Below are 57,015 nucleotides of genomic sequence, written 5' to 3'. Positions count from 1 at the left end.
GGCCATGCGCGGCCGCAACCGTCTGCTTTCGGAAGGCCGCTTCGATCCGGTCTGGCTGGACGGTATCGAGAAGCAGATGGCGGAACTCGGCATTTCCATGGCGCTCGCGCGCTATGAAATGTTGGGTCTTTTGAAGAGCCTCATCGAAGGCCGTTCCGGCAATGCTGCCTTCCCCTCTGCAGCGCTGGCGCTCTCGGGTTTCATGGACGACACGCTCAACCGGCCGGCTGTCGATCTGGAAGACGAGTATAGGCTTATGCTGCGCGAAGGCCGGTATCGAGACGCGGCGGCAGGCCGCACGCTTGATGGACCGCACCGTGTCGATCTGTTCGTGCGCCATGCGGAAAAGAACATGGAGGCAGAGCGTTGCTCGACTGGAGAACAGAAGGCGCTGCTGGTGGGATTGGTGCTTGCGCATGCCCAGCTCACCGCCAACATGACCGGCCATGCGCCGGTTCTGCTGCTCGACGAAATTGCCGCGCATCTGGATGAGGGCAGGCGGGCGGCTCTGTTCGATCTCATTCACGCGCTCGGTGGTCAGAGTTTCATGACCGGAACGGATGCGGCAATGTTCTCCGCCCTTGGCAACAGGGCGCAATTCTTCAATGTTTCCCACGGGGGCATCACGGCATGACAGCGAAAAAATGGAGTGCGACATGGACCCGCTGAGCCCTGACGAAATCGAACGCTACAAGCGCCATATTCTCTTGCCGGAAATCGGCGGTTCCGGGCAGCAGCGTCTGAAGGCCGCGCGGGTGCTGGTAATCGGGGCTGGTGGCCTCGGCGCGCCTGTCCTTCATTATCTTGCTGCAGCCGGTGTTGGCACGCTTGGCCTCATCGATGACGACGTGGTCTCCCTGTCCAATCTCCAGCGGCAGGTGATCCACGATACCGGCACGATCGGTGAGCTGAAAACGGCAAGCGCCCGCGCAGCCATCGCCCGGCTCAACCCGCATGTGCGTACCCTTGTTTTTGAGGAGCGTTTTTCGCAGGTCTGGGCGCACACCCATCTGCCATCCTTCGATCTCCTTATCGACGGTTCTGATAATTTCGACACACGTTATGCCGCTGCCGATGCCGCAGAGGCTGCTAAAAGGCCGCTGGTAACGGGCGCTGTCGGCCGTTTCGATGGTTCGGTAACGGTGCTGAAACCCTATGAGGCGGGTGCCGATGGTAATCTGCTGCCGGGATATCGCGATCTGTTTCCCGAGCCACCGCCGCAGGGGCTTATTCCGAATTGCGCGGAAACGGGCATCGTCGGCGCTTTGACCGGCGTGATCGGCACGATCATGGCCATGGAGGCCATCAAGGTGATCACCGCTGCCGGCGAGCCATTGGTCGGCCGCCTGCTTCTCTATGACGCCCTGTCGGCCCGCTTCGAAACCGTGCGTTACAAGCGCCGCCCTGCTGGAAAAAAAACATGACCGAGATCACAAGGATTGGCGAAGAATTCGAGCGCTGGCAGGAGCTGCTTGCCCTTATCATGTCGTCCTTCGCCTATATGGACGGTGTCATCGACCCACCATCGTCCGCTCACCGTTTGACGCTCGAAAATCTCGCGGAGAAGGCGAGAGCGGAGACCGCTTTCGTGGCGCTGGATGGTGATGAGATTGTTGGCTGCCTGTTTTGCCGGCAGGAACCACCGGCCTGCCTTTACGTCGGCAAGCTGTGCGTCTCCCTGAAAGCGCAGGGCAAAGGCATCGGCAAAATGCTTCTGGAACGGGCCGAAGCATTGGCCCGCGAATCGGCGTTACCGGCGCTGCGGCTGGAAACGCGCATCGAGCTTGTCGGCAATCACGCGAAATTCGCCGCCTGGGGTTTCATCAAAACCGCTGAAAACGCCCATCCGGGTTACGACCGCACGACTTCGATTGAAATGACGAAATTCCTCGGCTGAGACGGCTCAATTTTTGATCCGCTTAAAAGCCTGCTTCTCCCTCCCACGTCACGAGCAGACACGGCTTGTCTGAACCGGTTCAGTTCCGCCCCGGCAGCACCCGGTTCGGCGGTCGGTGTCCGTCGAAAAGCGTGCGGATGTTGATGATAACCTTGTCACCCATCTCGATGCGTCCCTCGATCGTTGCCGAGCCCATATGGGGAAGCAGCACGACCTTCCCTTCTCTCGCGAGCTTGATGAGCTTGGGATTGATTGCCGGCTCGTTCTCGTAGACATCAAGACCGGCTCCGGCGATCTTTCCGTCGCGCAGGCACTGGATCATTGCCGCCTCATCGATGATATCGCCGCGCGCCGTGTTGACGATGTAGCTTGTCGGCTGCATCAGCGCGAGCCGTCGTGCCGAGATCAGGTGATAGGTCGCAGGTGTGGAGGGGCAATTGACGGAAACAATATCCACCCGCGCCAGCATCTGGTCGAGGCTATCCCAATAGGTTGCCTCAAGCTCCGCTTCCGTCGCCGGGTTGACGCGCTTGCGGTTGTGATAGTGTATGGAGAGGCCGAAAGCCTTGGCGCGCCGCGCAACTGCCGTACCGATGCGGCCCATGCCGACAATGCCGATGCGTTTGCCGGAAATGCGCCGTCCCAGCATCCAGGTCGGCGACCAGCCCAGCCATTCGTCGGCGCCATTGGCAAGCACACGCGTGCCTTCGATCAGACGGCGCGGCACGGCCAGCACCAGCGCCATGGTGATATCGGCGCTGTCTTCGGTCAGCACATTGGGCGTGTTGGTCACGGTGATGCCCTTTCGGGCGGCCGCGTCCACATCCACATGGTCTATGCCGTTGGAGAAGCTGGCGATCAGCTTCAGTTGCGGCCCTGCTTTCTCGATCATGGCAGCGGTGATGCGGTCCGTGACCGTCGGCACCAGAACGTCGACCCGCTGCATGGCGGCCACAAGCTCTTCCTCGCGGCGCTGCGTATCGTCGATATTCAGTTCGGCATCGAAGAGTTCCCGCATTCTGGTTTCGACGACGTCAGGCAATTTGCGGGTGATATAGACTGTCGGTCTCTTCTTGTGGGTCATCGTTTGCCGCTGCCTTGTTCAGAAGTCATTAACCAGAAAGAGCGATAATTTCTTTCAATCAGGGCGTTTCTACCAGACCCACCGGCGAAGACAAATAAAACTCGCCGAAGCTTGAGGCGTGTGGAAACGAGCCTCCTCGAATTTAATCCGGTTTGCAGAAGGCAGGAAACGGAAATGGGCATGCGCAGTGTGGTTTCTATGGTTTGCATTGCATTGTCTCTGGGCCTCTTTGGTGTGGCGAACGAGGCCATGGCGCAAGGCGCTGCCAAAGGCGCAAGCGGCCTGCCTTTGCCGCGTTTTGTCAGCCTGAAATCCAAGCGCGTCAACATGCGCATCGGACCCAGCACGGATTATGCCGTTTCCTGGATGTATATGAAATCGGGAATGCCGGTTGAAATCATTCAGGAATATGAGAACTGGCGGCGCATCCGCGATGCCGATGGCACGGAAGGCTGGGTTAACCAGGCGCTGCTTTCCGGTGAGCGCACGGCAGTCGCCGCGCCGTGGATGCGCGGCAAGGGCAAGGATGTCTACGTGAACATGCGCCGCGACGCACAATCGGGCGCCTCCGTCATCGCCCGGCTGGAGCCGGGTGTCGTCTTCAGGATCGGTGAATGCAACGGCGACTGGTGCCGCGCCGAGGCCGGTCAGGCCTCAGGCTGGGTGTCGCAGGGTGAAATCTGGGGTGCTTATCCCGGCGAGGCCTTTAAATAAGGCCGTTTTTCTCGCCCAGCGCCTTGAGCGATGACATCGGACGCGGCCCGACCTGCTGAATGACGGCGGCAGCAGCAAGGCAGCCGAGTTTGCCGCAATCTTCCAGAGACCGATCCTGCGTGTAACCGAACAGGAAGCCGGCGGCGAAAAGATCGCCGGCACCCGTTGTGTCGACCACGTCATACACCGGATAGGCTTCTACCTTCACGCGTTCCGTGCCGCGCAGGATAACGGCGCCTTCTTCGCTCATCGTTACCGCTGCGATCTTGCAATCGGCAGCGATTTTCGTCAGCGCCAGCTCGAAATCGTCGGTTTCATAGAGCGAGAGAGCTTCCTGCTTGTTGGCGAAAACGATGTCCACGGTGCCGGAACGCATCAGGTCGAGAAATTCTTCGCGGTATCGGCCTACGCAGAAACTGTCTGAAAGCGTCATGGAGACTTCACGGCCGTTCTCATGCGCAATGCGGGCGCAATCGCGAATGGCATCCTTGGCGCGCGGCGGATCCCACAGGTAACCTTCGAAATAGGTGACCTTCGTGTTCGCCACGACGTCTTCTTCTACATCTTCCGGACCGAGATCGACGCAGGCGCCGAGATAGGTGTTCATAGAGCGCTCACCGTCTTCCGTGACGAAGATCATCGAGCGGGCAGTCGGCGGAAACGTGCCTTCCGGCTTCGTTTCGAAATAGACGCCCTGCGCGCGGATATCGTGCTGGAAGATTTCGCCGAGCTGATCTTCGGCCACCTTGCCGAAATAAGCCGCCCTGCCACCGAAATTCGCCACGCCCGCCGCCGTGTTGCCCGCACTTCCGCCGGAGGCCTCGAGCGCGGGTCCCATCAGCGAATAGAGCAGTTCGGCCCGCTCCGCGTCGATGAGGTTCATCGCGCCCTTGGTGATGGCGTTATCATTGAGGAAGCGATCATCACAACGGGAAATGATGTCGACGATGGCATTGCCGACAGTCAGTACGTCGAATTTCGTCATAGGCCCTATCCGGTTTGCAGGGTGCACATTTTCGAACGGTCTTAAACAATTCTGGCGGCAAGAAAAGCCCAAAGGGAAAATATGCGGTTCTCCACCAGAGACAGAAACGCGTCATGTGCCTGTAATGTGGTTAAGCTATCACTCCGATCAGAGCAAACGGTGCGTGAATACGGACCAGAATAGAAGACATGAGGTCTTCTGGCTCACCCGTTATCTCCGTCACGGATGTACTGACGGCGTATAACGGATATGACAAAAGGCGGGGGAAACCCCGCTTTTTCTTTTGGTCCACCTTTGCTGCGCCCCTTTCTAGAGCGCCGCAAGCGGGTTTTCATTATAGACGGTACTCGAAAAACCGACCGCAGCGCCACTTGATCCAGTGACCGGTTTTGAGGGGCTTTCTGCAAAAATACCTGACGGAGCTACGTCGCGTATTGAATGAAACATCTGGGTGCAGCGTTTTCGCGATTCCATTCCCTTGGAAAAGGCTCTAAAGCGGAGTATCTCCCGCAAAAGCCGCGAAAGCTCTCCCTCCATGTCTGCCGTTGCCGCGAACGTCGCTCCGATTTTCATTCTTATCCTGATCGGCTGGCTCACCGTCAAGGCCGGCTTGTTCAGAGCTGATGCCGGTGAGATTCTCAGCGATTTCGTGTTCAAGATCGCCGTGCCGACTTTGATCTTCCGCACTCTTGCGGAGGCGAATTTTCATGGCGCATCGCCCTTCCGGCTGTGGCTGACCTATTTCGCCGGCGTGGCCGTAACCTGGACGGTTGGGCATATCGTCACGCGGTACATCTTCAAGCAGGATAGTCGCATCGCCGTCATAGCCGGCATATCCTCGGCCTTTGCCAACAATATCTTCATCGGCCTGCCGCTCGTCGGGCGGTCCATCGGGGATGAGGGGCTGGTCGCCCTCTCCATTCTGCTGGCCATCCATCTACCGGTCATGATGATTGCCGGTACCATCCTGATGGAGAACGCCACTCATAAGGCGGTGGGCGGCGAAAAGCGCAGCATGGCTTCTGTCTTCAGGCAGGTCGGCCGCAACCTCATCACAAATCCGCTGGTGATCGGACTTTTCATCGGGCTTTCGACCAATGTTTCAGGCGTGACGCTCACGCCCATCCTCAAGACCGTGGTTGATCAGATCGCGTCCATGGCGGGACCGGCAGCGCTCATCTCGCTCGGTATGGCGCTGACGAAATACACCATTCGCGGTAATCTGGGGATTGCCGTCACCATGACGGTTTTCAAACTGCTGCTTCTGCCCGCCTGCGTGTGGGCCATGGGCCATGCTCTCGGCCTCAGCCGGGAATGGACAGCTGCCCTCGTGCTCACCTCGTCGGTGCCGACAGGGGTGAATGCATGGCTGATCGCCAACCGCTTCGGCATCGGCCACAGCGTTGCGGCTTCCACCATCAGCATTTCCACGGCGACCGGTGTTCTTTCCGTGTCGCTGTGGGCATGGCTGTTGAGCTGATGATGCTCGAATTGCTTACTTCTGGGCGCTCAGGATCTTGAAGCGCGCGTTGCGGCATACCTCGGCGCTGGTGCGGAATTCCGCCGCCAGAACCGGCTCATAGGGCATGCCGCGATTGGCGACCATCAGCAGCTTTCCACCGTTGCGAAGCGCGCCGGCAGCCGTCTTGATAAAGGCCTGACCGAGAGCGGGTTCTGCCGCCTGTCCTGCCGCGTGGAAAGGCGGGTTCATGATGATGAGGTCGTATTTTTCTTTCGGCGGCTCGTTTGCAAGGTCCTGCCAGAAGAAGCGCGCCGTCAGTCGCGGATTGTTTTCAAGAAGATTGGTCTTGGCGAATTCGAGCGCGTTCCAGTCCGCTTCGAAAAGATCGATACGCGCCGTGCGCGGCGATTTTTCCGCCAGCATGACCGAGAGATAACCCCAGCCTGCGCCGAAATCGGCGGCGTTGCCGTCGAAGTCGGTCGGCAGGCGCGACGCGAGCAGCTCCGAACCATCGTCCACGCGGTCATGAGAGAACATGCCGGGCATGGCGGTGAAACGGCCAGCAACCGTAACGGAATGTTGCGCGAGTTTCGACACGGCAGATGCAACGTCTTCCGGCCGTTTGAACCAGAGGGCGACGCCGTGGTACTTCGGCGTCGATTCCGCCTCGATGCCAAGCTTTGCCAGCGTCTTGCGCAGCGTCAGAATGCCGTCTTCCTTCGATCCCGCCGCCACGATCAACCCACCCGCCTTGACGCGCGAGAGCGCTTCAGCGACGCGGTTTTCGTTTTCGCCGCGATGTTTGCCGCAAAGCAGCAACGCCGCATCGTAGTCCTCGCCGGAAATATCCGGCGTGACCTCTGCGTTCTGCGCCTGAAGAGCCCGGTAAAGCGGTCGAAAATTCTGAACCGAGACGATGTCAGCGTTAAAACCGTCTAGCCGCGGGCCGGCTTCCGCTCCCAGAAACAGAACGCGCTCGCCCTCTTTCGGCAAGTCGAGCATCTCTGCGGCAAAGGGATGGAAAAGGGTTTTAACAGCATCACGGCTCATTGGAGCGTCCTCAAGATGGAATAGAAAAAAGGCGCGGGCAAAACCCGCGCCTCGATAGGTTCTGGCGAGGCTGCCTTACTCGGCAGCGGCTTCGCCATCTTCCTTCTTCTTGTCTGCGGCAACTTCCTTGCCGGTTGCCTGGTCGACAACCTTCATGGACAGGCGAACCTTGCCACGCTCGTCGAAGCCCATCAGCTTGACCCAGACCTTGTCGCCTTCCTTGACGACGTCGGAGGTCTTGGCGACACGCTCGGAAGCGAGCTGCGAGATGTGAACGAGGCCGTCGCGGGCGCCGAAGAAGTTGACGAAAGCGCCGAAGTCAGCGGTCTTGACGACCGTACCTTCGTAGATCTGGCCGACTTCCGGTTCTGCAACGATCGAATGGATCCACTTGCGGGCCGCTTCGATTTCCTTGCCGGAAGCAGAAGCGATCTTGACGGTGCCGTCGTCTTCGATGTTGATCTTGGCGCCGGTCTTTTCGACGATTTCGCGGATGACCTTGCCGCCCGAACCGATGACTTCACGGATCTTGTCGACCGGAATGTTCATCACTTCGATGCGCGGTGCGAATTCGCCAAGCTGGCCGCGGCTCTCGGTGATGGCATTCGCCATTTCGCCGAGGATGTGCTTGCGGCCACCCTGTGCCTGCTCCAGAGCGATCTTCATGATCTCTTCGGTGATACCGGCGATCTTGATGTCCATCTGCAGCGAGGTGATGCCGTCGGCAGTACCTGCAACCTTGAAGTCCATATCGCCGAGGTGATCTTCGTCACCCAGGATGTCGGAGAGAACCGCAAAGCGCTCGCCTTCGAGGATAAGGCCCATGGCGATACCGGCAACTGGCTTGGCCAGCGGTACGCCAGCGTCCATCAGTGCAAGCGAGGTGCCGCAAACCGTTGCCATCGACGAAGAGCCGTTGGACTCGGTGATTTCGGAAACGACGCGCAGCGTGTAGGGGAACTGTTCCGCAGTCGGCAGCATCGGACGGATAGCGCGCCATGCGAGCTTGCCGTGACCGATTTCGCGACGGCCCGGGGAACCCATACGGCCCGTTTCACCGACCGAGTAGGGCGGGAAGTTGTAATGCAGAAGGAAACGTTCCTTGTACATGCCGGTCAGGCTGTCGACATACTGTTCGTCTTCGCCGGTGCCGAGCGTCGCAACAACGATCGCCTGGGTTTCACCACGGGTGAACAGCGCCGAGCCGTGCGTACGCGGCAGGATGCCAACTTCCGAAACAATCGGACGAACGGTCGACAGGTCGCGGCCATCGATGCGGCTCTTGGTGTCGAGAACGTTCCAGCGAACGATCTTCGCCTGAAGGTGCTTGAAGACAGCGCCGATTTCTTCAGGGCTATACTTTGCTTCGCCTTCTTCCGGCAGGAAGTGAGCCTTGACCTTCGCCTTTACGGCGTCGACGGCGGCGTAACGGGCAGCCTTTTCGGTGATCTTGTAGGCGGTGCGCAGTTCGGTTTCGGCAAGGCCGAGCATTTCGTTTTCGAGTGCGGAGAAATCTTCCGGTTCGAATTCGCGCGGTTCCTTGGCGGCAACTTCAGCGAGCTTGATGATCGCGTCGATAACCGGCTGGAAGCCGCGATGGCCGAACATGACGGCGCCGAGCATGACGTCTTCGTTGAGTTCCTTGGCTTCCGACTCCACCATCAGGACGGCGTCCTGCGTGCCGGCAACAACCAGATCCAGAACCGATTCATCCATCTCATCAAGATGCGGGTTCAGAACATATTCGCCGTTGATGTAACCAACGCGCGCGCCGCCGACCGGGCCCATGAAAGGAATGCCAGACAGTGTGAGCGCAGCGGATGCGGCAACCATCGACAGAACGTCCGGGTCATTTTCGAGGTCGTGCTGAATGACCGTTACGACAACCTGCGTGTCGTTCTTGTAGCCTTCAGGAAACAGCGGGCGGATCGGACGGTCGATCAGGCGGGAAACCAGCGTTTCCTTTTCCGACGGACGGCCTTCGCGCTTGAAATAGCCGCCGGGGATCTTGCCGGCTGCGTAGGTCTTTTCCTGGTAGTTCACGGTGAGCGGGAAGAAGTCCTGTCCAGGCTTCGGAGACTTTGCGGAAACCACCGTCGCAAGAACCATCGTCTCGCCGTAGGTTGCGATGACGGCGCCGTCAGCCTGACGGGCAACCTTGCCTGTCTCGAGCTTCAGCGGGCGGCCAGCCCATTCGATTTCCACGGAGTGTTTATTGAACATATCTTGTCCTTGTTTGTGTATGCCCGCCTTGCGAGGGGGCAACGAACGACGCAATCACGGGCAAGACAGCCGGAGGCTTTCAAGGTGCAAGCATCCGGCAATCCTGCCCCATGACAGGTCTGCGGTTGAAAAGGCTGCACCGGCCCATCCGGGGCTGCCTTATCGTCCGGGGGCCACATCTATGGCGAACGCCCGGAAATTGAAGATGACCTTCAAAAGGCCAGATATAAAAACCGGCGGGTATCGTTGCGAAACCCGCCGGATAAGGTTTTAGCGGCGAATGCCGAGAGCACCGATCAGCTTGCTGTAACGGGCTTCGTCCTTCTTCTTCAGATAGTCGAGAAGCGAACGGCGGCTCGAAACCAGCGTCAGAAGGCCACGACGGGAGTGGTTGTCCTTCTTGTGGTCCTTGAAGTGACCGGTCAGGTTGTTGATCCGCTCGGTCAGAATAGCGACCTGAACTTCCGGAGAACCGGTGTCGCCTTCGTTCGTTGCATATTCCTTGATGAGGGCGGCTTTGCGCTCTGCAGTAATCGACATCGGACGATCCTTTCTATTTTAAGGAAAAATGGGACGCCTAGAGCCGGGATGTCGTCCAGCTCTGGCCATTCGGCAGCATAGGCAAAGCCCAAGCTGGCGCTGCCTATAAACTATTCCGGGTACAATTGAAAGAGGCGATTGACGGCGCCCCTCAAGGCTCGTCTCAACCGAAAACGCGCTTCGGCCGGAATTCGCCCTCGCCGATCTCTCCGATGGCAATGAGCTTGCCATGCGCAGTGGCATAGGCCTCCGGGTGATTGGCCGGCGCATCACGCCCGCGCAGCAGGATCGGATTGCCCATCTTCAGCCGGTGTGCCTGATCATCATTGATGATGAGGTGGGGAAGGGATGAAAGCGCTTCCGCCGTGTCGATCAGAAAAGCATCGAGCGCTTCAAGCCGCTCGTCGCGGTCTTCGATGGCTTCGAGCGCCGTCAAGGTTTCGAGCGGTACCATCATGTCCTCGCCGAATGGCGCGACCATGGTACGGCGCAATTGCGAAATATGACCGAAACAGCCGAGATCCCGGCCCATGTCGCGCGCAAGCGCCCGCACATAGGTACCCTTGCCGCATTCCACTTCGAAATGAGCGGTGTCAGCGTCGGGGCAGGCGAGCAGCGTCAGACGGTGAATTTCCACCTCGCGCGCGGGAATCTCCACCGTTTCGCCTTCACGCGCCAGATCATAGGCCCGCTCACCGGCAATCTTGATGGCGGAAAACTGCGGCGGCGTCTGCATGATCACGCCGGTATAATTGGGCAGAATATCGCGGATCGCCTGTTCGTCCGGGCGCTGGTCGGAGGAGTTGACAACCTCGCCTTCCAGATCGTCGGTTGCGCGTTCTTCACCCCAGGTGACGGTAAACTCGTAGATTTTCCGGCCGTCCATGACGTAAGGAACGGTCTTGGTGGCGTCACCGAGTGCAATCGGCAACATGCCGGACGCCAAGGGGTCGAGCGTTCCGGCGTGACCTGCCTTCTGGGCGTTGAACAGCCATTTGATCTTGGAAACGGCTTCGGTTGAGCCGAAATCGAGCGGCTTGTCGAGAATGAGCCAGCCCGAAATCGGGCGGCCCTTGGGTTTGCGGTTCTGCTGTTTGCGTGGTTTGGACATGCTTCAGTTCTGTTCGTCGTCTTTTTCGTTCGAAGGTCCCAGATCGCGCTGCACCTCCGGTGACCGCAGGAGTGCGTCGATCTTCTGGTAGTTGTCGAAACTCGTATCGTCGCGGAAACGCAGTTCCGGCATATACTTCATCTGCCGCAGCTGCGGGCCGAGGCGGCCGCGCATGAACTTGGCATGGCGGTTGAGCGCCGTGATGATGTCGGTATGATCCGCAACGCCAAGCGGCGTCACATAGGCGGTCGCGATCTTCAGATCGGGAGACATGCGCACTTCCGAGATGGAAATGACGGTGCCTTCGATCAGATCGTCGCGGACTTCGCCGCGCTGGAGAATTTGGGTCAGTGCGGCGCGCACCTGTTCGCCAACACGCAGCATGCGTTGCGAAGGGGCCGATGATGTTGCTTTTGCCATGGGTAATGCCTCAAACGGAGCGAGCGCCGGTGAAGCCGGCGCCCGACAGAAAAGTCCTGTTTTGCGGCGAGACGCTTAGAGCGTTCTCGTGATGTGTTCGACGCGGAAGCACTCGATGGTGTCGCCGGCGCGAATGTCTTCGTAATTCTCGAAGGCCATACCGCACTCCTGACCAACAGGCACTTCGTTGACTTCGTCCTTGAAGCGCTTGAGGGTCTTGAGCTTGCCTTCGTGGATAACGACGTTGTCGCGCACCAGACGCACACCCGCACCACGTTCCACCTTGCCCTCAACGACGCGGCAACCCGCGACCTTACCGACCTTGGTGATGTTGAACACCTCGAGAATTTCGGCATTGCCGAGGAAGGTCTCACGACGTTCCGGCGAAAGCAGACCCGACATCGCCGCCTTCACGTCATCCACCAGATCGTAGATGATGTTGTAGTAGCGGATTTCGATACCGGCGCGTTCGGACGCCGTACGTGCCTGTGCGTTGGCGCGAACGTTGAAGCCGATGATCGCGGCGTTCGATGCCTCGGCAAGCGAGATATCCGATTCCGTGATGGCACCAGCACCAGAGTGAACGACACGAGCGCGGACTTCGTCTGTGCCGAGCTTGTCGAGCGAAGCGATAATGGCTTCGACCGAACCTTGCACGTCCGCCTTGATGACCAGCGGGAATTCCTTCAATCCCGAAGTCTGCAACTGGCTCATCATCTGTTCCAGCGAGCCGCGCTGACCGGTTTGACGGGCGACAGCCTTGTCGCGAGCCAGACGCTGGCGGTATTCGGAGATCTCGCGAGCACGACCTTCGTTTTCGACAACCGCAAAACGGTCACCGGCCGACGGCGTACCGGAAAGGCCGAGGATTTCGACCGGCATGGCCGGACCGGCTTCCTTGACATGGTCGCCCTTGTCGTTGACGAGCGCGCGCACACGGCCCCACTGATCGCCGGCAACGATGATCTGGCCGGGCTTCAGTGTACCCTTCTGCACGAGAACGGTCGCGACGGCACCACGTCCACGGTCCAGCTCGGCTTCGATGACCGTACCTTCCGCAGTGCGGCTTGGATCCGCCTTGAGATCGAGGATTTCTGCCTGAAGCAGGATCGCTTCGAGCAGCTTGTCGAGGTTGAGCTTGTTCTTGGCCGACACTTCGACATCAAGAACTTCACCACCCATCGATTCCACGAACACTTCGTGCTGCAGCAGCTGCTGGCGAACCTTTTCAGGGTTTGCCTCGTGCTTGTCGATCTTGTTGATCGCAACGACGATCGGAACACCGGCCGCCTTCGCATGGTTGATTGACTCGATCGTCTGCGGCATCACGCTGTCGTCGGCTGCAACAACCAGCACGGCGATGTCGGTTGCCTGCGCACCACGGGCACGCATTGCCGTAAAGGCGGCGTGGCCGGGGGTGTCGATGAAGGTGATCTTCTGACCGTTCTTTTCGACCTGATAGGCGCCGATATGCTGGGTGATGCCACCGGCCTCGCCAGCAACAACATTCGCCTGACGGATAGCGTCGAGCAGCGAGGTCTTGCCGTGGTCGACGTGGCCCATGATGGTCACGACCGGCGGACGGGAAACCATCTCGCCTTCATCGTCAGCCTTGTTGAAGAGACCCTCTTCAACGTCGGATTCGGAAACGCGCTTGACCGTATGGCCGAATTCGACCGCGATCAGTTCCGCCAGATCGGCGTCGATCACGTCGCCCGGCTTCAGCATCTGGCCTTCCTTCATCAGGAACTTGATGACGTCAACGGCGCGCTCGGACATGCGCTGCGACAGTTCCTGAATGGTGATGGTTTCCGGCAGGATGACTTCGCGCAGAACCTTTTCGCGGGTTTCCTGCATCTGGCTGCGACGGAATTTCTCCTGGCGGCGGCGCATGGATGCCATCGAGCGGCCACGCGGCGTACCATCTTCTTCCAGATTGGCGGCGGTCACGGTCAGCTTGCCACGACGGCGCTCTTCTTCGGTCTTCAGGCGGGCTGCAGGCTTGGCCGGAACCGGAGCCACGACCTTGCCACGAGCCGGAAGGCTGCTGCCACGACGGACTGCGCCGCGATCGTCCTCGTCGTCGCCACCGGTGCGGCGTCCGCGGGGAGCGGCGGCGTCGGGCGTGGCGGGAGCGGAACGGGGAGCAACAGGCTGGGGACGGGCGTCAGCGCGTGGCGCCGGCGCAGCGGCCGCGGCCGGCTTTTCGCCGGACAGATCGGATTTCGCTTCCGTAACAGGCTGGCTCGCAGCGATCTTTGCCGCCGCAGCCTCTTCGGCAGCGCGGTTTTCGGCTTCGATTTTTTCAGCGGCGATGCGTTGTTCTTCTTCCACCTTGCGGCGAGCTTCGTCTTCGGCGCGCTGCTTGGCTTCGATAACATCGCGAGCCTGCGCTTCTATCAGCGCACGGCGGCGGGCTTCCATCTCGCCTGCGGACAGGTCGTGCAGAACGTTGCCGCGCGGACGGTCAGGCTGACGCTGCTGCGGTGCGGACGAGCCGGGGCGCTGCTGCGAATGGGAAGAACCCGGACGCTGCTGTTGGTTGCTCGGCTGTTGAATGCGTTGCTGTGGGGCCTGCGGACGCGGTGCCGAAGGGGCAGGCGCTGCCGGCTTCGGCGCCGGTGCTGCCGCCACGACAGGCTGAACCGGCTTCTCGTCTTCGGGACGCAGGGGGCGGCGCTTGCGTGTTTCCACGACAACCGCGTTGGTGCGACCTCGACCCATGTCCTGCCGCACGGTGCCCTGATTCATCCCGCCCGGTTTCAGGGTAAGAGTCTTCTTGGCCGGCGCATTGAGTGTCTTGTCGTCGTTGTTGTCGGTCATTCCGTTCCCGTTCCTACGGACGAGAACCGGATGACATCCATCAGGTCTCGTCGTTCAATTGCTGCATCGGAACGCGGCGGCCGTTCATGTTTGGCAACCGCGTCATTGTACTGTCCGGGCAGCGTCGCGTTCCGCCTCAGGCTGACCGCCAAGGCGGTACTGCTTAAGCATCTTTGCGCGCTTCACTACACCCTCACCCGCCTGCCCCGCAAGCGCGCAAGCATGGATAAAAGCATTCTGGCCCATCAACTCGTCCATTTCGGCTTCGCTAAAGAGCCGGAAGGACGGAATTTCATTGCCGGCATCGCTGCCGAGCTCCCAGGCCTTGCGGGCCTGGTCCAGTTTTCGCACGCCGTCTGCTGCGGCATCAGTTGCGTGGAACACGGCAATCGCATTCCCCGAACGGACGGCGGCATCGACTTTCGTCGCGCCGCTGATGAACTGACCCGCCTTGCGCGCCATGTTCATCATTCCGGCAAGCTGCTGCGACATCAGGCGGTCGAGAAGAGCGAGAAGCTCCGGCCCGGCCTTGACGTCGCGTTTGAGTGCCCGTGCGAAGATCTTCTTCGCGATGGCTTTCTCTATCAGGGCGCGCTCCGGCTTTACCCAGCATCCGCGCCCCGGCAATTGGCGTTTCAGGTCCGGAACGACGTTGCCGTCCGGCCCTGCGACGAAGCGGATCAACTCGTCTGGAGATCCGCTCTGCCTTGTTACAATGCACATACGTCCATTGACGTTGCCTTCCAGCCGCCCGTCCTCATCGGTTTCGGGCAGCTCGTCCGGCTCATGCACCTGCGATGTCATTCCTGTCCGGCGGTATCCGCCTCCTCAGTAGCTTCCGCATCGACTTCCTCTTCGGAAGCCAGATCCTCGGCCGTGATCCAGCCTGCCAGAAGACGGGCCTGCACAACCATGTTCTCAGCTTCGACGCGCGATACGTCGAGCTTGGAGAAGATGCCTTCGAACTTCTTCGTCTCGCCGTCCTTGCGTTCGCTCCAGCCGACCAGATCGTCTGCGGCGCAACCGGCAAAGTCCTCGATGGTCTTGATACCGTCTTCACCAAGGGCGACCATCATCTGCGAGGTCAGGCCTTCGATCTGGCGCAGCTCGTCGGCAACGCCGAGTTCCTTGCGCTTGGCGTCCATTTCGGCTTCCAGGCGTTCCAGATATTCGCGGGCGCGGGTCTGGATTTCATCGGCGGTGTCATCGTCGAAGCCGTCGATCGAGGAAATTTCGCCAAGATCGACATAGGCAAGTTCTTCAACCTGCGCGAAGCCTTCGGAAGCCAGAACCTGACCAACCATCTCGTCAACATCGAGGGCGTCCATGAAGAGTGCCGTGCGCTCGTTGAATTCCTTCTGGCGACGCTCGGATTCTTCCTGCTCCGTCATGATGTCGATATCCCAGCCGGTCAGCTGCGATGCCAGACGTACGTTCTGGCCGCGGCGGCCGATGGCGAGCGAAAGCTGCTCGTCGGGAACCACAACTTCGATGCGCTCGGATTCTTCATCCAGAACGACCTTGGCCACTTCAGCGGGCTGCAGGGCATTGACGATAAAGGATGCCGGCTCCTGGCTCCACGGAATGATGTCGATCTTTTCGCCCTGCAATTCGCCGACAACGGCCTGAACGCGCGAACCGCGCATACCGACGCAGGCGCCGACCGGATCGATCGACGAGTCGTTCGAGATGACGGCGATCTTGGCGCGCGAACCGGGGTCACGGGCAACCGACTTGATCTGGATGATGCCGTCGTAGATTTCAGGAACTTCCATGGTGAACAGCTTCACCATGAACTGCGGATGGGTACGCGACAGGAAAATCTGCGGGCCACGCTGCTCGCGGCGAACGTCGTAGACGTAAGCGCGTACACGGTCGCCATAACGCATGTTTTCCCGCGGAATCATCTCGTCGCGACGGATGATGCCTTCGCCACGGCCCAGATCGACGATGACATTGCCGTACTCGACGCGCTTGACGGTGCCGTTGACGATTTCGCCGATGCGATCCTTGAACTCGTCATACTGACGGTCGCGTTCTGCTTCGCGCACCTTCTGAACGATGACCTGCTTGGCGGACTGTGCGGCGATACGGCCGAAATCCATCGGCGGCAGCGGATCGGCGATGAAATCGCCGAGCTTGGCGTCCGGGTTGCGGTCGCGGGCAAGTTCGAGCGGAATCTGGGTCGAATAGTCTTCGGCCGTCTCTACCACTTCCAGAAGACGCTGCAGGCGGATTTCGCCGGTCTTGGAGTTGATGTCGGCGCGAATGTTGGTTTCCGAACCATAGCGCGAGCGGGCGGCTTTCTGGATAGCGTCGGCCATTGCGGCAAGCACGATTTCGCGGTCGATGACCTTTTCGCGCGCCACAGCATCGGCGATCTGCAGAAGCTCAAGCCGGTTAGCACTCACTGCCATTTTTTTGTCTCCGTAAGTCGCATAATTGCGGGGATCACCCGTTTTCCGGGCTTTTACGTTGGAATTAGTCTTCGTCTGCTTCGTTTTCGTCGTTCTGGTTTGCGGCGGCGGCCTTTGCCGCCTTGTCTGCCCGCAGCGCATCACGAATAAGGTCGTCCGTCAGAATGAGCTTCGCGTCGGAAAGCGCGCTGAACGGAATGGTGACTGTCGGTTCGTCGCCATAGGCGATCTGGTCGCGTTCCAGCTTGAAGCCGTCCGCATCCACCTCGACGATCTTGCCGCGAAACCGCTTGCGGTTTTCGACCAAAATGGAGGTTTCGGCCTTCACCAGATGGCCCTGCCAACGGGTGAAATCCGACTTGCGAACCATCGGCCGGTCGATGCCGGGCGAGGAAACTTCGAGATGATACGCCTTATCGACCGGATCTTCCACATCAAGAACCGGTGAAATCGCCATTGACACGGCTTCGCAGCCCTCGACGGTCATGGTGCCGTCTTCCCGCTCGGCCATCACCTGCAGGGTCATGCCGTTCTGGTTGGAGAGCCGCACGCGCACCAGAAGATATCCCATGCCCGTCAAAACAGGCTCGATGATTTCGGCGATGCGCTGGTCGATTCCCGTTTCGGTTATCAGTCGCGGTTCATGTACGGTGTCTGCCATCTGGCCTTCCGGTCTTTAGATTTTCACCGGGCGCTCAGCCCGTGGTTTCCGGTTCGCCTAACGAAAAAGAGCGGAGCCTTGCGGCCCCACTCTTCATCAAGCGATCAAGAATTTCAAAGGTCATATAGACCCATCAGGGCAGGATTGCAAGGTTTTCGCGGGCAGGGCGCTTCAGTCACGGCTGCGGCCACATTTTCACCTTCACCGTGTCGGAAAGGGTGGCATGATTTCCGGCACTGTCTATAGTTGCCGTTTGACAAATCGCAGTTGCATCAAGTGGACTGATCGTGCCTGACCGTAAATCGCCACTCGCGCCTTTAAGGCATTTGACTTACAGACGAATCTGGATCGCGAGCCTTGCCTCGAATTTCGGCGGTCTGATCCAGGCGGTTGGCGCCGCGTGGATGATGACCTCGCTGTCGAGTTCCGAAAACATGATCGCGCTGGTGCAGGCCTCCACCTCGCTGCCGATCATGATGTTTTCGCTGATTTCAGGCGCACTGGCCGATAGTTTCGACCGCCGCCGCATCATGATTTCCGCTCAGATCCTGATGCTGACGGCTTCCGTGCTGCTGACGGTTTTTGCCTGGTCCGGCTGGCTCACTCCGTGGTTGCTGCTCTTTTTCACGTTCATGATCGGCTGTGGCACGGCGCTCAACAATCCGTCCTGGCAGGCGTCCGTCGGCGAAATGGTGCCGCGTGAGGATCTGCCCGCTGCCGTGACGCTGAACAGCGTCGGGTTTAATATCACCCGCAGCGTCGGTCCTGCCATCGGCGGCATCATCGTCGCTGCCGCCGGCGCCGCGGCCGCGTTTTTCGTGAACGCGCTGAGCTATTTTGCCCTGATCTACGCGCTGGTTCGCTGGCAGCCACCCAAATATGCCTCGACCTTGCCGCGCGAGCAGCTTCTTGCCGCCATATCGGCCGGGATGCGTTATGTGGCGATGTCGCCGAATATCGGCAAGGTTCTGGTGCGTGGCTTTCTCTTCGGCCTTTCCGCCAGCGCCATCCTGGCGCTGATGCCGATCGTTGCCCGCGATCTGGTCGAGGGTGGCCCGCTGACCTACGGCGTCATGCTCGGTGCGTTCGGCGTCGGCGCTATCGGCGGCGCGCTCGTCAGCGCCAGACTTCGCGAGGTTCTGTCCAGCGAATGGATCGTGCGTGTCGCCTTTTTGGGCTTCGCCTTCAGTTCCGGCGTGACGGCGGTCAGCACGAACGCGATCGTAACCTCGCTTGTTTTGACTATTGCCGGTGCCTGCTGGGTTCTGGCGCTTTCCCTGTTCAATACCATCGTCCAGCTTTCTGCCCCGCGCTGGGTGGTGGGCCGGGCGCTGTCGCTTTACCAGACGCTGACCTTCGGCGGCATCGCCGTCGGCAGTTGGCTGTGGGGCGAGCTGGCGGAAGATTACGGTATTTCCTATTCGCTTCTCGGTTCGTGCGTGCTGATGCTGCTGGGCGTCGTCGTCGGCCTCAAACTAGCCATGCCCGCTTTTGCTTCACTCAACCTCGATCCGCTCAACCGTTTCGTTGAACCGCCGCTAAGGCTCGATATCAAGCCGCGCAGCGGGCCGATTGCCATTCTTATAGACTATGAAATTCATGACGAGGATCTCGGCGAATTCCTGCCTTTGATGGCCGAGCGTCGCCGCATCCGTCTGCGCGACGGCGCGCGCAACTGGAACCTGATGCGTGATCTGGAAAATCCAGATATCTGGACGGAAAGCTACCATGTACTGACATGGGTGGAATATGTCCGCCACAACCACCGCCGCACCCAGGCGGATGCGGAAGCCTGGGACCGGCTGCTGGCCCTTCATCGCGGCAAGACACGGCCCCGCGTGCACCGGATGATCGAGCGGCAGACCATTCCGCCGACCGACGATATCTTCCATAAGCCACATACGGACCAGCATTGAGAGACGATAGGGCTAAGTAGTGGTGATGTCATGCTCGGGACAAGCCCGCGCATGACGGAGGAGTGGTTTCACACGCCGCCAGTAAGCTGCTATTTCAGCTTCGCTTTCAGCGTAGCATCGGGAAAGCAGGTCGGTGACATTCCGTTTTTCGCCTGCCAGTCGCCCAGTGACCGGCGTGTCTTGAAGCCGGCCAGCCCGTCCGCCTTGCCGACATCATAGCCCTTGGCGACCAGTGCCTTCTGCATGGCAAGAACGTCGGAGCGCAACATCGATCCGACATTGCCCCATTCGCCCTTGAACGGCCCCGCCCCATGGGAGATGCGGTCGGCGAGATTGCCGATGAACAGCGCGTAGAGATCGGAATTATTGTATTCCTTGATGACGTAGAAATTCGGCGTCACCACGAATTCTGGCCCGTGCCGCCCGGCCGGCACAAGCATCATGCCGTCGGCGGAGAGGTCATTGGATGGAAAGGCCTTTCCGGAAATGCGGGTGATCCCCATCTTCGCCCACGCACTCACCGGCCGGGCAAGATCCGGGCCTTCCTGGGCGCAGGAGACGTTGCCGGGTATAGACACTTCGAAGCCCCAGTCGCGATCCCTTTGCCAGCCTCTCTGCGAAAGATAGTTCGCTATGGATGCCAATGCGTCCGGCACGGAGTTCCAGATATCGCGGTGGCCGTCGCCATCGAAATCAACGGCATATTTGAGATAGCTCGACGGCATGAATTGCGGCTGACCGAGCGCGCCTGCCCACGACCCCATCATGCGCGAGGCCGCAATATCGCCGCCTTCGACGATCTTCAGCGCATCGATCAGCTCGGTGCGGAACATCTCCTTGCGGGTCGACATATAGGCTTTCGTCGCCAGCACATCGACAACCGAATGCGGCAGTTTCGCACGGCCGAAACCGGATTCGCGGCCCCAGATCGCCACCACGACATCGCCGGGCACGCCATATTTGGCTTCGATCCTGCGAAGGGTGGCGGCATGCGTCGCGGCCAGAGAGCGGCCGGTGGCGGCAAGCCCCTGCAATCGTTTTTCGGAGAAATAAGCGCCGGGCGATGAAAATTCGGCCTGGCTCTGGCTCTGTTCCTTCGGCGGCTTCTGGCCGGGGATGACGAGATCAGGCAGACTCCAGTTGATGGAAAGGCCGCTCAGCGCAGCCTCCAGCGTCTTTTGCGAAATTCCCGCCTTGCGCGCTTCCGGCCAGATTTCCTTTTTCAGCCATGCATTGAAATCGGCATCGTACCGGGCAGCAGCGGCACCTGTCGGCGCGGATTGCGCCAGAGCGTCCGTTGCTGAAAAAACGGAAAGAATGGCGGCCAATGCCTTGAGGCTTTTCCAGGAAAAGTGGAGGCCGGTTTTCCGTCTGGAAATGCGCCAAAACAAAGAATCAAATCGGTTTCGCATTCGGTCTCCTCTTCGAGTGACGGACAGGGATAGAAGGCGTCAGATCGTTGTGCGAGCGCGCAGCGCCGCCGTCAATGTGCCCTCGTCGAGATAGTCCAGCTCGCCGCCAACAGGCACGCCATGCGCAAGCCGGGTGATCTTGATGCCGAGATCGGCCAGGCGGTCGGTGATGTAGTGGGCTGTTGCCTGTCCCTCCACCGTCGCATTGACGGCGATGATGAGCTCGCGAATACCGCCGGCGCTGACGCGATCGATCAGTCCCTTGATGTTCAGATCTTCCGGCCCGACGCCATCGAGCGGCGACAGCGTGCCTCCAAGCACATGATAGGCGGTATTCATGGCGCCTGCTCGCTCCAGCGCCCACAGATCCGACACGTCTTCCACCACGATGATGACCGACTGGTCACGTCTATCATCGGCGCAGACCGTGCAGGGATCGATGGTATCGACATTGCCGCAGCACGAGCAGATCTTCACCTTGTCATAGGCTTCACCCATCGCGTGGCCCAGCGGTCCAAGAAGCTGTTCCTTCTTCTTGATGAGATGCAGCGCCGCCCGCCGCGCCGAGCGAGGCCCAAGCCCCGGCACTTTTGCAAGCAGCTGGATCAGTTTTTCGATTTCGGGACCGGTGACTCGTTTTGCCATGAGCGCTTTCTACTGCATAAATCGGGAAACGGGAATCATGAAGCGCGAAGGGCAGTCCATGAAAATACGGGCAGTGTGCCGGGGCGAGGCGAAGGCCTTGCCGGGAAAGACGGCAAAGACGGGTATTTTCAAACATGCCGTGCAGGGCGCGGTGATGGTCGATGCGCAAGGCATCGTCAGCGACGCTGTCTGCAATCGTAAACATCACGGCGGGCCGGATCAGGCGATCTACGCCATGGGCTCTGCCGATCTCGATTTCTGGTCGCGTACGCTGGGTTTTGTGGTTGAGCCCGGATTTTTCGGCGAAAATCTGGTTCTGGAAGGTGTCGATAGTGCAAAACTGCATGTCGGCGACAGGTTTTCAGCCGAGGAAGTGGTGCTGGAAGTGACCGCCGCCCGCATTCCCTGCGCCACCCTGTCAACCCGGCTCGGCGATCCCGGCTTCGCGCCGCGTTTTCGGCAGGCGGGGCAGCCGGGCTTTTATTGCCGGGTTCTGAAAGGTGGAATGCTCAGCGCCGGCGAAGGCATCGCTTTCGAACCCTATCAGGGAACGAAACTGCCCATACCGGTCATTCTCCAGCGCTTCCGCCCCATGCAGCTTACCAGGGACGAACGTGCCGCATATCTCGGCACCCCGCTTGCGAGCCGGTTCCGCGCCATGCTGGAAGTCTGAATTCGTAAGAATATCAGAACGGCAGCTTCATGCCGGGCGGGATCGGCAGGCCAGCCGTGATTTCCTTGGTCTTTTCAGCGGTGATGGCCTCGGCGCGCTCCTTGGCATCATTGTGGGCGGCGACGATCAGGTCTTCGAGAATTTCGACGTCGTCTTCCTTGAAGAGAGACGGATCGATCTTCAGGCCCAGCAGGCTGCCCTTGCCATTCAGCTTCACGGTGACGAGACCGCCACCGGACTTGCCTTCGACTTCAAGCGCGGCGATATCCGCCTGCATCTTTTCCATCTTGGCCTGCATTTCCTTGACCTTGCCCATCATGCCCATGATGTCGCGCATGTGCCAAACTCCTGTTTTTGTTATGTATTAAAATTCGATATCGTCGCCGGGAAGGATGTCGCCCTCGCTCGATTCGGCAACCGAAGGCGGCGGGGCGATCTCGTCCGGCTCGTCCTGCTGGGTGACGCGAATGCGCACGTCGGTGATTTTTGCACCTGGAAACTGTTGAAGAATGGCTGCCACGTCAGGGTCCTGCCTCGCATCCACGAGGCGGGCGTCGCGCGCACTACCCTCGGCTTCAACCAGCGTCGGCTGACCCTGTTCCTTGCTAAGGCTGACGATCCAGTGGATACCGGTCCACTCTTTCAGCTTCACACCAAGCTCGCCGGGGAGCGATCCGGGTGCGCCATCGCCGAGGCGCATGTCAAGCCGGCCCGGCTCCAGCCGCACCAGCCGCACGAAGTTGCGAACCTTCGCCCGCATGACGGGATCGCGATTTTTCTGGCACAGGTCGGCAATGTCCTGAAGAGAGTTGACGGGAACCTTCGGCTCCGGCCGTTCTTCGGTTTTTGGTGCCGCGACCTGCATTTCCTGCGGGCGGCTGTCAGGCACTGCGCGCAGCATGGTCGAAGGCTGCGAGCTTGCCGGCCTCTGGGCGGAAAGCTCCACAGGTCTTCCTGCGGCCACTGTCTGTCCTGAGGAATAGGCCCGCGCACCTCCGCCATTGCCGCCACCCGAAGGCGCGCCATTGGAATAGCCGCCATCGCTGTTGGAAAGTTCGAGCAGGCGTCGCGCCGCGTCTTCCGGTGCCGGAAGATTGGCGGCGTGCGAAAGGCGGATCAACACCATTTCGGCCGCACCCGCAGGACGTGAGGCATTTTCAGTTTCCGGAATACCCTTGAGCAGCATCTGCCAGATACGCGACAGCGCAGTCACGGCGATTGTCTCGGCAAATTCCGCGCCACGCAAGCGTTCGATCTCGGACAGCGAGGGATCTTCCGCCGCATCCGGCACATATTTCATGCGGGTGACGAGGTGAGTGAAATCGGCAAGGTCGTTCAGCACGACGACGGGGTTGGCGCCTGCCTCGTATTGACCGTTGAATTCCGAAAGTGCCGCCGCGACATCACCTTTGATGATGTGCTGGAAAAGATCGACGATGCGCGCCCGGTCGGCAAGACCCAGCATGCCGCGCACCGCCTCGGCTTCCACGCGTCCGCCGCCATGGGCGATCGCCTGATCGAGAAGGGAAAGCCCGTCACGGGCGGAACCCTCAGCCGCGCGGGCAATCATTGAGAGCGCCTGCGGTTCGGCCTCGAAACCTTCCTTGCCGGCAATGGCAGTGAACAGGCCGACGAGATCGGCGGCGCTGATGCGGCGCAGGTCGAAGCGCTGGCACCGCGACAGCACGGTGATCGGAACCTTGCGGATTTCAGTGGTTGCGAAGATGAATTTCACATGCTCCGGCGGCTCTTCCAACGTCTTAAGAAGACCGTTGAAGGCCTGCGTCGAGAGCATGTGCACTTCGTCGATGATATAGACTTTATAGCGCGCCGAAACCGGGCGGTAACGCACCTGCTCGATGATCTCGCGAATGTCGTCAATACCGGTATGGGAGGCGGCGTCCATCTCGATCACGTCGACATGACGGCCTTCCATGATCGCCTGACAATGTTCGCCGGGGATACGCAGGTCGATGGTCGGTTTGTCGATGGTGTCGGTCTTGTAGTTCAGCGCACGGGCAAGAATACGCGCGGTGGTCGTCTTGCCCACACCGCGAACACCGGTCAGCATATAGGCCTGCGCGATGCGGCCGGTCTCGAACGCATTCGTCAGCGTGCGGACCATCGGCTCCTGGCCGACCATCAGATCGGAAAAATCCTTCGGACGATATTTGCGTGCCAGTACCCGGTAGCCGGTCCCGCCCTGGGATTCGCTTGATGTGGTGGGTAAGGTGTCGCTCATCGCCTCGCCAGTTTATTTTGCCAGTTTGTCCTAGAGCGCCGTGCGTCCCATTGGACGCATCAGGCACGCTCTATTCCTCTAAAGTCTGCACATCATGCCGATACGCAGGGGCCGCTTTCAGGCTGAACCGGCCCGGCGAAAGCTGAGCGGAATTTAAAAAGGGTGGGAGGCTGGCACGGCGACCCGTGCCTGGCTCGTTAGGGCTGCTTCCTTCCGGACCTGACCCGGTTGGCGAGTGGCTCGTCCACCACCAACCTCCCGGGGCCACATATCGGCAATATCGAAAGCAAATGCAAGCCAAGCCTTCAAAAAACTGCTATCACAATGAAAACAAACATGGAGGACGCCTTGGAGACATTCCGGCTGGACGACAGGCTGGCGCGCGACAGTGCGCTTGTAATGCGTTTGGGACTATGCGAGCTGCGTTTACAGAACGACAGCCGCTGGCCCTGGCTGGTGCTGGTGCCACAGAGAGGCGGCGCCAGCGAGCTGTTCGATCTTACTCCGCTCGATCAGGCCGTGCTGACGTTCGAGACCAATCTCGTCGCCTCCGCGTTGAAGGACGTTACCGGGGCCACCAAGATCAATGTCGGCGCGCTGGGCAATATCGTCCGGCAACTTCACGTCCATATTATCGCCCGCAACGAAGGCGACACCTGCTGGCCCGGCCCAATCTGGGGTCACGGGACGCCAGTGCCCTATGGCCCGGGCGAAAAGGAATCCTTGATGAAAAAAATATCCGGCGCGCTCTGATGATATCAATGACTATTTTCGAAACCACTGCTCCCCATCCCGAAGCAAGCCTGCTGACAGCCTTTTCCAAGAACGCCCTCAACCGATTCGCCGAAAAGCGGACGGAAGACTGCGTTGCCGATGCGCTGAAAGTCGATGGCACCCATATTTTTGCCTTCTCCGGCAACCGGCTTGTCCTGAAACATGACGAACAGGTCATAGATCCCCTGTTTTCGGCCTATGAGCTGGCCGAATTGCAGCCGGATTTCGACAATGCCGTTCTGCTTGGATACCGTGAAACCGGCGAACCGAGAATTGCGGTGCCGGTGGCCGTCACGGAAGACACGCTGGCGAGCCACTACAAGCTGGCCGATGCCCGCACCCTTTATCGCGATCATCTTCTCGATGAGGAGTTGCTGAGCGAGGTTGCCCAGGCCGTCAGCCTTACGCACTGGAATGCCGACAACCGCTTCTGCGGACGGTGCGGCGGCACGATGGAATTGCGTATCGGCGGCTACAAGCGCATATGCGCCGCCTGCAATCACACCATTTTTCCCCGAACCGATCCCGTTGTCATCATGATGACGATCGATATCGAGCGCGATCTTTGCCTGCTCGGACGCGGCGCGCATTTTGCGCCGGGCATGTATTCCTGCCTCGCCGGTTTCGTGGAGCCGGGCGAAACGATCGAGCAGGCCGTGCGCCGCGAGACGCATGAAGAATCCGGCGTCGAAATCGGCCGCGTACGCTATCACGCTTCCCAGCCCTGGCCGATGCCGCACACGCTGATGATCGGCTGTTATGCCGAGGCTCTCTCGTTCGATATTTCCCGCGATGAGATCGAGCTGGAGGATTGCCGCTGGTTCACGCGGGCGGAGGTGGCCACGATGCTGGAGGCTGCTGCGGGCGAGGGCTTTTCCGCGCCTCCGGGCGGTGCCATCGCGCACCGGCTGATGCGCGACTGGGTGGAATGGACGAAATGAAGATTTGCGGCAGGCTCAGCTCTGGTTGAGCTTGCCGCGCATCGCATGACCCTTGTAGACGCCGAGAATTCGGACCTTCTCTGAAAAGAAGCGCAGCTCGTCCAGCGCGTGCCGCACCGGCTCGTCATCCGGATGGCCTTCGATATCGGCATAGAACTGCGTTGCCACGAACCTTCCGCCGAGCTGGTAGCTTTCCAGCTTCGTCATGTTGATGCCATTCGTCGCGAAACCGCCCATTGCCTTGTAAAGCGCCGCCGGAATGTTGCGGACATTGAACACGAAGGTCGTGACGATGGTTTCATCCGGTGCTTCGCCTTGGGACTGGCGTTTGGCCCAGTTCTCATCGCGCGAAAGAATTACGAAACGGGTGATGTTGTTTTCTGAATCCTCGACATTTTCAGCCATGATATCAAGGCCGTAGAGACCGGCGGCAAGACGCGGTGCAAGCGCTGCCATGCTGCGATCACCCTTTTCAGAAACCAGTCTCGCCGCTCCGGCCGTATCGCCGGCAACGACGGGCTTCCAGCCGTTGGAACGGATGATCTTGCGGCACTGGCCAAGCGCGTGGATGTGGCTGTGAACGGTGCGGATCTCGTCTTTCTTCACGCCCGGTATAACCATCAGCTGGAAGCGGATCGGCATGAAATATTCACCGATGATGTGAAGGCGTGATTCCGGCAGCAGATGATGGATATCGGCAACGCGACCGGCCAGCGTGTTCTCGATCGGGATCATGCCGAGATCGGCCTCTCCGTTTTCGACGGCATTGAAAGCATCCTCGAATGTCGGGCACGGCAAAGGCTCCATATCCGGGAACATGTCGCGGCATGCCATGTCGGAATTCGCGCCAAATTCGCCCTGAAAGGCAATGCGGTTTGTGCTCAAGGTCATGGAATTATCCATCAGAGGGTTCGGTTTGCGAGAATAGTGCGGGCTTTTTCGAGATCGTGCGGCGTATCAACGCCAAGCGGCACGGAGTGAACGATTTCGGCATCAATACGCATGCCCGCTTCCAGCGCGCGCAATTGTTCCAGCCTTTCGCGCTTCTCGAGTGGCGAAGGCTGAAGCCTCACGAACGTTTCGAGGGCGGCGCGGCGATAGGTATAAAGGCCGATGTGATGATAAAGCGGTCCGTCGCCATAGGGCGCAGTCGCGCGGGTAAAATAAAGCGCGCGCAATCGCGTCTCGGAAAGCGGGCTGCCAACCACTTTCACCACGTTCGGATTGGTCCTTTCTTCCTCGTCGGTGATCTCCACCGTCAGTGTGGCAATGTCGACGGCGGCATTTTCCAACGGACGCAACGAGGCGCGGATCGTTTCCGCTTCGATGGTCGGAAGGTCGCCCTGAACATTGATGATATATTCGGCGTTGCCATAGGGGTCAGCCTTCTGCAGCGCCTCGAAAATGCGGTCCGAACCGGATTGGTGATCATCTCGCGTCATCATTACGTCGAAACCGGCATTTTTTACGGCTGAAAATACCTGTTCGTCATCGACTGCAACGACGATGCGCGTCGCGCCAGCTTCACGCGCCCTGAGTGCAACCTGCACAATCATCGGTTTGCCGCCAATATCCGCGAGAGGCTTGCCCGGAAGCCGTGTCGATGCCATCCGCGCCGGTATAAGGACGACAGCTTTCTCGAATTCCCGATTCTTCATCCGACACCCTTCAAATCCCAACCGAAAAGTGTCAAAACGTCACGGAGTGGGGAATATTATTCAAGTTGCGCAGGCTGTGCAAAAGCCATAGCTTTTGAATAATTTCAAGATGCCCGGTTATATGGAGCGGATGCGAGGGAGCGCATATAGATGAATTCTTATGTAAATATGGGCGTTGGGGCGTTGCTGGGCACGGTTTTCGTTCTGATGTCGGTGTCAATTGCGTCTGAGGGCATTTTTCATGCGCCCACCCCGGAAAAGGAAGGTTACGCCATCGTCGCGGAAGCGAGCGGCGGCGAGGCTGCAGGCGAACCCGCTGCAGCCGCAACCCCGATCGCGAAATTGCTCGCCAGCGCGGATGCTGCCAAGGGTGAGGCGGTCTTCAAGAAGTGTACGAGCTGTCATACCGGAGAGAGTGGTGGTGCAAACAAGGTCGGCCCCAATCTCTTCGATATCGTCAACCGGCCGATCGCCAGCCATGCGGGTTTCAGCTACTCCGCAGCAATGAAGGATTTCTCCAAGGGCGGTTCCGTGCACTGGGATTACGATCATCTCAGCTACTTCATCGAAGCTCCCAAGAAACACGTTCCCGGCACGGCCATGGGCTTTGCGGGTGTGAAGAAGGAGACGGAACGCGCCGATCTCATCGCTTATCTGCGCACGCTGTCGGCAAACCCGGCGCCGCTGCCGGATCCGGCTGCGGCTCCCGTGCCGATAAACTGACGGAATATGGTGATTTCATAAGAAAAGCCCGGCATCGCTGCCGGGCTTTTTTGATTCTATCTGTCTGATTTCTGAAAGATCAGAAACCCTTGCCGCCGCGCAATTCGGAAATGACCGTTCCGATCATGATCTTGATATCCAGCCAGACGGAAAAATTGTCGACGTAATAAAGATCGGACACGATGCGGGCACGCGCCTTGTCACTGCGATCCGTCGGGCCGCGCAAACCCCGCATCTGGGCAAGACCGGTAATGCCTGGCCGCATCCGGTGCCGCAGGTGGTAGTGGGGAACAAGTTCCTCATAAAGACGGCCGGCGGCCAGCATGCCGATGGCATGGCAGCGCGGACCCACCAGCGACATGTCGCCTTTCAAGACGTTGATGAGCTGTGGCAGCTCGTCGACATTTGTGCGGCGAAGCACGGCGCCGATCCGGGTTATCCTCGGATCGTTCTTTACCGTTTGCGCCACGCCGGTGGCATCGCCCAGTTCGGTCCGCATCGAGCGAAATTTATAGACCCTTATCTTTCGCCCGTTCATGCCCCAACGAACTTGTGAGAACAGGACCGGCCCTTTGCTGTCGAGTTTGACCAGCGCCGCGACGGTCAACAATACGGGAGCGAGTGCGACAAGGGCGATGGACGCCCCTGCAATGTCGATCGTTCTCTTAAGCACAAACTGGCTGCGCAGGAACACCGATGTGTTGGTTTCTGAAATGGAAGGTTGTGTTTCCGCCGCGTCGAAAGTGACAGCCGCAGGATAAGGGGCGCCGTAAAACACGGCATGCGATGAGCTTTTAGTACCCAGCATAATATGAAGCCCTGAAAAGTTATTTTGAAACAAGAAAATTAATTTATATGAACGATTAATAATTCATTTACCGTAAAAAGTCATCCGAAATGTAATCGTTTTTGCGCAAATAGCAATCTACGGTTAACGTGGATGCACGCATATGTTGCAAACACAAGTGCGGTCTCCGCTCTTGGCTGCGTTGGTTGCCCATTCGGTGTAATCAAGTCTTTGGAAAATTGAGTATTTGCGGGAAAGGCGACAGGATCGTTGCCTGCCCATCGCTTGCCGGGTAACCGGCGAGCCGATTACCCAAAAGGCAATTAATTTCCCATCAGAATATCAAGAAGGGTCGTCTGCTTCGGCCCGGAAGTTGCCGGCGCCCGGCCGCCGATATCGGCTGGCGGCACAGGTCCATTGTCGGCTGAATAGCCGGGTTCGATATCGCGGGAAGGGATGTTTCCAGGCGGCATGGGGACGCCCGGCTGACCAGCGTTTGGCGAGACGGGCGCTTCGGGATAGGCTCGAGTGTTTGTCGTTCCGCCGCCGCCGAGAGCATTGGAAATGATGTCGCCGATGGAGGAAGGCGCGCTCTCGGGCGCCGGTTGCTGTATTTCCCCAAGCGGCGGCACGCCGCCTGCGCCGAGACCGAAGAGCGGCGAGGGCGAGAGCCCGGAATGGGCGGCGGTCATGAAATCTTTCCAGGCCTTCGCAGGCAAGCCGCCGCCGGTGACCTTTTTCATCGATGTGCCGTCGTCATTGCCGAACCAGACGCCCGTTGTCAGGTTGCTTGTGTAGCCGACAAAAAGCGCGTCGCGGAAAGACTGTGTGGTGCCGGATTTTCCCGCTGCCTGCCAACCCTGAAGGCGAGCGGCTTTCCCTGTTCCTTCGGTGATGACGCGCGACAACATGCCGTTCATCGTCGCGGCGATCTCCTCGCTCAGCACGCGCGGCGGGTTGTCGTATCTGTTTTCATAAAGCACCTTGCCGTCGGCATCGGAGATGCGTTTGACGATATGCGGCGTCGCCTTGTAGCCGCCATTCATGAAGGGAGCGTAGGAGGCGGTCAGCTCCATCAGCGACACTTCCGAGGTGCCGAGTGCGATGGAGGCGTTGTTCTGCAGCTCCGATTCGATGCCCATGCGATGCGCCACCTGCGTCACCCGCTCAGGACCGACTTCCATCACCAGCTGCGCGGCGATCGTGTTCAGAGAATTGGCAAGCGCAGTGGCAAGCGTCACTTCGCCGCGATATTTCTTCTCGTAATTTTCCGGTGTCCAGTTTCCGATGCGGACCGGCCCGTCATTGCGAATGGTACTGGGGGTCAGACCCGATTCGAGCGCCGCGACGTATACGAAGGGTTTGAACGCCGATCCGGGTTGCCGTTTCGCCTTGGCGGCCCGGTTGAACTGGCTTTCGGCATAATCCGCCCCGCCGACCACGGCCCGGATTGCGCCTGTGCCATCGATGGAAACGAGAGCCGCTTGCGAAGCGCCCTGCTTTTTACCATCACCCTGGAGAACATGGGTCAGTGCTTTTTCTGCGTCGCGTTCAAGATTGGGGTCGATGGTCGTATCGACGACGATGTCCTGCTTGACGTCGCCAATCAGGCCACGAACTTCCTCCATCACCATATCGGCAGCGTAATGTTCGGCACCGGACCAGAAACGTTTGGCCTTGGTCGGCGGCTGCGACATCGCGGTCTTGATCTCGTCATCGGTGATGAACCCGACATCGCGCATGGATCTCAGAACGACCTGCGCCCGCTCCTCCGCTGCCTGCGGGTCGCGCGCCGGTGAAAGGCGCGAGGGGGCCTTGAGAAGTCCGGCAAGCGTTGCCGCCTCGCCAAGATTGACGTCGCGCGCGGATTTGTTGAAGTAGCGTCTGGAAGCGGCTTCGACGCCAAAGGCGTTGGAACCGAAATAAACGCGGTTGAGATACATCGCGAGGATCTGGTCCTTGGTGTATTTATGCTCCAGCCAGAAGGCCAGCAGCACTTCCTGTACCTTGCGCTCCAGCGTCCGGTCCTGTGAGAGGAACAGGTTTTTTGCCAGCTGCTGCGTCAGCGTCGAGCCGCCCTGCACTGTTCGTCCCGTCATCACATTGGTCACGATGGCGCGGGCCAGGCCGAGCGGATCCACACCGAAATGGGAATAGAACCGCCGGTCTTCGATCGCCATGACCGCTTGTGGAAGGTAGGGCGACATGTCTTCAAGCGCGAGAGCCTCGCCACCCGTGGTGCCGCGATTGGCAAGCACGCTGCCGTTCACCGAAACGATCTTCACATTCGGAGGGCGTTCGGGAATGGTCCAACTGCTGGCGCTCGGCATGCGCGCGCCGTAATAAAGGACAAGACCGGCAACGCCGATACCGCCCCAGATGCCGAGCACGATGCACCAGTAAACGAGGGACCGGATAAAGCCTGTTGCGCCACCGCCGGAACTGCGTGTGCGCTTTTCCTTTTTTTGCGGTTTGGCGCGGCCGGATGTGGACTTAGGTTTTCTGGCGGGCTGCTTTGCGGTTCCGCCAATGCGCTCGCTGGCATCAAGACGCAGATCGTCACCGGATTCGTGGAAATCCCCGAAGGAAGGCTCTACCCGATCGCGTGATTTACCCTTGCCTGCCATCCAGCCGAAGTCGCTCCTTATATTCGCGAAACCGTTCGCACTTCAGGCTTCTATGCCTGCGCGATCCTTAATCCAGGATGAAGAGTTTAAATGCGGCAATTTAAGGCGGGGTTAAGTCCTCGCCGGATCAAATCGGCGTCATTGGCAGACGTCGACCCATTCCGCTCCCGTCAGTCGCGCCATCTTGTCAGGCGAAATCCTTACCGCCGCATTGGTGGCACCCGCTGCCGGAACCACCTCGGGATAGTTTTTCAGGGATATGTCGCAAAACACCGGAAGGGGCGAAGGCAATCCGAAAGGACACACGCCGCCGACGGGATGGCTGGTTACCGTAACGACTTCTTCCGCCCCCAGCATGCGCGGCTTGGCGCCGAAATGATCGCGGAATTTACGATTGTCTAGCCGCTTCGTGCCGGCGGCAACGACGAGAAGAATTGTGTCGCCCGCCTTCAGGCAGATCGTTTTGGCAATCTGGTCGGGATCGACGCCGTGCGCTTCGGCAGCCAAAGCGACTGTCGCCGAACTCGTTTCCGTTTCGATAACGGTCACTTCGGGGGAATTCTCGGTAAAAAAGGCTCTGACGGATTCGATGGTCATGCGTATTTATTAGGCGGTATGCCAAGAGGCTTCAAGGTGTCGCGAAATAGCTATGCGTTTTATGCAATGCTGCGCTGCGATGAAACGTCTGTTTTTTGAGCGGAGATCCTGTATCTTCAAATCATCGAAGCGACGCACTCCTCCTCCCAGCGTCGCCCGATTGGACTGACAATACTCCTCCTCCCAATTGTCAGTCAGTTTCAAGAACCCGGCGCACCTCCTCCCGCGCCGGGTTTTTGCTGTTTAACGCCTTGTTTGCCGCGACTTTCATTTGCCGACGCTTCACAAAAATCGCCGGGCTTTTTCAAAGAAACTTGACTTTCAGGCCCTTCCAACCTAGGTGTTCGCGCATCGATATTTGTTTGACGACCAGAGCTTCGGCGCCTTTTTTAGGTGCACACGACGATCTTTCCTTCAAATTCGACCCAAGACCGCACTGCGCGCAGTGCAAATACAATTTGCCAACGGAAGGAAATCGTTATGGCGACTGGTACAGTAAAGTGGTTCAACGCAACCAAGGGCTACGGCTTCATTCAGCCTGACGACGGTTCGCAGGACGTATTCGTTCACATCTCCGCCGTTGAGCGCGCTGGTATGACCTCCCTCAACGACGGTCAGAAGCTCTCCTACGAGCTGACGCAGGACCGTCGCTCGGGCAAGATGTCTGCAGGCGAGCTCGTCGCTTCCTGATAAGCGGCTTGGCCTGAACGGGTCATTCGCATGAATATGAAAGGCTGGATTTTTCCGGCCTTTTTCTTTTGGAAGGTGTACCGGGTCCGGCCGCTCTTGAAAAAGCTGGAGTGCATACCAATATAGGGTTCAACAGTGCTCCGCACGGAATTGTCAGGCTGGTGCTTTTAAAGTGCCGCTGTTGTTGCGTTAACCAAAGATTAACCAAAGCAGCCGATCCTGATCGTGAAAAGCAGCGTCGACTTTGTTGGCGCGCTCTGGAGCATCGGACCGTTTGAACGCTTTGACCACGGATGTACTGGCACTGACGAAAAACGGATGGAAAGGTCGGGCTTGCCCGGCCTTTTTGTTTTGAACCACCAAAATATAAGAGAACGGGGAGGCATCGGGTAACCGGCGCCTCCTTTCTTTTTGGCTACTTCGCGGCCAAGGCGTCGAGAATGCGGATCCAGGAGCGGATGCCCTTGTGGAACGACTGCAGGTCATATTTTTCATTCGGCGAATGAATGCGGTCATCGGTAAGGCCGAAACCGACGAGCAGCGAATCCATGCCCAGCATCTTCTGGAAATCGCCGACGATGGGGATCGAGCCCCCCATGCCGATCACGACCGCAGGTTTGGGCCACTCTTCCGAAAGCGCGTTTTTCGCCTTCGTCAGCACTGGCGAATCATAGGAAAGCTGGATAGCCGGCGATGCACCATGCTCGTGAAATTCCACCGAGCAATCGGCTGGAATTTTGGAGCGGACATAGTTCCGGAAGCTCTCGCGAACCGCTTTCGGGTCTTGCTCTCCGACGAGACGGAAGGACACTTTAGCAGAGGCCTTTGCGGCGATAACCGTCTTGAAGCCGTCGCCGGTATAGCCGCCGATGATGCCGTTGACTTCCGCCGTTGGACGAGCCCAGGTCTGCTCCAGCACGGAGCGGCCCTTTTCGCCCGATGGAATCGAAAGGCCGACTTCGCCGAGGAAGGCCTCAGCGGTGCGGCCCAGCGTTTCCCAGGAAGCCTTGATGTTGGCGGGGGTTTCTTCCACGCCGTCATAGAAGCCGGCAAGTGTCACGCGGCCGGTCTCGTCATGCAGGCCGGCGAGAATATCGGTCAGGATGTGAATGGGATTTGCGGCCGCACCACCGAAAAGGCCCGAATGCAGGTCGCGGTCGGCCGCCGTGATTGTGATTTCCTCGCCGACCAGGCCGCGAAGGGCGGCGGCGATGGCGGGCGTATCGCGGTCCCACATGCTGGTATCGCATACCAGTGCATAATCGGCTTTCAGCTCATCGGCATTGGCATCGAGGAACGGCTTCAGCGAGGGCGAACCGGATTCTTCCTCGCCCTCGAAAAGAATGGTGACGCGCACTGGCAGACTGCCATTGACTGCCTTATAGGCCCGGCAGGCTTCCACAAAGGTCATCAGCTGACCCTTGTCATCAGCCGTTCCACGCCCGGTGATCACCTGCCGGCCGCCGCCGATATCTTTCACGGCCGGTTCGAACGGATCGTTTTCCCAAAGATTGAGCGGATCGACCGGCTGCACGTCGTAATGGCCGTAGAAAAGCACATGCGGCGCGTCTTTTGTCGCGGCGTCATGATGCGCCACCACCATTGGATGACCGGCCGTATCGCGAACGGAAGCCGCAAAGCCCAGTGATTCAAGCGTTCTGACCAGCCATTCTGCCGCCTTGCGGCACTCCGCCTTATAGGCGGGGTCCGTGGAAATGGACGGGATGCGCACCAGTTCGAACAATCGCTCGAGGCTGGAGGTGAGGTTATCGTCGGCCGTGGAAAGAATGGGGGAAACGTCTGTCATCGCTGATCCTGTCATGTCTGTCGCAACCCGGCGATGGACGAAACATCCTGGTATCGCGCATCGCGTGGGAACAAGGGGCTGACGTGTCGTTGAATCGGCAAGCGCGCAGCCGCCGGAACGATAGAGCAGTTCATGAAAAGTGCGAAGTGGTTTTCCGCCTAAACTGCGCGGAAACAAAACCTTGGAGGCTGCAGGCGATAGAAGGCCAGGAGCAAAGAAAGCGTTTCGAGTTGTAAATCCTATTTCGCTTTTTTGGCGCGGTCGATCGCCCGGCGCATATATTCCAGCAGAAGCTGCTTTTCGAAACGGCGGAAATCCGCCAGCAGCGCATCTTCCGTGGCTTCGGAAGCGGCAATGGCGTTCGCCTCGAGATCCCTGCCGCGCTGGGTAAGTTCGATGATCTGCGCGCGGCGGTCGCTTGGGTGGGATTTGCGCACGATCAGCCCGTCGCGCTCCATGCGGGACAGCGTATTGGCAAGCGTCGCCTGCTCCACGTCGATTCTATCCAGCAATTGCCGTTGCGTCAGTCCCTCCTCATGCCACAGTTCTATGAGGATGGGGAATTGTCCAGGAGAAAACCCCAGCGCGGCAGCTCTCTTCTGGAGCGCCATGGTGAATTCCCTCGCCATTTTTGCGGCGAGATAGATCGCCGATTCGTCCCGGGAAAAACCCATTCATCAATCCGTCTGGCATCTGGTCGGCGCAATCGCGCAATTTCGATAGTGGGATATATATCGCATGATATGTTTATGCCAGTCAGAAACCCGGCACAAATAAAAACCGCCATGGCCGGGAGGGGACGGCCATGGCGGTCATATAAGAGGACAAAGGCCCGGAGAGGGGGGAAAGGCCTTTGTCCGGTCTGATGCGGCGGGGGACGAGCCTACAATCAGACTACGGCGTGATCAGGCGCCGTCCCCTAAGAAATGTGTGTGCAAATGCGGCTTTTCAAGGGAAAATCTATTACAAATTCGTAAGGTTCACGCGAATTTCGCCGGTGCCTCCAGCGGCTTAGCCCCGTGCGCTTTGCGGTGCGTTGTTTGAACTTTCTGTGGACGTCAAAACGGCCCCGCGCTATCCATATCGCCATGAAAAAAGGCGATCATCTCTTCCTCGTTGACGGCTCCGGTTTCATTTTCCGGGCGTTCCATGCCATTCCCCCGCTGAACCGCAAGTCGGATGGGCTGCCGGTCAACGCCGTTTCCGGCTTCTGCAACATGTTGTGGAAGCTCCTGAAGGATGCGCGCAATACCGATGTCGGCGTCACGCCCACGCATTTCGCCGTGATTTTCGACTATTCGTCGAAAACCTTCCGCAACGAGCTGTACGATCTATACAAGGCCAACCGCACCGCACCGCCGGAAGATCTGGTGCCGCAGTTTGGCCTGATCCGCGAGGCGACACGGGCCTTCAACCTTCCCTGCATCGAGACGGAAGGCTTCGAGGCGGATGACATCATCGCCACTTACGCCCGTCAGGCGGAGGCGATTGGCGCCGATGTCACCATCATTTCTTCCGACAAGGATCTGATGCAGCTCGTCACGGCCAATGTGCATATGTACGACGCCATGAAGGACAAGCAGATCGGCGTTCCCGATGTCGTCGAAAAATGGGGTGTAGCCCCGGAAAAGATGATCGACCTTCAGGCGATGACCGGCGATTCCACCGATAATGTTCCGGGTATTCCTGGTATCGGGCCGAAGACGGCCGCGCAATTGCTGGAAGAATACGGCGATCTCGACACGCTGCTGGCGCGGGCAGGAGAAATCAAGCAGCAGAAACGCCGCGAAAACATCATCGCCAATGCCGATCTTGCCCGCCTTTCCAGACAGCTCGTGGCGCTCAGAACCGATGTGCCGCTGGAGCAGTCTCTGGAAGAACTGGTGCTCGAACCGCAGAACGGCCCGAAACTCATCGCTTTCCTCAAGGCGATGGAGTTCACGACGCTGACGCGCCGGGTAGCTGAAGCCACCGATAGCGATGCCTCGGCCATCGAAGCCGCCAATGTGCCGGTGCAATGGGGCGCTGATGCCCATGGACCAGACCTCGATGCCGCGCCTGCAGTTGCCGCAGCTGATGACAAGACCGCTGCGCCGGCGTCAACCACCGCTCCGGCACGGAAGGTGACAGGGGAGGGCAGTGCGCCCACCGATCTCGCCACGGCACGGCAGACGGTTTTCTCCGCCGCCAAGATCGACACGACCGCCTATACGACGATCAGGGATTTGGCGGAGCTGGATCGTTGGGTTGCCGCTGCCCGCGAAACAGGTGTCGTCGCCTTCGACACGGAGACGACCTCGCTCGACCCCATGCAGGCGGAACTCGTCGGTTTCTCGCTGGCGATTGCCGATAACGGCAAGGATGCCTCAGGCACCGATATCCGCGCTGCCTATGTGCCATTGACGCACAAGACCGGCTCCGGTGGCGATCTTTTCAGCGATGGCATCAGGCTTGCTGAAGGACAGGTGCCGTTTGCCGAGGCGCTGGCACGTTTAAAGGATCTTCTTGAGGACGAAGCCGTTCTGAAAATCGCGCAGAACCTCAAATATGACTACCTGCTGATGAAGCGCCACGGCGTCGTCATGCAGAGTTTCGACGATACCATGCTGATTTCCTACGTTCTTGAGGCGGGAAAAACCACGCATGGCATGGATACGCTTTCCGAACGCTGGCTCAGCCACACGCCGATCGCCTACAAGGACGTGGCGGGATCGGGCAAGTCGAGCATCACCTTCGATTTCGTCGATATTGACAAGGCGACCGCTTACGCCGCCGAAGACGCGGATGTCACTCTGCGGCTTTGGATGGTGCTGAAGCCCCGGCTTGCCGCAGAGCGGCTGACCAGTGTGTATGAGCGGCTGGAGCGCCCTCTGGTGCCTGTACTGGCGCATATGGAGGAGCGTGGCATCACCGTGGACCGACAGATCCTGTCGCGTCTCTCCGGTGAACTCGCCCAGAAGGCGGCTGCTTTCGAAGAGGAAGTCTACCAACTGGCAGGCGAGCGTTTCAACATCGGATCGCCAAAGCAGCTCGGCGATATCCTGTTCGGCCGGATGGGCCTGCCTGGCGGCTCCAAGACCAAGACGGGCCAATGGTCCACATCGGCGCAGGTTCTCGAAGATCTGGCGGCGGAAGGTGCCGAATTACCGCGAAAGATCGTCGATTGGCGGCAGCTGACCAAGCTGAAATCGACCTATACGGATGCGCTTCCCGGATATGTCCATCCGCAGACGAAACGGGTGCACACGTCCTACGCGCTGGCCTCCACCACCACGGGGCGCCTGTCGTCCTCGGAGCCGAACCTTCAGAACATTCCGGTGCGCACGGCGGAAGGCCGCAAGATTCGCACGGCCTTCATCTCCACACCCGGACACAAGCTTCTTTCCGCCGATTACAGCCAGATCGAGCTACGTGTGCTTGCCCATGTCGCCGACATTCCGCAGCTTCGCAGCGCATTCGAAAACGGCATCGACATTCATGCGATGACCGCATCGGAAATGTTCGGGGTGCCGGTGGAAGGCATGCCGTCTGAAGTGCGCCGACGTGCCAAGGCCATCAACTTCGGCATCATCTACGGTATTTCCGCTTTCGGCCTTGCCAACCAGCTCAGCATCGCGCGCTCCGAAGCGGGCGAATATATCAAGAAATATTTCGAGCGTTTTCCTGGCATTCGCGATTACATGGAAGCGACCAAGGCTTTCGCCCGCGATAACGGCTATGTCGAGACGATTTTCGGCCGCCGTGCGCATTATCCGGAAATCCGCTCCTCCAACCCTTCCATGAAGGCCTTCAACGAGCGTGCGGCCATCAACGCACCGATCCAGGGGTCTGCAGCCGATATCATTCGCCGTGCGATGGTCCGTATCGAGCCGGTGCTGGAGACGGAAAAGCTTTCTGCCCGCATGCTGCTGCAGGTACATGACGAACTCATCTTCGAAGTCGAGGAAGGGGAAATCGAAAAGACCCTGCCCATCGTCGTCTCGGTGATGGAAAATGCAGCCATGCCGGCTATTTCCATGAGGGTTCCGCTCAAGGTGGATGCCCGCGCGGCCGACAACTGGGACGAGGCGCATTGACGGGAATTGACCGGCCATTGACCGATTGGTGTCATTGGTTTGTTGCGTGCGCAGATTAGGGGAAACGTCTCAAAAGGAGTTCCCCATGCACGCCCCGCTCATTTCAAAAGATCTGGAATCTTTTTCCGCTGCCAGCCACGATCAGCCGCCGCGCCATCTGGGTCGCCGCTATAATACGGATGGTGAATTCCTGCTCGAGCCGGGCAATACCGTGGTCTGCCATCTCGTTGAAGGGTCGAAAGCCGAAAGCGCAATCATCGGGACACGCCAGCGTTTTCTGGATATGCCCGAGGCATCGCAGCTGGCCTTCACACCGGTTTCCAGCCTGCATATGACGGTATTTCAGGGCATTATCGAATATCGCCGTGCATTTCCCTACTGGCCGGAAGACATGCCACTCGATACTCCGATCGACACGATGACGGAGTATTATTGCGATCGTCTGGCGGATTTTCCGGGCCTGCCTGGTTTCAATATGCAGGTGACTGGTCTCAAGCCGACGGGGCTCGTGCTGAAGGGGGCCACCGCCGAAGACGACCGGATCATTGCGCTGTGGCGAGATACATTTGCCGAAGCTTTCGGTTATCGGCATCCCGATCACAACACCTATCAATTCCATATTACGCTGGCCTATGTCACGCGCTGGTTCGATCCGGAGTGCCTGCCGCGATGGCAGGCGATGCTGGATGAAGAGCTGGAAAAACTGCGTGCGGCAGCGCCGCTAATCGAGATGCGCGCGCCAGCTTTCTGTGAATTCAGGGATATGAACCACTTTAGGGAACTCATGGTTTTTGATAGGAAGTGAAGCATGATTTGCAAAGGCCTGCCGCCCGCCCGTCGCAACAAACCGGCTTAATCGGAAAAAATGCGCGTCAGGGCTGGTCAAAGCCCGTTTGGGCATGTATAAGCGCGCCAAATTTCCGATATCGAGACACCCGACATTCGGCCTTTGGTTATGGCCGGTTACGTTGTTTCGCCGCTAAAGTGGAGTAACAAAAATGGCTGTACCAAAAAGAAAAACAAGCCCGTCCAAGCGCGGCATGCGCCGCTCGGCTGACGGTCTCAAGGCTTCGACCTACGTTGAAGACAAGAACTCCGGCGAACTGCGCCGTCCGCACCATATCGATCTGAAGACCGGTATGTATCGCGGTCGTCAGGTTCTGACGCCGAAGGAAAGCGCATAAGCTTTCTGAAATAATCTTTACGGAAAACCGGCCCTCGTGGCCGGTTTTTTGTTTTCAGGCCGTTTAGCTGCTTTTTTCGGTTACTTGGAAAATCCGATCACTCCTCCTACACTCTGTTCGGGAGAGCAGGTCTGGTGCCTGCAACGGGGAGGGGCTTCGGTGAAATATCGCTGGATTTTCTTGACGCTGCTCAGCCTCGGCCTCGGTTACGGCGCCGTGACCAAGGGCAGCGGCATCATTGCGGAAAGCTATTTCGGCGAAGTCTCCGATCAGGGCCGCACCACCCTCAGGCTGGCCGTCTCGGCTCTTGGCGGGCTTTTGAGCCGTTTCGAGCCGCTGCCCGCCCTGATCGCCGATCACGACGACATTGAGGAGCTTGTCGCGCATCCGCAGGATGAGGCGATGCGCCAGCGGGCCAATATCTATCTCAAATCCATCAATACATTGCTGGAATCCTCCGACATCTACATCATCACGCTGGACGGAGTGACCATCGCCGCTAGCAACTATGATGGACCCACGAGCTTCGTCGGTGAGAATTTCAGCTACCGTCCCTATTTTCAGGATGCCGCCAAGGGCTTCCCGTCGCGTTTCTTTGCGCTAGGCACCACCTCCCACAAGCGCGGTTATTATTTTTCCGCGCCTATTCTCTTCAACGAGGAGATAAAGGGCGTCATCGTCTTCAAGGTCGATATTGAAGGCATAGAGGCGTCGTTCGGCGATGGTGAAAACCGCATTCTCGTATCGGACCCGGAAGGCATCATCTTCATGACCGGAACGCCGCAGTGGCTTTATTCCGGCCTGATGCCGCTGACACCGGAAAGGCTTGCGCGCACGGCGGCATCCCGCCGTTACGCCAATGCCGACCTGAAGGAACTGCCGCTGAAAAACGGCAATTTCGGCTCTCATCAGTTGATGACGATCAGTCAGAACGACGGTGACAGGGAATATCTCGTCCTGTCGCAGCCGATGCCCGACGCGGGCTGGACGGTCAGCGTGCTGATGGATACCGGCTCACTCAGGACGCAGGTCAAGACGGCGATGATCGCGATCATCCTCTGCCTGTGTCTTGCCGCTGCCGTGGTCGCCGCCATGCTGCAAAGACGGCGGCGCCTGCGTGAACGCCTGACCCACCAGGCCGAAGCTCAGGCGGAGCTGGAGCGGCGTGTGGAGGAGCGCACAGCCGATCTCGCGCGGGTGAACCGTGAGATCGAACACGAAATCGCCGAGCGTCGCCAGACGGAGAAACAATTGCGCAAGATGCAGAATGACCTGGTTCAGGCGGGCAAGCTTGCAGCGCTCGGACAAATGTCGGCAGCACTTTCGCACGAGTTCAACCAGCCGCTCGCAGCCGCCAAGAATTATGCGGAAAACGCCTCTCTTCTCGTGGAACGTGGACGTCTAGAAGAGGTGACGGAAAACCTCAGGCGTATTTCGGGCCTTATCGATCGCATGGCTTCTATCAGCAGGCATCTGAGAAATTTTGCCCGCAAACCCAATGAGAAAATGGCTGCGGTCGCGCTCGATGCTGTCCTTCGCGATACGCTGGAAATTGTTGGAGCACGGCTGAAGGCCGCCGATGCGGTGCTGGATGTTGATCTTGGTCCGGTGCCGCTTGCGGTGAAGGCCGGGCCGGTGCGGCTGCAGCAGGTGCTGGTCAACATCATCTCCAATGCCGCCGATGCGGTGGAAGGGCGCGAGGATCGTCGCATCGCTTTGAAAGCCGTGCTGCACGGTCAGACGGTGTCGATTTTCATTCGTGACCGAGGTCCGGGCGTTCCTCCGGCGATTTCGGAGCGCATCTTCGATCCCTTCTTCACCACCAAGGGCGTGGGCCGTGGCCTGGGTCTCGGCCTTTCCATCACCTACAACATCATCAAGGATTTTGGCGGCCAGCTGCGTGTCAGAAACCATGAAGACGGCGGCGCGGAATTCGAGATCGAATTACCGGCAGCAGCCTATCGTGTGGAGGTGGCGGCGGAATGACCATGTCGCGGGTTCTGTTGATTGATGACGAGGAGGAACTGCGCTTTTCCACCGCGCAGGCGCTGGAACTTTCCGGTTTTGCGGTCACCATGCTGGCAAGCGCCGAACATGCGCTCGAACTCATCGGCTACAGCTTCGATGGCGTCGTGGTCAGCGATATCAGGATGCCCGGCATGGATGGCATGACGCTGCTGCAGAAGGTGCGGGAGCTTGACCCGGAAATACCTGTCATCCTGATGACGGGCCATGGCGATGTGCAGCTTGCCGTCAATGCCATGCGCAACGGTGCTTATGATTTCATCGAAAAGCCCTTCACCCCGCAATATCTCGCCGGCATCATAAAAAGAGCCAACGACCGGCGGGCACTGGTGCTGGAAAACCGCCGCCTGAAGGCGGTGGCGGGCAAGCATGACGATCTCGAAACGCGTCTGCCCGGCAGAACCCAGGTCATGGTCGATCTGCGCTACCGCATTCGCGCCATTGGTGCGACCGATGCCGATACGCTCATTGTCGGCGACACCGGTGCGGGCAAGGAAGTGGTGGCGCGCGCACTTCACGACATCAGCGCCAGAGCCAACCGGCCCTTTGTCGCCATCAATTGTGCCGCCCTTCCGCAAACGCTGATCGAAAGCGAGCTGTTCGGCCACGAGGCTGGCGCTTTTCCCGGCGCACTGCGCCCGCGCTACGGCAAGTTCGAGCATGCCCGCGGCGGCACCATATTGCTGGACGAGATCGGCTCCATGCCCTTTGAATTGCAGGGCCGGTTCCTGCGCGTGTTGCAGGAACGGGTGATCACCCGTCTTGGCTCCAATGAAACAGTCGAGCTCGACGTCCGCTTCATCGCCACCAGCAAGGTCGATCTGGAGCAGGAAGTCGCGGCAGGGCGGTTCCGTCCCGATCTTCTATACCGCCTGAACGTGGCGACGATTCTCGTGCCGTCCCTCTCGCAGCGCAGTGCCGACATACCGCTGCTTTTCCTGCATCTGGTGCGGGAGGCTGCTGCCCGTTACGGTCGGGAAGATATGGACGTTCCGCAGCATCTGCTCTCAGTCATTTCCCTGCGTGAGTGGCCGGGCAATGTCCGGGAATTGCGCAATGCGGCGGACCGTTTCGTTCTCGGTCTGGAAAGCGATGTCTCCGAAACCTCGCTGCCGTTTGAGGGCGATGGCAAGGCGGCGCTTGCCGCAAGGGTCGCCGCTTATGAAAAAAGCCTTATTGCGCGCGCGATCGCCGCCCACGGCGGAAATCTGAAATCCGTCTATGAGAGCCTCGGCATTTCACGCAAAACGCTTTACGAAAAAATGCAGAAATACGAGCTGCACCGGCACATGACCGAAGTGTAATGGGTGGATTTCCACCCATGGATGAGCCCGTATGGGTAGAAATCCACCCATTGCTCCCCATGATGGCGATAAAAGCGCGCCTTGCCGCAAGACCGCCGTTGCTGAACGGCAATCCCGGATCGCAAATGGCTTCACCCCGGTCGCCATGGAGGAGCATGCGCGGCTGAAGTGGCGAACATTTTCATCCGGGAGGAATCGATGAAAATACTGAAGACAGCTACCGGCCTTGCTGCTGCCGCTGCCGTTTCCCTTTTTGCGCTTTCTGCATCCGCTCAGAACTACCCCGAGCGCAACATCACCATGGTCGTGCCCTTTGCCGCCGGTGGCCCGACAGATACGGTCGCGCGTCTTGTCGCTGAATCCATGTCGAAGGATCTCGGCCAGCAGATCATCGTCGAAAATGTCGGCGGCGCTGGTGGCACGCTGGGCGCTGGCCGCGTGGCGGCGTCGGATCCGGACGGTTACACCGTTCTGCTGCATCACATCGGCATGGCGACGAGCGCCACGCTTTATCGCAAGCTCGCCTATGATACCCTGAACGCTTTCGAATATGTCGGTCTGGTCACGGAAGTGCCGATGACCATTCTGTCGCGCAAGACGCTCGAGACCAAGGATCTCAAGGGTCTGATCGACTACGCCAAGGCGAACAAGGACAAGGTCACCGTTGCCAATGCCGGCATCGGTGCTGCTTCGCATCTGTGCGGCATGTTGTTCATGAGCGCGATCGAGACACCGCTGGTCACTGTTCCCTACAAGGGCACAGGCCCGGCCATGACCGACCTGCTGGGCGGACAGGTCGATATCATGTGCGACCAGACTACCAACACCACCAAGCAAATCCAGGGCGGGACCGTTAAAGCCTATGCCGTAACCTCGGCCAAACGGCTCGACGTGCTGCCGGACGTACCGACAGTTGCCGAATCGGGCCTGCCGAAGCTTGAGGTGGGTATCTGGCACGGTATCTACACGCCGAAGGGTACACCGGCCGAGATCAACGAAAAGCTCTCCAAGTCGCTGCAGGTCGCGCTGAAGGACAAGAACGTGGCGGCCCGTTTTGCCGAACTCGGCACCACGCCTTCCCCGGAGGCCGATGCGACGCCCGCAGCGCTCAAGACCAAGCTTGAAAGCGAAATCGCCCGCTGGAAGCCTGTGATCGAGGGCGCCGGCCAATATGCCGACTGATGGTTGAAGCAATTGCCGGCGGCACCCTGCCGCCGGCTTCTTGCCGTCAATTTAACGCGCGGAACGGTGTGTGGCCGGCCGCAGTGGAGGGGCATCTTTCATGAAGTCGTTTTTCATTGACCCTGCCGAGGCAGCCTGTGGGGCAATTTTCATCGGTTTTGGCGCTTTTTTTGCGTTGCAGTCTTTCGGGCTGGATATCGGAACCGCCTTCCGCATGGGGCCGGGTTATTTTCCGCTTGTTCTGGCAATCGTGCTGATCCTGCTTGGCGCGGTAATATTCATTCGCGCCACCCGTGTGCAGGGCGATGCCCTCGGTGCAATCGCCTGGCGGGGGATTTTTTTCATCCTGCCCGCGCCGATCTTTTTCGGTTTCACGGTCCGGGGGCTTGGTTTCGTACCGGCGCTTTTTTTCAGCGCCCTTATCGCAGCCTTCGCCTCGCACAAGATGAGTCCGCTCATGGCCGTCATTATTTCCGCCGCCATCACGGTCTTTTCCGTTGCTGTGTTCAATTATGGTCTCGGCCTGCCATTCCAGCGCTTCGGCCCCTGGCTTAAATTTTGAGGTGCCGTAATGGAATTGCTTGATAATCTTGCTCTCGGTTTCGTCACGGCCACGTCGCTGGCAAACCTGTTTTTCTGCCTGATTGGCGTGCTGCTCGGCACGCTGATTGGCGTGCTGCCGGGCATCGGCGCAACCGCAACCATCGCCATGCTGTTGCCGATCACCTTTCAGCTTGAGCCCGTCTCATCGCTCATCATGCTCGCAGGCATCTATTACGGCGCGCAATATGGCGGCTCCACCACGGCGATCCTCATCAACATGCCGGGGGAATCCTCATCCGCCGTTACCGCCATTGACGGCTACCAGATGGCGCGCAAGGGCAAGGCGGGTGCCGCACTTGCGATTGCCGCCATCGGCTCGTTTTTCGCCGGCACGGTTTCCACCTTTCTCGTGGCAGTCTTTGCACCGCCGTTGACGGCGATTGCGCTGGAATTCGGCGCGGCGGAATATTTCTCGCTGATGGTCGTCGGCCTTGTCTCATCCATCGCGCTTGCCCATGGTTCCATCGTCAAGGCGCTGGCCATGGTCGTGCTTGGCCTGCTGCTCGGTCTTGTCGGTACGGATATCTACAGCGGTGCGCCACGCTTCACTCTCGGCATCCGTGAATATGCCGATGGGCTGAATTTCGTTGCGGTGGCGGTGGGCGTATTCGGTATCGCCGAAATCCTGCGCAATCTCGAAAACGAGCGCACGCGCTCGGTGCTGATCGCCAAGGTCAGCAGCCTGATGCCGTCGAAGGAAGACTTCAAGGCCATGGTCGGCCCGGTGCTGCGCGGTACGGTCATCGGTTCGGCACTGGGCATCCTGCCGGGCGGCGGTGCAATTCTCGCTGCCTTCGCATCCTACACCGTCGAAAAACGCGTCTCCAAGCATCCTGAGGAGTTTGGACACGGTGCCGTCGCCGGTGTTGCCGGTCCGGAATCCGCCAATAATGCCGGTGCCCAGACATCGTTCATCCCGCTTCTGACGCTCGGTATTCCCGCAAACCCGGTGATGGCGCTGATGATCGGTGCGATGATCATTCAGGGCATCGTGCCCGGTCCGAACGTTGCGACCGAGCAGCCGGCGCTGTTCTGGGGCATCATCGCCTCGATGTGGATTGGCAATCTGATGCTCGTCATCCTCAACCTGCCCTTGATCGGGCTTTGGGTGAAGCTGCTGACGGTGCCTTATTACGTGCTTTTCCCCATCATCATGGCCTTCTGCGCCATCGGGGTTTACAGCGTTAATTCCAACGTCTTCGATCTCTACGCCGTCGCCTTCTTCGGCTTCATTGGTTATGTGCTCGTGAAGCTGCGCTGCGAGCCGGCGCCGCTGCTGCTGGGCTTCGTGCTTGGGCCGCTGCTGGAGGAAAACCTGCGACGCGCCATGATCCTGTCGCGTGGCGATCCGACGACCTTCGTCACCCGACCGATCAGCGCTACCCTGCTGTTTATTGCTCTGGCAGTGCTGATCATCGTCTTCCTGCCCAGCGTGAAGAAAAAGCGCGAAGAGGTTTTCGTAGAAGAAGACTGAGCAGGTCTCGAAATATTCGGAACGCCGGTGATGGAAATGTCGCCGGCGTTTCTGCGTTGATGGGATCGCTGTGAGGAATCCGGTTCACCGAAGCGGCATATGGTTGACTTGAAGCTTTTTAGGGCCAAGGAAGGGCGGGAAAGAGAGGTCGATATGACGTCGGAAACCGAAAAACGGATCATTGCGCTTGAGGAAACGATCGCGCATCAGGCCAAGACTATAGAGGAACTGTCCGACCAGCTGACGGAACAGTGGAAGGTGGTGGAACAGACCCGCGCCAAGCTCGACCGGTTGACGGAAAGGTTCCTGAGCCTTGAGGAGCAGTCGCTGGACGCACCCGCAATCACCCGGCCGCCGCATTATTGATTGAGGGAGACCCGATGAGGAGCGATACAGCCGCACTTGCCGCCGAAATTGTGGATTTCTGGACGAAGGCAGGACCGGACAAATGGTTCGACAAGGACGCCGCCTTCGACGATCACTTTCATGACCGTTTCCGCGATGCCCATTTTGCTGCTGCAAGGCGCGAATTGGATGGCTGGCTGGACGGTGCGGAAAGCAGCCTCGCGCTGATGCTTCTGCTGGATCAGTTCCCGCGTAACTGCTTTCGCGAGACAGCGCATATGTATGCGACCGATCCGCTGGCACGCATGTTCGCCAGCGAGGCCATCCATCGCGGCCACGATCAGGCGGTGACCGAGGATTTGCGGGTCTTTTTCTATCTGCCCTTTTCCCATTCGGAAAGCATCGAGGATCAGGAGCGTGCCTGCACGCTCAACCGGCCGCTTGGCGGGCTTTATCTCCACCATGCCGAAGAGCATCGCGATATCGTCGCGCGTTTTGGCCGCTTTCCGCATCGCAACGACATATTGCTGCGGGAAACGACGCCGGAGGAACGGCAATATCTTGATGCGGGCGGTTTTACTGGCTGATATCAACGAAAAACGCCGCCAGTCCCGAAAGACGGCGGCGCTTTTTTTGGGTGGGTAACGGCCGCAGATCAGCCGTCGAAGAATTCCTTCATCCGGGCAAAGAAGCCGGTCGATTCCGGATTATTCTCCTGGGACGAGAGTTGCTCGAACTCCTGCAACAGCTCGCGCTGGCGCTTGCTGAGCTTCTGCGGTGTCTCGATCTGGATCTGGATGTAGAGATCGCCAGTCTGCGCCGAACGCAGCACCGGCATGCCCTTACCCTTCAGGCGGAACTGCTTGCCTGGCTGGGTGCCTTCCGGAACCGTGACGCGAGACTTCGTGCCGTCGAGCGTCGTCACATCGAAGGTGCCGCCAAGAGCGGCCGTCGTCATGGAGATCGGCACGGTGCAATAGAGATCGGCGCCGTCGCGCTGGAAGAACTCATGCGGACGCACGGACAGGAAGATGTAGAGATCGCCCGCCGGGCCGCCACGCATGCCGGCTTCGCCTTCGCCCTGCAGGCGAATGCGGGTGCCATCCTCGATACCCGAGGGAATGTTGACCGAAAGCGAACGCTCTTCCGTCACGCGGCCCTGGCCGTGGCACTTGCTGCACGGATCGGAAATCGTCTGTCCACGCCCGTGGCAGGTGGGGCAGGTGCGTTCTACCGAGAAGAAGCCCTGGGCTGCGCGCACGCGGCCGGAACCCTGACAGGTGCCGCAGGTTTTGGGTTGCGTGCCGGGTTTTGCGCCGGAACCGGAACAGACATCGCAGGTTATCGAGGTTGGAACCCTGATCTGCGCCGTCTTGCCGGCAAAGGCTTCTTCCAGCGTGATTTCCATGTTGTAGCGAAGGTCGGCGCCGCGCTCGCGACCGCCGGAAGAGCGGCGTGCGCGTCCGCCGCCCATCATCTCGCCGAAGATGTCTTCGAAGATATCCGAGAAGCCGCCATTGGCGAAACCGCCGCCGCCCATACCACCGCCGCCCATGCCGCCATTTTCAAAGGCGGCGTGGCCAAAACGGTCATAGGCCGCGCGTTTTTGCGGGTCCTTCAGCGTTTCATAGGCTTCGTTGATTTCCTTGAACTTCCGTTCGGAATCAGCATCATCCGGGTTCTTGTCCGGATGGAATTTCATCGCGAGTTTGCGGAAGGCGCTTTTCAGCTCTTTTTCGTCCGCGGTCTTGCTGACGCCGAGTGTTTCGTAAAAGTCTGCTTTCGCCATTAAGATAACAAGCCTCGCAAATGGATTTCCGGCTGCACTTCGGCAGCCGGATGTCTTGCATGTATCGACAGGAGACGGGAAGTCACGCGATTATGCGGACTTCTTGTCGTCCTTGATTTCCTCATAGTCGGCGTCGACGACGTCGTCCTTGCCGCCTTCTCCGTTAGCGCCTGCTTCAGCCTGCTGCGCTTCGTAGATGGCCTGACCGAGCTTCATGGAAACTTCCATGAGGGTCTGGGTCTTTGCCTGAATGTCGTCGGCATCCGGTTCGGAAGCCTCAACGGCCGTCTTCAGGCTGGCAATGGCGTCTTCGATAGCCTTGCGGTCGGTTTCGGAAACCTTGTCGCCATATTCCTTCACCGATTTCTCGGTGGAGTGAACGAGGCTTTCGGCCTGGTTCTTGGCTTCGACACCCGCACGACGCTTCTTGTCGGCTTCGGCATTGGCTTCAGCGTCCTTGACCATCTTCTCGATGTCGGCGTCGGAAAGACCACCGGAAGCCTGGATACGGATCTGCTGTTCCTTGCCGGTGCCCTTGTCTTTCGCCGAAACCTGCACGATGCCGTTGGCGTCGATATCGAAGGTCACTTCGATCTGCGGAACGCCGCGGGGTGCCGGCGGCAGGCCGACGAGGTCGAACTGGCCGAGCAGCTTGTTATCCTGTGCCATTTCGCGCTCGCCCTGCGAGACGCGGATCGTCACGGCCGACTGGCTGTCTTCGGCGGTCGAGAAGGTCTGGCTCTTCTTCGTCGGGATCGTCGTGTTGCGATCGATCAGACGGGTGAAGACGCCACCCAGCGTTTCGATGCCGAGCGACAGCGGCGTCACGTCGAGAAGCAGAACGTCCTTGACGTCGCCCTGCAGAACGCCGGCCTGAATGGCGGCGCCCATGGCAACCACTTCATCAGGGTTCACGCCCTTGTGCGGCTCCTTGCCGAACAGCTGCTTGACGACTTCCTGCACCTTCGGCATGCGGCTCATGCCACCAACGAGAACGACTTCGTCGATCTCGGCAGCGGTAACGCCGGCATCCTTGAGGGCAGCCTTACAAGGGGCGACGGTGCGCTGCACCAGATCGTCCACCAGGCTTTCGAACTTGGCGCGGGTCAGCTTCAGCGTCAGGTGCTTCGGACCGGAAGCATCAGCCGTGATGAACGGCAGGTTGATTTCGGTCTGCTGCGAGGACGAAAGTTCGATCTTGGCCTTTTCGGCAGCTTCCTTGAGGCGCTGCAGAGCGAGCTTGTCGTTCTTCAGGTCGATGCCCTGATCCTTCTTGAACTCGCCGGCCAGATATTCGACCAGACGCATGTCGAAGTCTTCACCGCCGAGGAAGGTATCGCCGTTGGTGGACTTCACTTCGAAAACGCCGTCGCCGATTTCCAGAACGGAAATATCGAAGGTGCCGCCGCCAAGGTCGTAAACGGCGATGGTCTTGCCGTCCTTCTTGTCGAGGCCGTAAGCGAGGGCTGCCGCGGTCGGCTCGTTGATGATGCGCAGGACGTCCAGACCGGCGATGCGGCCGGCATCCTTGGTGGCCTGGCGCTGGGCGTCGTTGAAGTATGCCGGAACGGTGATGACGGCCTTCTCGACCTTTTCGCCGAGATAGGATTCAGCCGTTTCCTTCATCTTCTGAAGGATCATCGCGGAAATCTGCGAAGGGGAATAGTTCTTGTCCTGAGCCTTCACCCATGCGTCGCCATTGTCGCCCTTGACGATTTCAAAGGGAACGAGAGCCTTGTCCTTTTCGACGGTCGGGTCTTCATAACGGCGACCGATGAGGCGCTTGACCGCAAACAGGGTGTTGGTCGGGTTGGTGACCGCCTGGCGCTTGGCCGGCTGGCCGACAAGGCGTTCGCCATCGTCGGAAAATGCCACCATGGATGGCGTAGTGCGCGCGCCTTCCGCGTTTTCAATAACTTTCGTGTCCTTGCCGTCCATCACTGCAACGCAGGAATTGGTTGTGCCAAGGTCGATACCGATTACTTTTGCCATGCTCTTCTCTCCTTGAAGCGAGCTGTCGGAACCCCGTGAGGCATTCCATGGACAACTCCTTGACTTGGATTTGCAGTATTCGCTGCTGTTATGCGGCGTATATAAGGAGCGATTTTTCCTGCTGCAAGGCGCAAGAGAGGGTGAAGCGCTGCAAAAAAGCGGATGAAACCCCTGTCTGTGCAGAAGCATAGCCATCAAGGCATGCAGAAGGGCAAAAACGTGACTTTGACTGCCACGGTCATGGCGATGCGGAGGCGCGTTTATAAAGTCATTGAGGTGAGGTGAAATGGCGGACAGGGTGGGATTCGAACCCACGGTACGCTTTCACGCACACACGCGTTCCAGGCGTGCGCCTTAAACCACTCGGCCACCTGTCCTTTTTTCAAATCTGCATGTTTTGAGGAATGCAAATCACTGGAACGGCGCGATATATACCGATGAATTCGCTGGGATCAACACGAATCTGACAGTTTTTTGAATTGTCGGCAATTTCCTGCCTTCCGATGCGATTGCAAACCGGTTTTCCCGCCTTTATCGATGCAATATATATCTTTCAAAACATGGCTGTCGAAACGACGGGCCGCAACCGAGGTATCCTGATGAAAGCTTTTTTGCGGTTTTTGAGCTTTCTTCTTCTCATTGCAGCTGTTTTTCTTGGCGTACTCGATTCGATCCGCTCGGTTTCCACATCCTCGGTCAATATCACCGGCATCCTGTCCGTCTGGAACTATCTTCTTCCTGCCTCGCGCACCATGGTGGAAACGGCCTTGGCTCACTATATTCACCCTGAAGCGTGGCGCTTCATTGAAAATGCCCTGTCGGGACTGCCGGCATTTGCTTTTTTCCTCGCGCTATCCCTGCTTTGCTGGATGGCCGGTTACAGGAAGCGCAAAGTGATGAGGCGTTCGTCAGTCTGAATTTATCAACTAACAGCGCGCGCCCCGCAGATGTGAACCCTGAGAAGCGGCATAATCGGCCGCACGGAGGACCGAATGTTCCTGTTCGATACGCTTTCAAAAAAGACGACGATGCCGACCGAAGAGACGGCTTTGCCCGGCCGTGAAGAGGCGCTTGCCGTGCCCGAGCCCCATTTCGTCAATGGCCGGCCCTTGAAGGGGCCTTATCCCGATGGTTTGGAAATCATCTATCTGGGTATGGGTTGCTTCTGGGGTGCGGAGCGCCTGTTCTGGCAGACGCCAGGTGTGTGGGTGACGGCGGTGGGTTATGCCGGCGGTTTTACCCGCAATCCCACCTATCAGGAGACGACGACGGGCCAGACGGGCCACGCCGAAGTTGTCAAGGTCGTCTACGATCCGGCCGTCATCTCGCTGTCAGGCCTGCTCAAGATATTCTTCGAGGAGCATGATCCGACGCAAGGCATGCGGCAGGGCAACGACGTCGGCACGACCTATCGTTCCGCCATCTATGCCAATACCGAAGGCCAGTTGCAGCAGGCGCAGAAGGCGCACGACGCTTTTCAGCAGGCTTTGGACGAGGCGGGGCATGGCCGCGCCATCACCACCGAAATTGGACCGCTTGAAACATTTTATTACGCGGAAGACTATCACCAGCAATATCTTGCCAAGAATCCGGGCGGTTACTGCGGGCTCAGGGGAACCGGCGTAAGCTGCAATATCGACTAGATTTTTTGCACGTTGCCCAGGTGGAAAGACCAAAAAAACGCCAGAATAAAGTTTTTCCACCGGGTCAAAAAAACCGGATGAATTTTTCATTGAGCCATGCAAGGATATGAGCCAAGCACAGCCGGGATAACGGCTGGCGGTTCCGCAGACATTCCCGGTCAACGGGTTTGCGGGAGGACCCTTAAAATATCAATTGCAACAACAGGGCTGCACAATGAAAAAATCCCTTCTGACGCTTTTTGCGCTCGCCGCCATGTCGGCTTCCGCGCTTGCTGCCGATATCAAGCCGGCATTGGTTTATGGTACGGGCGGCAAGTTCGACAAGTCGTTCAACGAAGCCGCCGCGGCTGGCGCTGAAAAGTTCAAGGCAGAAACGGGCATCGAGTTCCGCGATTTTGAACCGACCAGCGATACGCAGGGTGAGCAGGCTATCCGCAACTTCGCCAGCAAGGGCTTTAACCCGGTTGTTGCCGTGTCCTTCGCCTGGACGTCGGCCATGGAAAAGGTTGCAGCCGAATTCCCTGACACCAAGTTCGTCATCGTCGATTCCGTCGTCGAGCTGCCGAATGTCCGCTCGGTCGTCTACAAGGAGCACGAAGGCTCTTATCTCGTCGGTCTTCTGGCAGGCATGGCCTCCAAGACCGGTAAGGTCGGCTTCATCGGCGGCATGGATATTCCGCTGATCCGTAAATTCGCCTGTGGTTATGCGCAGGGCGCCAAGGCTGCCAACGACAAGATCGAAGTCTTCCAGAACATGACCGGCACCACGGGTGCGGCTTGGAACGATCCGGTGCGCGGTGGCGAACTGACCAAGAACCAGATCGACCAGGGCGCTGACGTGATCTACGCGGCAGCCGGTGCGACCGGTATCGGCGTGTTGCAGACCGCTGCCGACAACAAGAAATTCTCGATCGGCGTCGATTCCAACCAGAACCACCTGCACCCCGGCTCGGTTCTGACCTCGATGGTCAAGCGCGTCGATCTGGCCGTCTACAACGCCTACAAGGATGCCAAGGACGACAAGTTCACCCCCGGCATCGTTGCTCTCGGCGTCAAGGAAGACGGCGTTGCCTATGCTCTCGACGACAACAACAAGGCCCTGATCACGCCGGAAATGACCGCCGCCGTGGACAAGGCGAAGGCCGACATCATTGCCGGCACCATCAAGGTTCATGACTATATGGCGGACAATTCCTGCCCGAAATGATATGATATGTGTCTGGGGCGCATGGTGATTTTTCACCTTGCGCCCTTTTCATATCCAGCCTTCGGAGAGGTTTCGGTTTGAGTATGGACCCAGCAATCGAACTCGTGGGCATCGATAAAAAATTCGGTGCCGTTCACGCCAATAAGAATATCAACCTGACCGTTGCCAAGGGTACGATCCACGGCATCATCGGGGAAAACGGTGCCGGAAAATCGACCCTGATGTCGATCCTCTACGGTTTTTACCAGGCAGATGCCGGTGAAATCCGGGTAAACGGTGCGCCGGTATCGATCCGCGACAGCCAGGCTGCGATCAGTGCGGGCATCGGCATGGTGCATCAGCATTTCATGCTGGTGGAAAATTTCACCGTGCTGGAAAACGTCATGCTGGGCGCGGAAGGCGGCGCATCGCTTGCCAAGGGCAGGGCGGCTGCGCGCAAGGAGTTGAAGCGCCTTGAAGACGACTACGGGCTGGAAGTCGATCCGGATGCTGTGATCGAAGAACTGCCGGTCGGCCTGCAACAGCGCGTCGAAATCCTGAAAGCCATGTATCGTGGCGCCGAAATCCTGATCCTCGACGAGCCAACCGGCGTTCTCACGCCTGCGGAAGCCGATCATCTTTTCAAGATCCTCGGTGTCCTGCGTGAGCAGGGCAAAACCGTCATCCTCATCACCCACAAGCTGCGCGAGATCATGGCGATCACGGATTCCGTCTCCGTCATGCGCCGCGGCGAAATGGTGGCGACCCGCAAAACCTCCGAAACCAGCGTTGAGGAACTGGCCGAACTGATGGTCGGCCGTCGCGTGCTGCTGCGGGTGGAAAAAGGCGAGACGACGCCGGGCGAGGTTCTCCTTTCCATCCGTAATCTGACCGTCAAGGACAGCCGGGGCGTCACCATGGTGGACGATGTCTCGCTGGATGTCCGCGCCGGTGAAATCGTCGGCATCGCCGGTGTGGCCGGCAATGGCCAGTCCGAACTTCTCGAAGCGATCGCAGGCATCCGCAAGCCTTACTCGGGCGAGATATGGGTGGCCGGGCAGAAGGTTGACCGGCCCGATCCGTCCATTCTGCGCGAACTCGGTCTCGCACATATTCCGGAAGACCGGCACCATATGGGGCTGGTGCTGAAATTCGAGGAATATGAAAATTCCATCCTCGGCTATCACCATGACGAGCGTTACGGCAAAGGCCCTTTCCTCAACCCCGAGGCCATCCGCAAGGATGCGGTCGAAAAGATCGAGAAATACGATATCCGCCCGCCGAACCCGCAGCTGAAGACCGCCAATTTTTCCGGCGGCAACCAGCAGAAGATCGTCGTCGCCCGCGAAATCGAGCGTGACCCCAAGATGCTGATCATCGGCCAGCCGACCCGCGGTGTGGATATCGGCGCCATCGAATTCATCCATCGCCGCATCATCGAAATGCGCGATGCCGGCAAGGCGATCTTGCTGGTTTCGGTTGAACTCGATGAAATCCGTTCCCTTTCGGACCGGATCATGGTCATGTTCGCCGGGCGTGTCGTTGGAGAAAAAACGGCGGAAGCCGAAGAACAGACGCTGGGCCTGATGATGGCCGGCATCGCCGCATGAGGCATGAATGAGCACCGCTTCCGTACCCCTGCCAAACTGGATCACCTACGGCCTCCTGCCGTTTTTAAATGTAGTTACCGCATTTCTGATTTCAGGCCTCGTCGTCTGGTCGATCGGTGAAAATCCGCTCGCGGCGCTTCGCCTGCTCATCGAAGGGGCGCTAGGTCGTGGCGATGCCATCGGCTTCACGCTGTTCTATACGACGAGTTTCATCTTCACCGGCCTCTCTGTGGCGGTCGCCTTCCATGCCGGTCTGTTCAACATCGGTTCTGAAGGCCAGGCCTATATTGGCGGACTGGGCGCGGCGCTGGTGGCGCTGGCGCTCGACCGTTATGTGCCGTGGTATGTGACTATGCCCTTCGCCGTCATCGGCGCTGCGGTTTTCGGCGCGGCCTGGGCGTTTATTCCGGCATGGCTGCAGGCAAAACGCGGTAGCCACGTCGTCATAACCACCATCATGTTCAACTTCATCGCTGCGGCGTTGATGGTCTATCTGCTGGTGAACGTGCTGATCGTGCCGGGCAAGATGGCGCCGGAAACGCGCACCTTTCTGCCGGGTGGGCAATTGCCGAAGCTCGACTGGCTGATGGCGCTGTTCGGCCTGAAGCTCGGGCCGGCGCCGTTCAACGTCTCCTTCATCATCGCACTGGTCATGTGTTTTCTCGTCTGGGTGCTGATCTGGCGCACCAAGCTCGGTTATGAGATGCGCACGCTCGGCGTCAGCCCCTCGGCCGCCGTCTATGCCGGCATTCCCTATGCGCGCACCGTCATCATTGCCATGCTCATTTCCGGCGGTCTCGCAGGTATGATGGCGCTGAACCCGGTCATGGGCGCGTCCGCCCGCTTGCAGGTGGAATTTGTCGGCGGTGCGGGTTTCGTCGGCATCGCCGTGTCGCTGATGGGGCGAAGCCACCCGCTCGGCATCCTGTTTTCGGCGCTGCTGTTCGGCATTCTCTATCAGGGTGGTGCAGACCTCTCCTTCGAGATGCCGAATATTACCCGTGAGATGATCGTCGTCATCCAGGGTCTGGTTATCCTGTTTGCCGGCGCGCTCGAATACATGTACCGGCCGGCGATCGTCCGCATCTACCAGCGCTTGGCAAAGGGGTGAGCTGATATGGATTTCTTCGATATGCTGGTCAGCATTCTCGGCTCGACCGTCCGTCTCACCATCCCGCTTCTGTTTACGGCGCTTGCCGGGCTGTTTTCCGAACGCGCGGGCGTGTTCGATATCGGACTTGAAGGCAAGATGCTGGCGGCAGCCTTTGCTTCGGCTTGTGTCGCCTATCTCACCGCAAATCCCTGGGCCGGCCTGCTTGCGGGCATTGCCGTCTCCATCTTGTTTTCGCTGATCCACGGCTTTGCCGTCATCACAAATCGCGGCAACCAGATCGTGTCGGGCGTGGCGCTCAACTTCATTGCCGCCGGTCTGACGGTGGTTCTGGGGCAGGCGTGGTTCGGGCAGGGCGGGCGCACGCCGCAATTGCCTGGCGAAGGCCGTTTCGCACCGATCATCCTGCCTGGTGCGGATGCGATGCGCGAAGTGCCTTTCATCGGCCCGCTCTACGCCAATGTCATTTCCGGCAACAACATCCTGACCTATCTCGCCTTTCTGGCGGTGCCGCTGTCCTGGTGGGTGCTTTACCGCACCCGTTTCGGCCTTCGCCTGCGCGCGGTGGGTGAAAATCCGGGCGCGGTCGATACGGCGGGCATTTCGGTGACA

51 protein-coding genes, 1 tRNA gene and 1 other RNA gene (2 of these 53 running past the window's edge) are annotated in these 57,015 nt (G+C 59.0%); 27 read left to right on the top strand and 26 right to left on the bottom strand.

From position 1 onward, the window contains the following. The 3 genes in view from recF to ASD46_RS06690 are tightly spaced (at most 22 nt apart) and all read left to right on the top strand, a layout consistent with a single transcriptional unit that may run on beyond the window. Window positions 1–634, top strand: partial view of a DNA replication/repair protein RecF gene (gene recF / locus ASD46_RS06700; protein ID WP_025592007.1) — the 3' portion only. Its footprint begins 494 nt before the window's first position; 634 of the gene's 1,128 nt are visible here — the last part of the coding sequence; its start codon lies beyond the left edge, outside the window; the stop codon is at window positions 632–634. Window positions 635–656: 22 nt separating this feature from the next. Next, on the top strand, window positions 657–1,424 hold the full coding sequence (locus tag ASD46_RS06695) for a molybdopterin-synthase adenylyltransferase MoeB (RefSeq protein ID WP_013635218.1): 768 nt from the start codon (window positions 657–659) through the stop codon (window positions 1,422–1,424). Next, window positions 1,421–1,897, top strand: a complete 477-nt coding sequence (locus ASD46_RS06690; protein WP_025592009.1) for a GNAT family N-acetyltransferase — start codon at window positions 1,421–1,423, stop codon at window positions 1,895–1,897. The genes ASD46_RS06695 and ASD46_RS06690 overlap by 4 nt, the downstream gene beginning before the upstream one ends. Before the next feature lie 79 nt (window positions 1,898–1,976). Here the strand turns inward: ASD46_RS06690 and ASD46_RS06685 are convergent, their stop codons facing one another. Continuing rightward, a complete protein-coding gene (locus ASD46_RS06685; protein WP_003514267.1) occupies window positions 1,977–2,981 on the bottom strand; it encodes a 2-hydroxyacid dehydrogenase in 1,005 nt (334 codons plus the stop codon). 180 nt (window positions 2,982–3,161) lie between these two features. Here ASD46_RS06685 and ASD46_RS06680 point away from each other — a divergent pair, with 180 nt between their 5' ends. Continuing rightward, window positions 3,162–3,695, top strand: a complete 534-nt coding sequence (locus ASD46_RS06680) for an SH3 domain-containing protein (RefSeq protein ID WP_003514268.1) — start codon at window positions 3,162–3,164, stop codon at window positions 3,693–3,695. Here the strand turns inward: ASD46_RS06680 and ASD46_RS06675 are convergent. After that, window positions 3,688–4,680 (bottom strand): adenosine kinase, encoded by a 993-nt coding sequence (locus tag ASD46_RS06675; protein ID WP_003514270.1) that lies wholly within the window; start codon window positions 4,678–4,680, stop codon window positions 3,688–3,690. The genes ASD46_RS06680 and ASD46_RS06675 overlap by 8 nt on opposite strands. A gap of 535 nt (window positions 4,681–5,215) precedes the next feature. Between ASD46_RS06675 and ASD46_RS06670 the strand changes: the two genes are divergently transcribed. After that, the gene (locus tag ASD46_RS06670) at window positions 5,216–6,160 is read left to right on the top strand and encodes an AEC family transporter (protein WP_013635221.1); all 945 of its coding nucleotides are present in this window, start codon (window positions 5,216–5,218) and stop codon (window positions 6,158–6,160) included. 15 nt (window positions 6,161–6,175) lie between these two features. Here the strand turns inward: ASD46_RS06670 and ASD46_RS06665 are convergent, their stop codons facing one another. From ASD46_RS06665 to rimP, 9 genes are all read right to left on the bottom strand, one after another. Beyond that, window positions 6,176–7,192: a class I SAM-dependent methyltransferase gene (locus ASD46_RS06665; protein ID WP_003514275.1), complete on the bottom strand. Its 1,017-nt coding sequence runs from the start codon at window positions 7,190–7,192 to the stop codon at window positions 6,176–6,178. Window positions 7,193–7,267: 75 nt separating this feature from the next. Continuing rightward, a complete protein-coding gene (gene pnp, locus ASD46_RS06660) occupies window positions 7,268–9,415 on the bottom strand; it encodes a polyribonucleotide nucleotidyltransferase (protein WP_003514278.1) in 2,148 nt (715 codons plus the stop codon). A 270-nt stretch (window positions 9,416–9,685) separates the two neighbouring features. Continuing rightward, the gene (gene rpsO / locus ASD46_RS06655) at window positions 9,686–9,955 is read right to left on the bottom strand and encodes a 30S ribosomal protein S15 (protein ID WP_003514294.1); all 270 of its coding nucleotides are present in this window, start codon (window positions 9,953–9,955) and stop codon (window positions 9,686–9,688) included. 163 nt (window positions 9,956–10,118) lie between these two features. Then, window positions 10,119–11,066 carry a tRNA pseudouridine(55) synthase TruB gene (truB, locus tag ASD46_RS06650; RefSeq protein WP_003514295.1) on the bottom strand — a complete coding sequence of 316 codons (948 nt, stop codon included), beginning with the start codon at window positions 11,064–11,066 and terminating at the stop codon, window positions 10,119–10,121. Between the two features lie 3 nt (window positions 11,067–11,069). Beyond that, a complete protein-coding gene (rbfA, locus tag ASD46_RS06645) occupies window positions 11,070–11,486 on the bottom strand; it encodes a 30S ribosome-binding factor RbfA (protein WP_003507167.1) in 417 nt (138 codons plus the stop codon). Between the two features lie 75 nt (window positions 11,487–11,561). Further along, entirely contained in the window at window positions 11,562–14,309 is a 2,748-nt protein-coding gene (gene infB / locus ASD46_RS06640; RefSeq protein ID WP_003514296.1) for a translation initiation factor IF-2, read from the bottom strand. Between the two features lie 102 nt (window positions 14,310–14,411). Continuing rightward, window positions 14,412–15,113, bottom strand: a complete 702-nt coding sequence (locus ASD46_RS06635; protein WP_003514297.1) for an RNA-binding protein — start codon at window positions 15,111–15,113, stop codon at window positions 14,412–14,414. Then, window positions 15,110–16,726 carry a transcription termination factor NusA gene (gene nusA, locus ASD46_RS06630; RefSeq protein WP_025592018.1) on the bottom strand — a complete coding sequence of 539 codons (1,617 nt, stop codon included), beginning with the start codon at window positions 16,724–16,726 and terminating at the stop codon, window positions 15,110–15,112. The genes ASD46_RS06635 and nusA overlap by 4 nt, the downstream gene beginning before the upstream one ends. 64 nt (window positions 16,727–16,790) lie before the next feature. Further along, window positions 16,791–17,387: a ribosome maturation factor RimP gene (rimP, locus tag ASD46_RS06625; RefSeq protein WP_003514299.1), complete on the bottom strand. Its 597-nt coding sequence runs from the start codon at window positions 17,385–17,387 to the stop codon at window positions 16,791–16,793. A gap of 287 nt (window positions 17,388–17,674) precedes the next feature. On the opposite strand from rimP, the gene ASD46_RS06620 reads away from it, so the two are divergent. Then, window positions 17,675–19,303 carry an MFS transporter gene (locus ASD46_RS06620; RefSeq protein ID WP_076843882.1) on the top strand — a complete coding sequence of 543 codons (1,629 nt, stop codon included), beginning with the start codon at window positions 17,675–17,677 and terminating at the stop codon, window positions 19,301–19,303. An 89-nt stretch (window positions 19,304–19,392) separates the two neighbouring features. Here the strand turns inward: ASD46_RS06620 and ASD46_RS06615 are convergent, their stop codons facing one another. Further along, window positions 19,393–20,631 (bottom strand): lytic murein transglycosylase, encoded by a 1,239-nt coding sequence (locus tag ASD46_RS06615; RefSeq protein ID WP_404506219.1) that lies wholly within the window; start codon window positions 20,629–20,631, stop codon window positions 19,393–19,395. Window positions 20,632–20,754: 123 nt separating this feature from the next. Then, window positions 20,755–21,360 (bottom strand): recombination mediator RecR, encoded by a 606-nt coding sequence (recR, locus tag ASD46_RS06610; RefSeq protein WP_003514308.1) that lies wholly within the window; start codon window positions 21,358–21,360, stop codon window positions 20,755–20,757. Window positions 21,361–21,397: 37 nt separating this feature from the next. Here recR and ASD46_RS06605 point away from each other — a divergent pair, with 37 nt between their 5' ends. Next, window positions 21,398–22,033, top strand: a complete 636-nt coding sequence (locus ASD46_RS06605) for an MOSC domain-containing protein (RefSeq protein ID WP_025592023.1) — start codon at window positions 21,398–21,400, stop codon at window positions 22,031–22,033. Window positions 22,034–22,046: 13 nt separating this feature from the next. On the opposite strand, the gene ASD46_RS06600 is transcribed toward ASD46_RS06605, so the two are convergent. The 3 genes from ASD46_RS06600 to ffs all read right to left on the bottom strand — a co-directional run bounded on the left by ASD46_RS06600 (window position 22,047) and on the right by ffs (window position 24,534). Beyond that, on the bottom strand, window positions 22,047–22,370 hold the full coding sequence (locus ASD46_RS06600) for a YbaB/EbfC family nucleoid-associated protein (RefSeq protein WP_003514318.1): 324 nt from the start codon (window positions 22,368–22,370) through the stop codon (window positions 22,047–22,049). 27 nt (window positions 22,371–22,397) lie between these two features. Then, window positions 22,398–24,275, bottom strand: coding sequence for a DNA polymerase III subunit gamma/tau (locus ASD46_RS06595; protein WP_025592026.1), 1,878 nt, complete (start codon window positions 24,273–24,275; stop codon window positions 22,398–22,400). A 162-nt stretch (window positions 24,276–24,437) separates the two neighbouring features. Next, window positions 24,438–24,534: signal recognition particle sRNA small type (gene ffs / locus ASD46_RS06590), an RNA gene on the bottom strand. A gap of 65 nt (window positions 24,535–24,599) precedes the next feature. On the opposite strand from ffs, the gene ASD46_RS06585 reads away from it, so the two are divergent. Together ASD46_RS06585 and nudC are read left to right on the top strand one after the other, a co-directional pair. After that, window positions 24,600–25,028, top strand: coding sequence for an HIT domain-containing protein (locus ASD46_RS06585; protein ID WP_161986907.1), 429 nt, complete (start codon window positions 24,600–24,602; stop codon window positions 25,026–25,028). Further along, window positions 25,028–25,990, top strand: a complete 963-nt coding sequence (nudC, locus tag ASD46_RS06580) for an NAD(+) diphosphatase (RefSeq protein WP_003514323.1) — start codon at window positions 25,028–25,030, stop codon at window positions 25,988–25,990. Before ASD46_RS06585 ends, nudC begins: the two co-directional genes overlap by 1 nt. Before the next feature lie 15 nt (window positions 25,991–26,005). Here nudC and ASD46_RS06575 read toward each other — a convergent pair whose 3' ends face one another. After that, the gene (locus tag ASD46_RS06575; RefSeq protein ID WP_025592029.1) at window positions 26,006–26,881 is read right to left on the bottom strand and encodes a prephenate dehydratase; all 876 of its coding nucleotides are present in this window, start codon (window positions 26,879–26,881) and stop codon (window positions 26,006–26,008) included. An 11-nt stretch (window positions 26,882–26,892) separates the two neighbouring features. Further along, complete coding sequence (locus ASD46_RS06570; protein WP_025592031.1) at window positions 26,893–27,648, bottom strand: 3-deoxy-manno-octulosonate cytidylyltransferase; 756 nt, start codon at window positions 27,646–27,648, stop codon at window positions 26,893–26,895. A gap of 150 nt (window positions 27,649–27,798) precedes the next feature. Here ASD46_RS06570 and ASD46_RS06565 point away from each other — a divergent pair, with 150 nt between their 5' ends. Continuing rightward, window positions 27,799–28,371 (top strand): c-type cytochrome, encoded by a 573-nt coding sequence (locus tag ASD46_RS06565; protein ID WP_003514328.1) that lies wholly within the window; start codon window positions 27,799–27,801, stop codon window positions 28,369–28,371. A 79-nt stretch (window positions 28,372–28,450) separates the two neighbouring features. Here the strand turns inward: ASD46_RS06565 and ASD46_RS06560 are convergent, their stop codons facing one another. The 3 genes from ASD46_RS06560 to ASD46_RS06550 all read right to left on the bottom strand — a co-directional run bounded on the left by ASD46_RS06560 (window position 28,451) and on the right by ASD46_RS06550 (window position 32,382). Then, on the bottom strand, window positions 28,451–29,179 hold the full coding sequence (locus tag ASD46_RS06560; protein ID WP_003514330.1) for a sugar transferase: 729 nt from the start codon (window positions 29,177–29,179) through the stop codon (window positions 28,451–28,453). A 302-nt stretch (window positions 29,180–29,481) separates the two neighbouring features. Beyond that, a complete protein-coding gene (locus tag ASD46_RS06555; protein WP_025592033.1) occupies window positions 29,482–31,785 on the bottom strand; it encodes a transglycosylase domain-containing protein in 2,304 nt (767 codons plus the stop codon). Between the two features lie 138 nt (window positions 31,786–31,923). Then, the gene (locus ASD46_RS06550) at window positions 31,924–32,382 is read right to left on the bottom strand and encodes a YbaK/EbsC family protein (protein WP_025592035.1); all 459 of its coding nucleotides are present in this window, start codon (window positions 32,380–32,382) and stop codon (window positions 31,924–31,926) included. Between the two features lie 480 nt (window positions 32,383–32,862). On the opposite strand from ASD46_RS06550, the gene ASD46_RS06540 reads away from it, so the two are divergent. Next, on the top strand, window positions 32,863–33,072 hold the full coding sequence (locus ASD46_RS06540) for a cold-shock protein (protein WP_003514335.1): 210 nt from the start codon (window positions 32,863–32,865) through the stop codon (window positions 33,070–33,072). A 415-nt stretch (window positions 33,073–33,487) separates the two neighbouring features. On the opposite strand, the gene ASD46_RS06535 is transcribed toward ASD46_RS06540, so the two are convergent. After that, window positions 33,488–34,879, bottom strand: a complete 1,392-nt coding sequence (locus tag ASD46_RS06535) for a dipeptidase (protein ID WP_003514337.1) — start codon at window positions 34,877–34,879, stop codon at window positions 33,488–33,490. A gap of 239 nt (window positions 34,880–35,118) precedes the next feature. After that, window positions 35,119–35,553, bottom strand: a complete 435-nt coding sequence (locus ASD46_RS06530) for a MarR family winged helix-turn-helix transcriptional regulator (protein WP_025592037.1) — start codon at window positions 35,551–35,553, stop codon at window positions 35,119–35,121. Window positions 35,554–35,967: 414 nt separating this feature from the next. On the opposite strand from ASD46_RS06530, the gene polA reads away from it, so the two are divergent. The 10 genes from polA to ASD46_RS06480 all read left to right on the top strand — a co-directional run bounded on the left by polA (window position 35,968) and on the right by ASD46_RS06480 (window position 47,659). Continuing rightward, window positions 35,968–38,955 (top strand): DNA polymerase I, encoded by a 2,988-nt coding sequence (gene polA, locus ASD46_RS06525; protein ID WP_025592039.1) that lies wholly within the window; start codon window positions 35,968–35,970, stop codon window positions 38,953–38,955. Window positions 38,956–39,040: 85 nt separating this feature from the next. Then, complete coding sequence (locus ASD46_RS06520) at window positions 39,041–39,760, top strand: DUF1868 domain-containing protein (protein WP_025592041.1); 720 nt, start codon at window positions 39,041–39,043, stop codon at window positions 39,758–39,760. Between the two features lie 193 nt (window positions 39,761–39,953). Beyond that, a complete protein-coding gene (rpmF, locus tag ASD46_RS06515) occupies window positions 39,954–40,139 on the top strand; it encodes a 50S ribosomal protein L32 (protein ID WP_003514347.1) in 186 nt (61 codons plus the stop codon). 159 nt (window positions 40,140–40,298) lie between these two features. Then, window positions 40,299–42,125, top strand: a complete 1,827-nt coding sequence (locus tag ASD46_RS06510; protein ID WP_060641877.1) for a sensor histidine kinase — start codon at window positions 40,299–40,301, stop codon at window positions 42,123–42,125. Continuing rightward, a complete protein-coding gene (locus ASD46_RS06505; protein WP_025592044.1) occupies window positions 42,122–43,468 on the top strand; it encodes a sigma-54-dependent transcriptional regulator in 1,347 nt (448 codons plus the stop codon). Before ASD46_RS06510 ends, ASD46_RS06505 begins: the two co-directional genes overlap by 4 nt. Before the next feature lie 198 nt (window positions 43,469–43,666). Next, window positions 43,667–44,650, top strand: coding sequence for a tripartite tricarboxylate transporter substrate-binding protein (locus ASD46_RS06500; RefSeq protein WP_025592046.1), 984 nt, complete (start codon window positions 43,667–43,669; stop codon window positions 44,648–44,650). 100 nt (window positions 44,651–44,750) lie between these two features. After that, window positions 44,751–45,212, top strand: coding sequence for a tripartite tricarboxylate transporter TctB family protein (locus ASD46_RS06495; RefSeq protein WP_013635240.1), 462 nt, complete (start codon window positions 44,751–44,753; stop codon window positions 45,210–45,212). 9 nt (window positions 45,213–45,221) lie between these two features. Continuing rightward, window positions 45,222–46,727: a tripartite tricarboxylate transporter permease gene (locus tag ASD46_RS06490; protein ID WP_013635241.1), complete on the top strand. Its 1,506-nt coding sequence runs from the start codon at window positions 45,222–45,224 to the stop codon at window positions 46,725–46,727. Window positions 46,728–46,880: 153 nt separating this feature from the next. Continuing rightward, window positions 46,881–47,093, top strand: a complete 213-nt coding sequence (locus ASD46_RS06485; RefSeq protein ID WP_013635242.1) for a SlyX family protein — start codon at window positions 46,881–46,883, stop codon at window positions 47,091–47,093. Between the two features lie 14 nt (window positions 47,094–47,107). Continuing rightward, window positions 47,108–47,659 (top strand): DUF924 family protein, encoded by a 552-nt coding sequence (locus tag ASD46_RS06480; protein WP_025592051.1) that lies wholly within the window; start codon window positions 47,108–47,110, stop codon window positions 47,657–47,659. A 68-nt stretch (window positions 47,660–47,727) separates the two neighbouring features. Here the strand turns inward: ASD46_RS06480 and dnaJ are convergent, their stop codons facing one another. The 3 genes from dnaJ to ASD46_RS06465 all read right to left on the bottom strand — a co-directional run bounded on the left by dnaJ (window position 47,728) and on the right by ASD46_RS06465 (window position 51,230). After that, the gene (dnaJ, locus tag ASD46_RS06475) at window positions 47,728–48,861 is read right to left on the bottom strand and encodes a molecular chaperone DnaJ (RefSeq protein ID WP_025592053.1); all 1,134 of its coding nucleotides are present in this window, start codon (window positions 48,859–48,861) and stop codon (window positions 47,728–47,730) included. A 90-nt stretch (window positions 48,862–48,951) separates the two neighbouring features. Next, complete coding sequence (gene dnaK / locus ASD46_RS06470; RefSeq protein ID WP_003514373.1) at window positions 48,952–50,853, bottom strand: molecular chaperone DnaK; 1,902 nt, start codon at window positions 50,851–50,853, stop codon at window positions 48,952–48,954. Between the two features lie 287 nt (window positions 50,854–51,140). Next, window positions 51,141–51,230: transfer RNA gene (locus ASD46_RS06465), tRNA-Ser, on the bottom strand. Between the two features lie 222 nt (window positions 51,231–51,452). Between ASD46_RS06465 and ASD46_RS06460 the strand changes: the two genes are divergently transcribed. The 6 genes from ASD46_RS06460 to ASD46_RS06435 form a co-directional block, all read left to right on the top strand. After that, window positions 51,453–51,770 (top strand): hypothetical protein, encoded by a 318-nt coding sequence (locus tag ASD46_RS06460; RefSeq protein WP_013635245.1) that lies wholly within the window; start codon window positions 51,453–51,455, stop codon window positions 51,768–51,770. Between the two features lie 75 nt (window positions 51,771–51,845). Further along, window positions 51,846–52,496 (top strand): peptide-methionine (S)-S-oxide reductase MsrA, encoded by a 651-nt coding sequence (gene msrA, locus ASD46_RS06455; RefSeq protein WP_025592056.1) that lies wholly within the window; start codon window positions 51,846–51,848, stop codon window positions 52,494–52,496. Between the two features lie 214 nt (window positions 52,497–52,710). After that, on the top strand, window positions 52,711–53,703 hold the full coding sequence (locus ASD46_RS06450; protein WP_003514392.1) for a BMP family lipoprotein: 993 nt from the start codon (window positions 52,711–52,713) through the stop codon (window positions 53,701–53,703). Between the two features lie 83 nt (window positions 53,704–53,786). Further along, window positions 53,787–55,292: an ABC transporter ATP-binding protein gene (locus ASD46_RS06445; protein WP_003514394.1), complete on the top strand. Its 1,506-nt coding sequence runs from the start codon at window positions 53,787–53,789 to the stop codon at window positions 55,290–55,292. Window positions 55,293–55,299: 7 nt separating this feature from the next. Further along, a complete protein-coding gene (locus ASD46_RS06440; protein WP_025592059.1) occupies window positions 55,300–56,403 on the top strand; it encodes an ABC transporter permease in 1,104 nt (367 codons plus the stop codon). Between the two features lie 6 nt (window positions 56,404–56,409). Then, window positions 56,410–57,015, top strand: the 5' portion of a protein-coding gene (locus ASD46_RS06435) for an ABC transporter permease (RefSeq protein ID WP_003514401.1). It continues 366 nt past the right edge of the window; 606 of the gene's 972 nt are visible here — the first part of the coding sequence; its start codon is at window positions 56,410–56,412; its stop codon lies off the right edge, out of view.

Source organism: Rhizobium sp. Root491 (assembly GCF_001427205.1).
Lineage (GTDB): Bacteria > Pseudomonadota > Alphaproteobacteria > Rhizobiales > Rhizobiaceae > Agrobacterium > Agrobacterium tumefaciens.
The sequence above is the reverse complement of the archived record's forward strand: the minus strand, read 5'-3'. Positions and strand labels throughout refer to the sequence as shown.

Bases quoted from the DNA above. Each gene is read 5' to 3' on its own strand.
- ASD46_RS06695 (WP_013635218.1), top strand. From the start codon at position 657: ATGGACCCGCTGAGCCCTGACGAAATCGAACGCTACAAGCGCCATATT.
- ASD46_RS06690 (WP_025592009.1), top strand. From the start codon at position 1,421: ATGACCGAGATCACAAGGATTGGCGAAGAATTCGAGCGCTGGCAGGAG.
- ASD46_RS06685 (WP_003514267.1), bottom strand. From the start codon at position 2,981: ATGACCCACAAGAAGAGACCGACAGTCTATATCACCCGCAAATTGCCT.
- ASD46_RS06680 (WP_003514268.1), top strand. From the start codon at position 3,162: ATGCGCAGTGTGGTTTCTATGGTTTGCATTGCATTGTCTCTGGGCCTC.
- ASD46_RS06675 (WP_003514270.1), bottom strand. From the start codon at position 4,680: ATGACGAAATTCGACGTACTGACTGTCGGCAATGCCATCGTCGACATC.
- ASD46_RS06670 (WP_013635221.1), top strand. From the start codon at position 5,216: ATGTCTGCCGTTGCCGCGAACGTCGCTCCGATTTTCATTCTTATCCTG.
- ASD46_RS06665 (WP_003514275.1), bottom strand. From the start codon at position 7,192: ATGAGCCGTGATGCTGTTAAAACCCTTTTCCATCCCTTTGCCGCAGAG.
- pnp (WP_003514278.1), bottom strand. From the start codon at position 9,415: ATGTTCAATAAACACTCCGTGGAAATCGAATGGGCTGGCCGCCCGCTG.
- rpsO (WP_003514294.1), bottom strand. From the start codon at position 9,955: ATGTCGATTACTGCAGAGCGCAAAGCCGCCCTCATCAAGGAATATGCA.
- truB (WP_003514295.1), bottom strand. From the start codon at position 11,066: ATGTCCAAACCACGCAAACAGCAGAACCGCAAACCCAAGGGCCGCCCG.
- rbfA (WP_003507167.1), bottom strand. From the start codon at position 11,486: ATGGCAAAAGCAACATCATCGGCCCCTTCGCAACGCATGCTGCGTGTT.
- infB (WP_003514296.1), bottom strand. From the start codon at position 14,309: ATGACCGACAACAACGACGACAAGACACTCAATGCGCCGGCCAAGAAG.
- ASD46_RS06635 (WP_003514297.1), bottom strand. From the start codon at position 15,113: ATGACATCGCAGGTGCATGAGCCGGACGAGCTGCCCGAAACCGATGAG.
- nusA (WP_025592018.1), bottom strand. From the start codon at position 16,726: ATGGCAGTGAGTGCTAACCGGCTTGAGCTTCTGCAGATCGCCGATGCT.
- rimP (WP_003514299.1), bottom strand. From the start codon at position 17,387: ATGGCAGACACCGTACATGAACCGCGACTGATAACCGAAACGGGAATC.
- recR (WP_003514308.1), bottom strand. From the start codon at position 21,360: ATGGCAAAACGAGTCACCGGTCCCGAAATCGAAAAACTGATCCAGCTG.
- ASD46_RS06605 (WP_025592023.1), top strand. From the start codon at position 21,398: ATGAAGCGCGAAGGGCAGTCCATGAAAATACGGGCAGTGTGCCGGGGC.
- ASD46_RS06600 (WP_003514318.1), bottom strand. From the start codon at position 22,370: ATGCGCGACATCATGGGCATGATGGGCAAGGTCAAGGAAATGCAGGCC.
- ASD46_RS06595 (WP_025592026.1), bottom strand. From the start codon at position 24,275: ATGAGCGACACCTTACCCACCACATCAAGCGAATCCCAGGGCGGGACC.
- ASD46_RS06585 (WP_161986907.1), top strand. From the start codon at position 24,600: ATGAAAACAAACATGGAGGACGCCTTGGAGACATTCCGGCTGGACGAC.
- nudC (WP_003514323.1), top strand. From the start codon at position 25,028: ATGATATCAATGACTATTTTCGAAACCACTGCTCCCCATCCCGAAGCA.
- ASD46_RS06575 (WP_025592029.1), bottom strand. From the start codon at position 26,881: ATGACCTTGAGCACAAACCGCATTGCCTTTCAGGGCGAATTTGGCGCG.
- ASD46_RS06570 (WP_025592031.1), bottom strand. From the start codon at position 27,648: ATGAAGAATCGGGAATTCGAGAAAGCTGTCGTCCTTATACCGGCGCGG.
- ASD46_RS06565 (WP_003514328.1), top strand. From the start codon at position 27,799: ATGAATTCTTATGTAAATATGGGCGTTGGGGCGTTGCTGGGCACGGTT.
- ASD46_RS06560 (WP_003514330.1), bottom strand. From the start codon at position 29,179: ATGCTGGGTACTAAAAGCTCATCGCATGCCGTGTTTTACGGCGCCCCT.
- ASD46_RS06555 (WP_025592033.1), bottom strand. From the start codon at position 31,785: ATGGCAGGCAAGGGTAAATCACGCGATCGGGTAGAGCCTTCCTTCGGG.
- ASD46_RS06550 (WP_025592035.1), bottom strand. From the start codon at position 32,382: ATGACCATCGAATCCGTCAGAGCCTTTTTTACCGAGAATTCCCCCGAA.
- ASD46_RS06540 (WP_003514335.1), top strand. From the start codon at position 32,863: ATGGCGACTGGTACAGTAAAGTGGTTCAACGCAACCAAGGGCTACGGC.
- ASD46_RS06535 (WP_003514337.1), bottom strand. From the start codon at position 34,879: ATGACAGACGTTTCCCCCATTCTTTCCACGGCCGACGATAACCTCACC.
- ASD46_RS06530 (WP_025592037.1), bottom strand. From the start codon at position 35,553: ATGGGTTTTTCCCGGGACGAATCGGCGATCTATCTCGCCGCAAAAATG.
- polA (WP_025592039.1), top strand. From the start codon at position 35,968: ATGAAAAAAGGCGATCATCTCTTCCTCGTTGACGGCTCCGGTTTCATT.
- ASD46_RS06520 (WP_025592041.1), top strand. From the start codon at position 39,041: ATGCACGCCCCGCTCATTTCAAAAGATCTGGAATCTTTTTCCGCTGCC.
- rpmF (WP_003514347.1), top strand. From the start codon at position 39,954: ATGGCTGTACCAAAAAGAAAAACAAGCCCGTCCAAGCGCGGCATGCGC.
- ASD46_RS06505 (WP_025592044.1), top strand. From the start codon at position 42,122: ATGACCATGTCGCGGGTTCTGTTGATTGATGACGAGGAGGAACTGCGC.
- ASD46_RS06500 (WP_025592046.1), top strand. From the start codon at position 43,667: ATGAAAATACTGAAGACAGCTACCGGCCTTGCTGCTGCCGCTGCCGTT.
- ASD46_RS06495 (WP_013635240.1), top strand. From the start codon at position 44,751: ATGAAGTCGTTTTTCATTGACCCTGCCGAGGCAGCCTGTGGGGCAATT.
- ASD46_RS06490 (WP_013635241.1), top strand. From the start codon at position 45,222: ATGGAATTGCTTGATAATCTTGCTCTCGGTTTCGTCACGGCCACGTCG.
- ASD46_RS06485 (WP_013635242.1), top strand. From the start codon at position 46,881: ATGACGTCGGAAACCGAAAAACGGATCATTGCGCTTGAGGAAACGATC.
- ASD46_RS06480 (WP_025592051.1), top strand. From the start codon at position 47,108: ATGAGGAGCGATACAGCCGCACTTGCCGCCGAAATTGTGGATTTCTGG.
- dnaJ (WP_025592053.1), bottom strand. From the start codon at position 48,861: ATGGCGAAAGCAGACTTTTACGAAACACTCGGCGTCAGCAAGACCGCG.
- dnaK (WP_003514373.1), bottom strand. From the start codon at position 50,853: ATGGCAAAAGTAATCGGTATCGACCTTGGCACAACCAATTCCTGCGTT.
- ASD46_RS06460 (WP_013635245.1), top strand. From the start codon at position 51,453: ATGAAAGCTTTTTTGCGGTTTTTGAGCTTTCTTCTTCTCATTGCAGCT.
- msrA (WP_025592056.1), top strand. From the start codon at position 51,846: ATGTTCCTGTTCGATACGCTTTCAAAAAAGACGACGATGCCGACCGAA.
- ASD46_RS06450 (WP_003514392.1), top strand. From the start codon at position 52,711: ATGAAAAAATCCCTTCTGACGCTTTTTGCGCTCGCCGCCATGTCGGCT.
- ASD46_RS06445 (WP_003514394.1), top strand. From the start codon at position 53,787: ATGGACCCAGCAATCGAACTCGTGGGCATCGATAAAAAATTCGGTGCC.
- ASD46_RS06440 (WP_025592059.1), top strand. From the start codon at position 55,300: ATGAGCACCGCTTCCGTACCCCTGCCAAACTGGATCACCTACGGCCTC.